Here is a 57,671-nt window from a genome sequence, read left to right on the forward strand (position 1 = left end):
AGCATTTGTAGCGCTGAGAACACCTCCGCTACCAGGTAAGCTACTAAATATAGCTTAGGCATGATGATAATTAGGAAGTATTTTGCTAAACTGTTTTATATCACTGAGCTTAACAGCAAAGTGGCACTATCATTAGATGCCCGGTATGGACAAGCCCAAGGTAAAAATGGTTTTGGTTATTATGATTGGCTATCTTTTAACAATGCCCAAATGTTCACCTATGTGCGTTATGAAGACTATCAAAGTCGTTATGTTAATTTAACTGGTGCTTTAAATACCCGACATGGCAAGCTTTATTTGGGCTATAACAAAACCTATGATGCTGATTGGGCGGGTGGTTATTTCTATGATGATGAAGGTACCTTTAACTCAACTCTGGCATTGCACAAAAACTTTAATCATAAAAATGAAGGAGCCTGGGTACTGGGGTTTGACTATGACTTTGAGGGGGTAGCTTTACCTGGCTTAACCTTAAGTATGCACTATGCTCGTGGTTCTCGCCCTGATGAAATGTTATTGATTGAAAATGATGAGAAAAATGTTGCAACCGAGTTAGGAGGCTATCTGGCATATACTATCCAGACAGGGTTGTTCGAAGGGTTTGGTTTTGGCTGGTATTTTGCCAATCATAAGGGCTTTGAAAACAGTGAGCGGGTCAATCGATTTTTAGTCACCTATGATTTAGTTGCATTTTAATCATAGTGACTAATTTGATTCGCGAAACAGGGGAGGGATATACTACAGTTTACGATAAAGCTGCTATTTAGAGATGTAGGATAGCTTTTGATGAAACGACGCCTGAGTAGCTCCTTAGAAGCCGGTATAAATTTCTTTATTAACCATACTTTAATGGTTTTAATTATTGCTTTTACTCTAGCGACAATTATTATTTTGTGGCATCTAGAACGACTGGCAAATAAACAAATCCAGTCTACTGCTTTGGATAATGCCCAGTCTTATTCCCAAGCCCTTGCGGAGTTTCGTACTTTATATACTTCAGAAGTAGTGATAACAGCCAAGTCTCATGGCATTGAAGTCAGTCATGACTATAAAACAAAAAAGGGGGCTATCCCACTTCCTGCAACCTTAAGTATGCTATTAGGTAACCGCCTGGGTGGAAAGCAAAGTGGTGTAAAAAGTCGGCTTTATAGTAAATATCCTTTTCCCTGGCGTGAAATAACGGGAGGGTTAAATGACAATTTTGCCAATACGGCTTGGGCGCTTCTAGAGAAAAATCCCAATCAACCCTATTACCGTTTTGAAGATGTTGACGGTCGAGCATCTTTACGTTATGCCACAGCAGATGTAATGCGCTCAGGTTGTATTAGTTGCCATAATACCCATCCTGATAGCCCCAAACATAATTGGCAGGTAGGAGAAGTCAGAGGGGTTTTAGAAGTGACTATTCCAATAGAAACCCATATGTTACTTACCAATAGCATGCTCAGGCAGTCATTTATTCTTATCAGTAGTATTTTAATTCTTTGCCTTATTTGTATAACGTTAGCGCTGCGTAAATTAAGGCTACGGAATCTTGAGGCTAATAGCTATGCGGCTGCAATTGCAGAAACCAATAAAAAGCTTGAGGCAGAAATTATAACGCGTAAGCAAGCTGAAACAGAGTTACGACGCTTGTCATTGATCGATCCATTAACTGAGTTAAGTAATCGTCGTTATTTTGATGAAGTGTTTAAACAGGAGTGGAAGCGGGCTATTCGCCACCAACAGAATTTAGCGGTTATTATGATCGATATCGATTATTTTAAACGATACAACGACCATTATGGCCATCAGGCAGGAGACCAGTGTATTCGGTTGGTAGCTAAGGCCCTCAATGCATTAACTGTACGTGAAACAGATGCTATTGCACGCTATGGTGGTGAGGAGTTTGTCGTGATATTGCCAGGAACGGATAAAGCAGGCGCCTTAAAAGTGGCTGAAGCCATGAGGGAAGGCGTTGAAAATTTGCATATTCAACATGAGTTTGCTTCGACAGGTGATCGGGTAACCATTAGTGCAGGTGTTGCCAGTGCTTTACCTTTAGTGAGTATGAGTCATGTTGATCTATTAAGGGAAGCTGACCAAGCTTTATATCAAGCTAAACAGGCAGGGCGAAATTGTGTTAAAGCAAGAAATGGTTCTGTAGTAATGCTGGGAACAGGTAAGTCAAAGCCAACAAGATGAAGAGGTTAAAACTAATAAAATATTGGGTGTTGGTTGTATTTCTTGGGTTTATGGTAACGACTGAGGCCCTAGCTGAAGAAAAACTCTTACTGATTACACAGGACTTTCCCCCTTTGTAATTACGCTTACAAAATGGTCATTACAGTGGCTTTCCCTCAATATGTTTGAAAAGCTATTCACCGTTGAAGCCCTATCGAAAGAGTTGTGGCTGGTAGCCAGTAAAAAAACACCATTGGAGCTTCGCTTTTTGCTACGTCAGGCATTAGAGCAAATTAAGCAAGAGGGGATATAACATTAGATCACAATTTATTGATCAATCAAAAGTATATCAGCCCCTTAACACTACTTGCCCTAAACCATCACAGACGACCGCTGCGCTTAATATCTAGATAACGGTTCACTAACCGAGCCATCATTTCTTGTGGTGTGCAATCAAGAATTAACGCCCCTTCTGCTACTAATTTATCTACGGTAGAGCTGCGTTCAGTTAAATACTGAAATGCACCTAAATATCGTAAAGCAGCAGGGAAATCACTGATTGGCTGGTGGCTAACCTGTTGTATAGCGGTCTCTTGTAAGTTAACTAATAATACTAAATGTTTTCGCCGTAATAATTTAATGGCGGCTATTAAATCTTCTGTATCTTCATCACGCAGGTTGGTGACTAATACCACTAATGCACGTTTACGCTGCCTGGTCATTAAGTCTTCGGCAGCTGCAATATAGTCGGTTGGTTGTGCATCGGGATATAAATCATAAAAATTATTAAGCAGCATATGAATATTGCCAGTGCCTTTAATCCCTGGTACCCAGCGGTTATTCTGACCAAAACTCATCATGCCTACCATATCCCCTTGTTTAAGTGCGACTAAAGCAAGCAATAACAGGGAATTTAATGCATGATCAAAGTGGGTCAGCTGGCCATCCTGAATGCGCATTCGCTTACCACTGTCCAGCAAAATCAATATTTGTTGGTCGCGCTCATCCTGATACTCTTTTGAAATAAGCGACAGACGTCGTGCAGTAGCTTTCCAATCTACTTGGCGTAATGGATCTCCAGGTCGATATTCTCGCAACTGATGAAAGTCCATACCTTCGCCACGGCGCTGTTGTTTACGAATACCCAACTGAGAAGTATGGTGGCTGTTAGCCAGCAGGTTATAGCCTGTCACCGTGGCAAAGTTTGGATAAACCTTAACCTCTGTAGTAACAGGGTAAATAAACTGCATAGCCCATAGACCTAGCTGTGAGCGAACTCTAACTTCTACCTGAGTAAACAGGGCTGGCCCTCGTTGATGAGGGGTAATGTCATAATGGCCAATGGAAAATTTACCTGGCTGTAATTCAAGGGTTAGTGGTAACCCTTTAAAATTAAACTGATTAGGTACATGGTCATAGAGTTCGATTTGTTGGCGCAGAGGTAGCTGGTGATGTACCTGAATTGCCACTTGGACTGAGTTAGAAAGGGCTAAATTATGAGGTAGTTGTCGGGTAATTGTGAGGGGTGAAGCTTGTTTAGATAATATCAAATCAGCCAAAGCTAATAGGCTAATGATTAATAACCCAGCCAGTAATAGCTGGGAAAACCAAGGTAAAACATTAGGCCACAACTGTTGGATAAAGGCCTGGATCAGGCCTAGGCCAGTGAATAAGGCGAGTATATACAGTAATGGCTGGCTAGGCTTAAACTGTCTCATTGTCGCGGTGCATCCACTTGCACAAGTAATTCTTGTAGGGCTTGGTCTGCGGTCACCCCTTCTAACTCACGATCAGCACTTAGTAATACTCGGTGGCGAAGAATAGGCAGTGCCAGGGTTTTGATGTCATCTGGAGTAATAAAGTTTCTACCATTTAATAGTGCATTGGCTTTTGCTGCCTGAACAATAAATAAACTGGCTCTTGGCCCAGCTCCTCTTGCAATACCTGGCCAGTCACGGGTAGTACGAACGATACGTACTGCATAATCCAATACGCTAGTATCTGTGGTGACTTGGTTAGTCATTTGTTGCAGGTTAATCACTGCTTGTGCTGATAAGATAGGCTTGACTTGTGCGAGGTAGTCTTCTTTAGAAGGGGCCGATAACTGCGTCACCATTGCCAGCTCTTGGTCGGCAGCAGGATAATTAATAAATACCTTCATCATAAACCGGTCAAGCTCAGCTTCAGGTAGTGGATAAGTACCTTCTTGTTCAATAGGATTTTGAGTGGCCAGCACCATAAAAGGTGCTGATACAGCAAATGAGTCTCCTTCAATAGTTACTTGTTTTTCTTGCATCACCTCAAGTAAAGCGGCTTGAGTTTTTGCTGGGGCTCGGTTGATTTCGTCTGCTAATAATAAATTGGTAAATACGGGGCCTTTGCGAATTTCAAATTCTCTGGATTGCATATTAAACAGCGCATGGCCAGTAATATCGGTGGGCATTAAATCGGGAGTGAATTGAATTCGACTAAAATGACCATTAAAGGTTTTGGCTAATGAGCGCACTAATAATGTTTTTCCTAAACCTGGAACCCCTTCAATTAAAATATGGCCGCCTGCTAACAGCCCAATTAAGACTTGATTAATAACCTCAGGCTGGCCAATAACAACCTTATTCAGTTGCTGTTGAATTTGTTGGGTTAGCTCATAGGCTTTGGTTTGTTCCAGTGTAGCGTTAGGTGTTTGAGTCATAAACCGTTCCTAATTTGTTGTAACCCTTTTAACAGTTGGGTAAATTCAACTTCTTTACGAGTGACTGGAGAAAATAAGCTGTGCTCTATCAAGGCATAGGCTAAATGTGAGTCTTTTGCGATACGCTTAATTTGTTCTGATTGATTCAACTGCTTAAAGCCTGGGTGTTTTTCTGCCCATTGGAAGAGGATCGTTTTTCTTAAACTGTTCACTTGCTCTTCAATCTGTTGCTGTTGCCAGCACAGCCTACTGGCAGCTTCAATATGCTCAATAATTTGTCTTATTTCGTAGGGTTGATAGTGTTTGATAGGGCCAAATCGAACGCCTTTACTCCATAGCCAAGCCATCAACCATAAAATAAAGCCAATAATAAAATAGGGTGCCCACTGCCACAGTTTGGCAAATAACGAGTCACTCTCTTGATTTTTAAACAGCGTTAAATTGCCTTTCGGATCAATCAACTGAGTGAGTAAAAAGGCATTATCTTCACAGCTGATATAAGGGTTACGCCATAGCTTCAGGCTACCCATGAAGCTAATTAAGCCATCTCCATGTTGAAATTGCACCATCCTCACAAAATTATCAGTAGACTCATCAGCAACCCAGCCATAGGCATCATCCAGTGGGGCACTTAACCGCTGGTCGTTAGAAAAGTCGATTGTGAGTGGCTTGGTGCGACCTTTAATTTTTATTTCGCCTAATAAGCTGTAACCATGACAGTTTTTTCTGGGTTTTTCTGTGCCTTGATCTAACGTTGCAGTTAAAGACTGTAGTCGTTCTTCGAGATCTACATCCACAGCTTCATCTTCAATAACGGTGACATTGAATTGGTTGAAAATGATGTCTGTTTTATCGGTTAAGTTATGAATAAACGGGTTATGTGCTTCCATAATTAAATGGCCACCGGCTTCAACCCATTTTAATAAACGCTCAGCTCGTTGTGTATCTAATGACCCGTAAGCCTGAGAAAGAATAACAGTGCCATAACCTGATACCTGATCAACGCCTGCTAACCCTTGTTTAACGGTTGCTACTATATCCTGCTTTGCCAGGAACTGTTGCAGTGCTAAGTAGTGGTTCTGTTTGGCTGCTTTTGAATAGCCCAGGTCAATATTACGCTCTTGCCATTCAATATGGCTATATAACCAGCCAGCTACGGCAACCAGCAGGAATAAAATAATGGCCAGTATAATTTGTGTTGACCTAGCCATTAACGACTCCTGTATTTAGTTGCTGCCAACGTTGACATAATGCGTTAACTGTAGACTCAGTAGGAAGCTGATGGGCATACGCCAGTTGTAGCCATACGTTAGTGAGCTCTTGTAAGTATCCGCTGAGCGTTGTGTTTGCTAAAGGCCTGGTTTTATGAATGCAGTCGCCCTCGGTATCTCCTTTAGTAATCGGTATTTGATAGTCATTAATGAGTTGGCTAAGTAAAGCACGATATAGTAAACCAACTGCTTCTCGGTGTTGTTGGTTGTTCCATAATTTCATTACTGAGGTAGGAATATCTTGTGGAAGTGACTCAGCGCTTACATCTAAGCCAAACAGAGTAGTGGGCTGGCTATCGGGCTTAGTTTTTATTTTGTCAATTGGCTTTGCCAGTGCCAATAACCAATGGCGGTAGCGAAAAGTAACTAATAGGATAAGAGCAATAACAATACTCCATAAAATCACCTCAAGAAAAGGGGCAATACTTGCTGCTAAATCGGCTAAAAAGCCTGGTGCTTTATCTTCATCGAGCTCCACATCGTCAAATAACCAACTCCAGTCGATATTTAATTTAGGAAATTTGGTTTTTTCAAACTGATGAAAATCTTCTCCATTTAAAACCTCTTCAATAGCGGTTTTTGCAGCTTCCGGGGTTTGAGCCGTTTCTGCATAGACGGCTTGAGTTGGGTTTAAGCTGCTGAATATCAAACCTGAAATGAATATCAAGGAAGCAGCTTTATTCAGGGAGGTTGTTGGCCGCTTAAAGCCAGTGGCCATTTGACGAAAAATTAACTCAATGTCCCAACCTTCTAAAATGATGCGACGGTTGAGGTAAAGAAAAAAACCACTAGCCACATAAAAAGGCGCTACCAGCAGCATGCTGAAGTAATAAAGCATACTGCCAAGCCAAGTCATATCAAGTAAACCAATGATTTCATCAAGCTCACTGACGTTTGGAAGTAGATAGATCACTATCATAAAGGCACTTAAGGAAATAAGTGACTCTAGATGTACTCCAAGGATCGTTAGCCAGAAGGCTGGTGACGTATTACCGCGATGTAAAATAGACAAGCGAGACTGATACAGCTTCCCTTTTAATTCTTCCAGCTGAATAACGGGTAAGTTAAATGAGCGAGAAGGTGACAACCGTCGCCAGGTAAGCGCGGCAAATGCCTGGCGCCAAGCAATGGTTTTAAACCCTTTTAATACCTGGCGGGTTGTTGGTGTAGATTGAAAAACGGCCTGGCTAAGTACAACCAGAATAACCCTTTCCCAAATTGGTTTAAACCACCAGATAATCAAACTGTTAATACCGGTATTAGGCCAGATTGCTTCAAGTAGCAAGTAAATAGGCAGGGTGATCAATAAACAAAGTTTGACTAGTTGCCAGTACAGTTGTCGTGTAAATTGAAACCCTAAATCAGCTGCCTCCCAAGGTTGGCGTGGGCGAGCAGTAAAAGCAATACGTTCAAGTTGCATAACCTTTACCCCCTTGGGTTAGGTAGCCAGCAACGAGCAGCCAAAATAATCCACCGATAGTGTATTTAATGGTCGGTGTCAGTAAGGTTGAAGAGGACCAAAATGCTTCAACAAAGGCAGCAATAATCAGCAAAAAAGCGGCGCCTAAGAGTAGTTGTACAGCGACTTTCGTGCTTTGCTTTAATGCATCTAAGCGAGACAAATTACCTGGTGCTAACAGGCTATAGCCCATCTTTATCCCTGCTGCTCCGGCAATGGTAATCGCTGTTAATTCAAAAGCCCCATGACCTACGACAAAAGGAAAGAATGTACTTTGGTAGCCCACATTAACAATATGGCTGGCAAAGGCACCAAAGAACAGCCCATTAAAGAGTAGAAAAAACAGACTGCCGATGGTAAATAAAATCCCGCCTGCAAACGTTTTAAAGGCAATACCTACATTATTCCAGATATAAAAACCAAACATAAATATATCAGTATCTGACTGTCTTTCTCGGCCTAAATGGCGCAGGGCAGGGTCGTACATACTTTCGTATTCAGTTACCTGGTGTGGGTTCATGATGGTATAAACCAGATTAGGATCCCACTGGATTGCTAAAAAGATAACCAAGCCTGGCAGATAAAAGAGTGCGGTTGCTAACCAGAAAAAGCGCCAGTTTTCTCGTAACAATGCTGGAAACTTGAGCACAATAAATTGAAGACTGTTATAAAGAAATTGTGTTTTGCGATTATACAACTGTTGATGGCCACGCAATACCATACTTTCCAGTTGTGCTTGTAGCTGGGGACTGTAGGTTCGGGCTTTGGCTAATGCTAAATAATGGCAAATACGTCGATAGTGGGTGGCAAACTGGACTACAGAAGGTGACTGGCGTTTTTCCAGTTGTTCAAGCAGTGCTTCAAATGCTTGCCAATCATGCTGATAACGGTTTTCAAAAGTTTCTTGCTTCATTGACGCCCAAGGATTCCATTGGCAACTCTTAGTAGGGTATTTACAGCCGCTTGATCCCTATCCTGAGTGACAGGGGTCAGTAAGTTAGCTAGCTCTTGTTGGCGGGCTTCGGACAAAGTATTACAACGTTCAGAGAATTGAATAATTGCTTGTTGCTGCTGCCAGTTTAAAGGTACTGGAAAAGATTGACTACCTTCAATTCGACTTTCTGCAAACTGTACAGAGGGACTGTCGTATACCACCAGCGTGCCTGCGGCTAAATCACCTAAACGCTGAAACCGACGATTACTCATCATACAGAGTACGCCTAATATATAAAAAGAAGGTAAAAAGTCAGCGACGCGCAGTAGATTACGGACTACTGAACTGGAAAAACAGATAGGAGTACCATCATCATGAATGACTCGTAAATTAAAAGATTTTTTACCCGGCGTGACACCATGACGAAAGACGTCAAAAAAAACGGGATAAAACCATTCAAACAAAAACATTGCAATCAAGCCAATACCGCTACCAATATCACCAAAAAATTGTAAAACGAAAAACACTGCAAATACGATAGCATAGCGAATGATGGCATCGATTAAAAATGCCAAGATTCTTACTCCAGGGCCTGCCGGGGTAAGTGGTAGAGAAATCCCCTCTGGGGTTTCGATGACTATTTGTGAATCCAGTCGCTGCATGATCTACCTGAATCTTATAAAGATAAACTCGCTGATTGTAACACAACCGTCTTATTGGGGGTTAATATTCTGTGGTTGCAGCTGAAATAAAGCTATATCAGTACAACACGTGCAGTGCTACAGCATATTAACTTACTGTAGATGAGCTTTAAGGGTACCTCTAATAATTGTTTATGGTCTCTGCTCAAGCTGACGGGTGCTTGCACAAGACGACTTGAAGCGTGTAAGGCTGTACAAACTGCCTTAATAAGTTGCGACAGCGGCTGGCTTGGCTGAGAGTTACTCTTCACGAATATTTTGAGCAGGCTAGCTATACTGTGTAGATAGACTGCCAATTGGGCTGGTTTGTCATTAGCCAGCAGGGTGAGGAAACCTGAGAATAATTTTGAGGATGATAAATGACTAATACAAACCCTTACAAAAGCCCTGAAGCTGATGTGGTTGGTGATCACTCAGCCGACTTGCACTGGCATGAACCCACTAAACAAAGTGCAGGCTCAAGTGTTAGCTGGATTAGTGATGCTTTTAAGCTATTTGGTAATAAACCGGGCTTGTGGATTTTGGCAACTATTGTTTATTGGGTCATTATCTTTATATTGGCTCTTATCCCTATTGTTAACTTGGTGTCAGGGTTTGTGGCGCCTATTTTTACTGCAGGTTTTATTTATGCCAGTTATAAACTCGATACTGGGCAAGGGATGGAAGTGGCTGATATTTTTGAAGGGTTTCAGCGCAATCTTGGTAAGCTGGTATTAGTCGCCGTGTTAAGTCTGGTTTTTTCAGTGATTGTTTTTGCAGTTTTATTTCTAGTAGCCATGGTTTTTGGCTTTAGTATGACGCCAGGCGCTAGTGGGAGTTCTGATTTTAACATTGCCATTGGACTTATTTTTGTCCTGTTATTTTTGGGATTGTTATTACCTATTATTATGATGGTTTGGTTCGCTCCAGCACTTATTATTTTAAATAACTTTGACGCATGGCCTGCGATGTTGATGAGCTTTAAGGGGTGTTTACGCAATATTCTGCCGTTTATCATTTATGGCGTTTTAATGCTGGTAATGGCTATCATTGCTGTAATCCCGTTGGGATTAGGTTATTTAGTGCTGATGCCGGTGATGTACGCTTCTATTTATACATCATATAAGTCCATATATATTAAATAACCATTGGTAATGAAAACATAGCGCTTTATGTGGTTTGATGAAATATTAGGGCAAGCGCTTCTCTATAATAAAATTGCTACCAAACGCCTTATAGGCTCTGGTTTTTACACGGATTGACAGGTTAGTAACTGTTTGGACTGTTACTTCTTGATAATTGCACCTGCATACTGATAACGACTTAATTATACTGTAACTAACTCATTGCAATTTTAACTGATAAAACGTTGTGATTTTTTTCTGTCAACCTAGCATAACTAGGCTGTGTTTAGTGATAGGCTGGTTGTTGTTGCTAGGGTTAGGAAGTAGTTGGGCGGCTGCTAAAGAGTCTGTCAAAATTGGCTTATCGCTGGGCTTAACCGGGCGGTATGCGTTGATGGCTGATATGCAGCAGAAGGCTTATCGGCTTTGGCAAAAGCAAGTCAATGACCGAGGGGGCCTGTTAGGACGGCAAGTCGATATTATTATAAAAAATGATCAAAGCCAGAAAAGTTTAGCCCCTGCATTATACGAAGAGTTAATCACTAAAGATAACGTTGACTTTATTTTTGGTCCTTATTCAAGCGCCATTACCTTAGCTGTGTCAGAAGTTGCAGAGCGTCATGGCTATCCTATGCTAGCTGCTGGTGCAGCATCTGATAAAATCTGGCAACAAGGCTTTAGTAATGTGTTTGGTATGTGGACACCAGCCAGTCGTTATACCTTAGGCTTCTTAAAAATGTTGTTAATAATGGAAGAAGATAATTTAGCAATTGTAAGTCCTGATGATAGTTTCTCAAAAAGTGTTGGCTTAGGTGCCCGTGAATGGGCGACAAGGCTAGGCTTAACTATCAAGTATTACCAGGTATTTACAAAAGGTGCTGTCAATTACCAGCAATTAGCAACAGCGGCACGCCAGTCTGGAGCACAGATTCTCATGATGACAGGACATTTTAAGGAATCGGTAGCGATGCGTCAGGCATTAACGGCAATTAATTGGCAGCCGAGAGGCTATTTGGCAACAGTAGGTCCTACTCTGCCAAAATATTTAACTAAATTAGGGCCTGCTGAGGTTGAAAATACCTTTGCTGTTTCAATTTGGGAGAAAATAAAAGACCAAGGAAGTATTAAAGGTGGAGCACAAGAATTTGCTAAAAAATTCGAGACTACTTATACCATATCTCCATCTTATCATGCGGCTACTGCTTTTGCGGCGGGGCAAATTTTAGAAGCAGCAGTTAAGCGAGCTAACTCATTTGACCAAGATAAAGTAAGAGAAGCATTATTTACATTAGATACATACAGTTTAATTGGACGCTATGCTGTTGATAGAACAGGTGTTCAGGTAAAACGGTTTCCACTCACTATCCAATGGCAACAAGGAAAAAAAGAAATAGTGTGGCCTGAGGCATTACGAACAAAACCGCCGGTTTTTACACGTATTAAACAAGGTAATTAATGGAAGTAACCAGTGGTAATTAGTAAATTATGGAATAAGTATAGCCAATGCGAATGGTCGGTAGGTATGAATAATGCTAAAGAAACTGGTTAACTCTTTTGCATTTCGTGTTTTTACGCCTTTTTTGGTGTTTGTTAGCTTGGTAGTCATTGCATTATATTTATTTACTTCATATTCAATTTCTGATTCAGCTAATCATCAAATTAAAGAAAATCTCAATTGGCTATCCCGTAGTGTACTGTATATTTGCGATACCAGCGTAGATAAACTATTTCAAACAGGAAACGCGACTAATGAAAAATTAGTCAGGTTAGAAAAAGTATCTACCATGGTGGCTATTGAGGATTTTGTACGTGCTAATAATGTGGGAGTTGTCGTTTATGATAATAATGCAGAAGAAGTGCTCGTTAAAACAGAATTGCCTAAAGCAACATTAGCCGCTATTGAAACCTCATTATTAACAGACAATCCAAATATTGTCACTGGTAAATTAGCAGACTATATTGTTCACTCTCAATTATTTCAGCCGTGGCAGTGGCGTATTATTCTATTAAAACCTAAAGCTCAGGCATTACGAGCAATGGAACAGCCTGTATATCGCTATGCATTTAGTATAGCGTTGATTACCATTGTAATTATTACTGGACTAATGTTTTATTTTTTGAGCTACAAGGTAAGAATCCCTATAAATCGCATTATTGGTGCTATCAAAAAAGGCAATCAACCAAGTTATAGAGGCGTTTCAGAGTTTGAGTTTTTAAGTGATAGTATTGCAGGTATGATGCACTCGCTAACAGAAAAAACCCACTTATTAGAATCAACCAATAAAGAAATTGAAAAAGCCAAAGTGCAGTTAAGTGATGCTATTGAAAGTATGTCAGAAGGGTTTGTACTGTTTGATGAACAAGACCACCTTATTTTATGTAACCAACATTTTAGAAATTTCTATAGCCTAACCTTGTTACCTGACCAAGCCTCGTTTCAAGATATCTTACGGATTATGTACCGAGAAGGAGTTGTATCTGTTGATGTACCTTTGGAAACCTGGATTAAAAGTATTATGCTCACTAGGGATAAAGTTGGGCAAGCGCATTTAATTGAGCTAAATCAGGATCGTTTTATTGAGTTTAGAGAATATGCAACCAGTGATAGCGGGGTAGTCGGTATACATACTGATATTACCGATCGGAAAATGGCAGAGCAACGTTTACAGTATCTGGCCTCTTATGATCTTTTAACAAACTTACCGAACCGGGTGATGTTTCAGCATGAGTTAAAGAAAAACATTAATCGTGCAGAACGATTTGAAGGTATCGTCGCATTATTCTTCATAGATTTAGATAAGTTTAAAGATGTAAATGATACCTTGGGGCATATGGTGGGTGATGAATTACTGAAAAAAGTAGCAGATATTTTATTGAACTCTATTCGTGGGTTTGATATTGCTGCTAGATTAGGAGGGGATGAGTTTGCAGTCATTTCTAGTGGGTTGCGCTCTGAAGTTGAAGTGGAAAATATGGCTCAACGGATGAATGACTTACTTAATTGCACGGTGAACTGCCAAGGCCACACTATTCATATTGGTGCCAGTATTGGCGTCACTTTATTTCCTTATGATGGTAATGATTGTGATCAGTTATTAAAAAATGCTGATATGGCAATGTATGAGGCTAAAAACCTTGGACGTAATCAATACCGAATGTATAACGATGAGATGAATCGACGGGTACAAGAACGTAATGCACTAGAAAAAGACATGCGGCGTGCATTAATGGCCGATGAATTTATCGTTTATTACCAGCCTAAAATAGATTTAAATACATCTTGTGTGGTAGGAATGGAGGCGCTAGTTCGTTGGCAGCATTCCAACCGTGGCTTAATTACTCCGAACAAATTTATTCCTATTGCAGAGCAGAGTAACCTTATTACAGATATTGGTGAGTGGGTGTTAGAGGAAGCTTGTAGACAGTGTCAGGAATGGAGTGGGGCAAATCAGTTGGGGGCATTACAGGTAGCTGTTAATTTATCAGCATCTCAATTTAAGTATGGTGATATTACGGGTACTACTGATCGAATTTTACAAAAACTGACAATGGAGCCTGGCGGCTTGGAAGTGGAAATTACAGAAACCATGGTAATGAATGATGCGGATGCTGTTTCGCAAGCGCTTCACCATTTTGCCAGGCGTGGTGTCAGTATTTCGATTGATGACTTTGGAACAGGCTATTCCTCCTTAGCCTACTTGTGGCGCTTTCCTGTTAATAAAGTGAAAATAGACCGCTCCTTTATTAAAGATCTACTGCATAACAATGAGGCTCAGGCAATTGTTCGTTCCGTTATTAGCTTAGCTCACAGTTTAAATCTAGTTGTCATTGCCGAAGGCGTAGAAACAAAAAAACAACTGGAGTTTTTGCAAAAGTTAAAATGTGACCAGGCCCAAGGGTATTTCTTTACGCCTCCATTACCTGCAGAGGGTTTTGTTGAATGGGTGAAGGATTATCAAGAAAAGCAGGCTCACAAAGGTGCGTATCAAAAAGTGGGGCGTTAGCTTGACATTGTTATTATCTAGATAATTAAGCCTAATTGAAGTCATTAATGATTCTAGTTTTATGGATAAGATTAATAAAAAATATAAGTTATAGTTTATAATCGTAATTATTGTCAACGTCTCCACTATAAGTTGTGTAAAAGCTAATATATCCTTCACGATATGATTTCTAGGTTTTGTTACCTTCACTCCTCGCCCAATCACCTATAAAACATTCGTACTGGGTATAACTATAAACGTACTTTTTCTCTGTCAAGCATAAACCCTTTACCCATTTTTTATAATAAACAACCATCTCTAAAATACTCCCAATCCTGTACTACACATTTAGCATAGTGCACTGAGACAGCAGCTAATAGTTTGATAAAATCCTGTTTATTTTCCATTAATTCATTTTTAACATAATGAATAAATCGGTGGTTGGGTTCCTGCACCTGAATGGAGCCGCGGGCATGCTCTTTACCTAATATTTCACCCCATATCTCAGCCATTGTTAAATAATGCTTGGGTTTGAATAGCTTATGGGTGGGAAAATCTTTTTTAAACGGTGAACGTTCTCTTACAGAATACACTTCATCGTTATAACTCAACCAGCCTAACCAGGCATCTGGATGCTCAGCAATAGCTGAATAGGCATCAGCATGACGTTGCCCTTCGTTTGTGAATTGACCGTTATACCAGTGTTGTTCAATTTTCGGGAAGCAACGAATGGCAGCAGGCTGTTGCTGCTGTTTAATATCCAGGATTATATTTTCTTCTGGCGTGGAGCCTTGGATTAATGCGTAAAAGCGCTGATTGCCTAGTGAGCCTGTACCGGCTTTGATCCGTTTGGCCAGGTCTATAACTTCAAAGCGGCTGGTAAAATCTGGTGTAACTGAATGCTGGAAACGGTGGTAATCCAATAAAGCCCCAGTTAAGCTGTTTTTTACATGGTCGGATAACTCAGTTAGTTTAGGGTTTGCATAATTAAAGTGGTTTAAGTCAGGTGTGGTCCATTTTTGGAGCATGTTTAAACGGGTATTCTTTTGATGCACTTTGGTCAGAAACGTTTTAATCGGTTTGGCGGCGTTTTCAATGTAAATAGCCGAGTCATCGGTTTCACTGGCAACAACTCCTTGTAAATAAGCTTTGCCCAGTAGTTGTACTGCTTCTTCAGCAAGGTCTTGTTGATAATAATCACGCTGCTGTAAGTCTAAAACTAAGCTGGTAGCTAACCGCCATAAGTCAAATTGATAATCGGCAATGATGGCGTCATCAAAGTCATCCATACCATAGTAAATTTGGTCATGATGGTCATGTAGTGCACCAAAATTATAAACGTGGGCATCACCTTGCAACCACACTTGGGTTTCAGGGCGGCCACCATAAAGACTAATGCGCCAGTCGCGGGAAACATCGTGCCAGAAAATATGGTTAGTGCCTCTGAAAAAAACAAAGGCAGATGCTTGCATTTTTTCAAACTTTAGGCGTCGGTCAGCATCACTGGCTTGCTGATTAAATTGATTGATTTGTTCTACAACATGTGACTGACGCGTATGCAGTACTTTCATAATTAAGTTCACCAAAGAGTGGGTTTAAACACCATCAAATAAAAAATAGCCATTACACTGATAAAGGCTGGCCAACCCAGGCTGTACCAACAGGTCATGAGCTTTCGATAAGTAACAGGTAAAGGTTGATTTTCACTAACAGCAGCTTTAGCCAGTTTAGCTATCTTAATTTGAATATAAACCACTGGTATCCAACAGAGTCCAGTGATCACATACAAAACCAAGCTTGCCATTACCCAGGAGGTGGTCAGCGGTAACCCTACCAGCAATAACATCCAAATACCGGTAACGGGTTGGATAATGACGGCAGGTGTAGTAAACAACCAGTCGGCTAATACGACATTTTGGCTGGTAATGGCGATGGTATTCAGGTTTTGGCTACGATCAGCTCGCCACATATAAAAAGCGGTACCCAATCCTGTGCCAAACAGCAGGGTGGAAGAAATAATATGCACTAATTTTAATAATAAATAATACTCAGCCATTTGTTTTGACTATACTTCTGTACTTGTTTGTTTAAACACTAGTTTTCTTAAGAGTGCTTCTAAAAATAGTAATTTTTTCGTGAGAGCAAGGCAGCGCTGCACGGAAGGCCACAGTGTATAGGTAATACATGAGAACCTGAGTACAGTGCTAACGCTGCTATCGCGAAAAAAGTGCATTTTTAGGTGTGCCCTTAACGTGCTTCTTTAATTGCCCAGTAACACCACAACATCATTAATATCGCTACATTTTTAATCAGCCCACCCAAGGGGTCTAACCAAGTAAATGGCGCAAACAATCCTAACATGAAGGTGTAACCTAAAACTGACAATACCATTAAGCCCAGAATCAATTGAGGGCGCCACCCCATAATAAATAGCATACCTAAACTTAAGTCTAATACTGAAGTTAATACCACAAGTGTTGATTGATAAGCAGGAGGGATTGCCAGGGCATTTAGGGTGGGGGCGAATTGCTCGGGGGTTGCCATAAACCCAGCAACAGCAGAGAGTAACCAAATAAATATAATGGCAAACCAAAGTACTGGTCTAATCCAATAAAGTTTGGCATGCCAGCGGTCTTGTACAAAACTGGGTGTATTTAATAGTGTTAGTTTAACTGATTGTGGTGAGTAATTCAGCTCTTTAGAAAGAGCTTGGTATTCATTATCAGGTATAATATTGCCCTGTTCTAGCATGGTTAACAGAGTGTCATTAAATGGCACAATATTGAGTTTGCTATTCAACGTTGCCAGCTTTTTAAATAGGCTTAATGGGGTGGGTAGCCAGTAAGGTTCAGGCCATTTAAGCCATTGTCGCAAGTTGCCTAAAAATTCTTTAATTGACAATACCTCTGGTCCTGCAGGGTAAAAAACCCGTTTATCGCCTTGATATGTCAAAAGTCGGCTAACGATAGTAGCCAGGTCTTCCAATAAAATGGGCTGGAATTGCTGGCTACCATCACCAGCCAGTGGGATCACCGGTAAACTGGCGATGGCCCTCATCAACGAGGTACCTCCATAAGAGCCTCGGCAAGATAATACGACAGAAGGCCTGATAATGATGGCTGAGGGAAAATGCTCAAGTAAGTAATCATCAAACTGGTGCTTACTCTTGATAAAAGCACCATCTGTAGGATTTCCAAGAGCAGATAACTGAATAAAACATTTGATGCCTTGTTGTAAGCAAGCTTCAGCCAAGGCATGGGGCGCTTGGTAATGTAATTGCTCAAAATCACCGGGTTGGGTTTCCGTTAAAATGCCTGCACAATTAATCACCGTGTCAATGTGTGTTAAATAAGAGAGCCAGCTTTCAAGAGTCAGGCAGTCAGCTAGGTTTAAGCAAACAACTGATAAATTAGGGTGTTTGGGTAAGTTACGTGAGTTTCGTACACAGGCATGTACTTGATGCCCCTGGCTTAATAGCTCAGCCAAAATGGCACTACCAATAAAACCAGCCGCACCAGTAATTAATATATTCAAACAAGCAGCTCCTTAATTCATGGATTGTCTTCCTAAGGGGAAAGCCACTTTAGTGTGTAACAGTGACTGACTAAAACTTCAAAGACTTTTTAAGTTAACCCCATAAGTTTATGAAAAAAGTCAAAATATTTTGCATAACATAATGGCTGGCGTAAAAAATGCAGCCACCTGACAGAAAGCCAATTGTTTGTCATTGGTCGCTCAGGGAGTTTATTCATTATGTCTTCGCAGTTATCCATGAATCGTTTACTTGTTGAAATGCGTGCCATGCAGGCTGAAGCCATGGCCAAGCCTTTGCCTGGTAAGTTGCTGGTCACTGATCAAGCAGCAGAAGGGGGTGTCAAACAAGTGACGCCCTCCTTTGGAGATATGTTTAAACAGGCCATTAATCAGGTAAATACCCAGCAGCAAATCAGTGGTCAGCTAAGAGATCGCTATGATCGAGGTGATACCACCATTGATTTGCCTCAAGTCATGGTTGAAAGTCAAAAGGCAAAAGTGGCCTTTGATGCCATGTTAGAGGTGCGTAATAAGCTAGTTAGTGCTTATGAAGAGATTATGAAAATGCCCATTTAATGGTTGGATATTGCAATGGCAACAACCGAGGCCGAATCTAACAATACTCAACCTGCTGTGTTGGGTGGTCAGGCTGCAGCACCAAACCGTTTTGGTGGGGAGTTGTTAGAGTCACTCAGTGGCTTGTCTATCGCGAGGCAAATTGCCTTAATGGTTGGGTTAGCAGCCAGTGTAGCGATTGGTTTTGCCATTGTTATTTGGTCACAATCACCAGACTTTCGTCCTATCTATGGCTCCATGCAGGGCTTTAACAGTGCCCAGGTTGTTCAAACCTTACAAGATAGTGAAATCAACTATCGAGTAGAACCAAATAGCGGCATTATTTTGGTAGAAGCGGATCAGGTAGCAAAGGCTCGAATGGCGTTAGCCGCTGCTGATGTGACAGATGAAACCAATGTAGGCCTGGAAGTGCTGGATAAAGAACAAGGCTTAGGCACCAGCCAGTTTTTAGAGAATGCCCGCTATCGCCGAGGCCTGGAAGGAGAGTTGGCCCGCACTATTGCCAGTTTGTATAACGTCCGAAATGCCCGAGTGCACCTAGCTATTCCTAAGCGCTCTGTCTTTATTCGCGATGCTCGCCAGCCCTCTGCTTCTGTTTTTCTAGAGTTATATGGTACTCGTAGCCTGAAGCCAGAACAGGTGAAAGCTATTCGCAACTTAGTTGCTGCCAGTGTGCCAGATATGCCTGTTGAACGAGTGGCAGTAGTGGATCAACACGGCCAACTATTGTCAGTGGAATCTACCGGTGAAGAGAGCAGACTTAAGATTGCGAATCAGCAGCGAGAGTATATTAATCGAGTGGAAGAAGGACTGGTACAGCGAATCCATAATATTCTAGAGCCGATACTGGGGCGTAATAACTATAAAGCCGAAGTGGCTGCTGATATTGATTTTACAGCGATTGAGCAGACGTCAGAGTTGTTTAACCCTGATACTCCTGCTTTGCGTAGTGAGCAAACGTTGGATGAAAGCCGCCAAACTGGCCCTGGCCAAGGAGGAGTACCAGGCGCACTCTCAAATCAACCCCCAGGAGAGGTAACCGTACCTGAGCAAGTAGAGGGTGCGGAGGCAGGCCAGCAAGAACCTGCGAAACCAACCGATGTTAGAGTACAAGCCACTCGTAATTTTGAGTTAGATAAAACCATCAGCCATACTCGTTTTCAACAGGGTCGGTTGAAACGGTTGACCGTGGCGGTGGTCGTTAATGATTTGGTTACCGTCAGTCCAGACACCAGTGATGTCGTTCGTACGCCTTGGGATAATAATGAGCTGGCCAGGTTCACCCAGTTGGTCAAAGATGCAGTAGGGTTTGATGTATCAAGGGGGGATAGTGTCAATGTTATCAACTCTGCTTTCGTAGATGTGCCAACAGAAGCCATTGAAGAAATTCCGTTTTGGACGCAACCCTGGTTCTGGGAAATTATCAAACTAGTATTGGCTGGCATATTTTTGCTGATTTTATTATTTGGTTTTTTAAAGCCCATGGTTCGTCATTTATTTGCTAAGCCTGAGCCCGTGGCCGCTGCGGCAGGAGTAGGCGGCATGGAAGGGCTGGAAGATTTGGAGTCGTTGGGTGACGGTGGCACATTGGCGGATGATCAAGTCAGTATTTCAGGTGCAGGTGGTGGCAACATACTGTTACCTGGCCCTCATGAAGGGTATGAGCAGCAGCTGAATGCGGTGAGAGAGCTTATTGGAGAAGATGCTGGCCGAGTTGCATTGGTTATTAAGCATTGGGTAGCTGAAGATGACTGAGCCTGTAGCACCTGCAAAGGTTTCAGAAGAAACGGCTGAAGCTGCGAAAATGTCGGGCGTTGAGCGCTCGGCAATTTTTTTGCTAAGTCTTGGCGAAGCAGACGCTGCAGAAGTATTAAAGCATATGGGCCCTAAGGAAGTGCAAAAGGTTGGGGCAATGATGGCTCAGCTGGAAAATGTGAACCGCGCTAAAGTGGTTTCAGTGCTGAAATATTTCATTGAAATTGTGCGTCATGAAACGGGCCTGGGCATGGGAGCTGATGGCTATATTCGTAATATGTTGACTCAAGCATTGGGTGAAGATAAAGCCAGTGGTTTGATTGACCGCATCTTGCTAGGGGGGAATACCACAGGCCTTGATACCTTAAAGTGGATGGAGCCTCGGGCTGTGGCCGATATCATTCGTTATGAGCACCCTCAAATCCAAGCCATTGTAGTAGCTTATTTAGACGCAGACCAATCAGCAGAAATCCTGGGGTATTTTGATGCCAAAGTGCGTCTGGATATTATGCTGCGGGTCGCTAACCTCACAACGGTTCAACCAGCAGCATTACAAGAGCTGAATGATATTCTGGAGCGTCAGTTCTCTGGCAGTGGCTCAACCAAAACCACTACGATGGGTGGGGTGAAGCGGGTTGCTGATATAATGAACTATGTAGAAGGCTCTATTGAAGCCCCCTTGATGGAATCAATTAAACAAGTTGATGAAGATCTATGCACTGAAATTGAAGACTTAATGTTTGTGTTTGATAACCTGTCAGACGTTGATGACCGTGGAATTCAAGCACTGATGCGGGAAGTCTCTTCTGACGTGCTTATCCTGGCACTAAAAGGTGCAAATGAAGCAGTGAAGGAAAAAATCTTCAAAAATATGTCTAAGCGGGCGGCAGAACTGCTTCAAGATGACCTGGAAGCCAAAGGGCCTGTTCGCTTAAGTGAAGTGGAAACAGCACAAAAAGAAATCCTCAGCATTGCCCGACGGATGGCTGACTCTGGAGAGATTGCCTTAGGTAAAGGTGGAGAGGAGATGGTATAGGTGTTGTGGGTCCAAACTGAGTACTTAATTGAGCATTAGCAATAAAACATGGCTAAGAATAAGGAAGAACGGGTAATTCCTGCAAGCGAAGCGGTGGATGTAACGTCATTTGGACTGCCCGTCTTTGCTAATGCACGGCATATTGTTAAGCATCGCATGCGAGATGCTGAGCGACGTCCACCACCTAAGCCTGCCACTCAACAGCCTGCACCAGCAGCACCTGCTACCCACCAGCCAGCAGCCCAGCCACCAGCACCCACTCCTTCTCAGCCTCCACCCGCTATACAGCCAAGTGCCTCTCCAGCCGCTGCCATGGATACTGATCAGCTTCAGGAGCAAGGCTTCCAAGCAGGCTTTAACGAAGGCAAGCAACTCGGTTGGCAAACTGGGCTAGAAGAAGGTAAAACTGCTGGCTACCAAGAGGGACTAACCAAAGGGCAAGAGGCTGGCTATCAGCAAGGTTTGCAGCAAGGGCAGGAAGCCGCCATTGAAGAGTTACATAAGCAAATGGGGCGCTTACAGCAACTGATTAATGCGTTATATGACCCCATTGCTGATCAAGATGAAGCTTTGACCCAGCAGCTGGTGAATATCGCAATAGTAATTGCAAAACAAGCGGTTCAGCGAGAGTTGCAACTGGATTCTAGTCAAATTACGACGGTCGTCAGAGCTGCTATTCAAGCGATGCCCGTTACCGACCAACAAATCAAGGTGTTCTTAAACCCGCAGGATATTGATTTAATCAATGAGCATGTAAAGCAGCAGGGTGAAAGCTGGCAGTTATTGCCAGATGACAAGCTGTTGCCGGGTGGTTGTCGGGTAGAGACCGCCAATAGCCTGGTTGATGCCTCTGTTGAAGCGAGACTAAACCAGCTGACTGAAAGGCTGGCAGAGCAGCATTTACATGCTCATGCGCAAACGATTCAGCAGCAACCTGTTGCTGAAGAGGCAAGCCCCGAACCTGAAGCAACCCCAGCGATTACTGATAATCCTGAGACAGAAAGCCTACCCACAGACAACAGTCAACCAGCCGATAGCTCATCATGACCCAGTTGCGCATGCCGTTAATGGAAAGGCTTAAGCCTTATCAAGCGAGCTTAACTCAGCCAGTCCAACCGCTGGTGGAAGGTCGGTTGACTCGTATGGTGGGGCTGACTCTGGAGGCGGTAGGGTGTCGAATTGCTACGGGACAGCGCTGCATGGTGGTGGCAGATGACAATACTCAGGTAGAAGCTGAAGTCATGGGGTTTGCAGGGGATAAGCTATTTCTGATGCCACTGACATCGGCGGAAGGGATTCACCCTGGCGCAAAAGTGATTCCTATGGTCAGTGAGACCTTAGTACCTGTAGGGGCTGGGTTATTGGGCCGTATTTTAGGTGGCTTGGGTAAGCCACTTGATGGGTTAGGGCCGTTAGATGTGGAAGACTATGTGGAGCTTTACGGGCCAATGATTAACCCGCTTTCTCGACAACCTATTAAAGAGCCACTGGATGTGGGGATTCGTGCTATCAATGGGGTGCTAACCGTTGGTCGAGGCCAGCGATTAGGGCTATTTGCTGGCAGTGGCGTGGGGAAAAGTGTGCTACTAGGGATGATGACTCGCTTTACGGCAGCTGACATAACGGTTGTGGCGCTAGTGGGTGAGCGGGGCCGTGAGGTAAAGGAGTTTATTGATCATACTTTGGGGGAGGCTGGCTTGGCCCGCTCAGTGGTAGTGGCTTCACCTGCCGATGACTCTCCCTTGGTCAGGCTGCGTGCAGCAATGTTAGCCACTCGCATTGCGGAGCATTTTCGTGACCAAGGCAAAAGTGTGTTGTTATTGATGGACTCACTCACCCGCTATGCTCAGGCTCAGCGGGAAATTGCTTTAGCGATTGGTGAACCACCAGCTACTAAAGGCTATCCACCATCAGTATTTGCTAAGCTACCTCAGCTGGTGGAACGGGCAGGCAATGGTGCACAAGGCAGTGGCTCTATTACGGCGTTTTACACCGTACTGGCGGAGGGAGATGATCAACAAGACCCTATAGCAGATGCTTCGCGGGCTATTTTAGATGGTCATTTGGTATTGTCTCGTCATTTGGCTGATGCAGGTCATTATCCCGCTATCGATATTGAAGCTTCAATCAGCCGGGCAATGCCTGCGATAGTTGAAACCAGTCATTTGACCAGTGCTCAACGGTTAAAACAATTAGTCTCAGCTTTTGAAAAAAACCGTGACTTAATCAACATTGGGGCCTATACCCAAGGGAGTGATGCTGTAACCGATGAAGCCATTTCCCGCCGGGCACAGCTAGAGTACTATTTAACCCAAGGGCTGAATGAGCAAGCCACCTTAGTTGATAGCATCAGTCAACTGGAGCAATTGCTATCAGCCCCAGTTGGTTAAGAGGGGGTTGCAAAAGGGTGTTGAAAATAAGTCTAGTGTCCGATATGGAATAACAGGGTATTCTTCCGCTGCTCTTGACGTGCCATCCCTGGCCCATCAAGCGCTAAAAAGGCATCCATGCCTTAGTTCCAGAATACCCAGTCACCCCATATCCACTAGTTGGTGCGAGAGGTTTAGAAGTAGCTTTAATTAGCTAATTTAAGAGTAATGGTGAAGTAGTAGCTAGGAGCAATGACGATGAAACCTGCAGCACAGCTCAATGTTGTTTTGAAAGTGAACCAGGCTAAAGAAGCATCAGCAGGGCGATACTTGCAAGAGTGTCAACAACAGTGTCTGCATGCTGAGCAGCAGCTACAGCAGCTATTTAAATTTCAAATAGATTATCAGCAGCAGGCAACTGGCCCACATGTTAATATCCAGCAGCTACAAATGATGAGTAACTTTTTATCCCAGTTAGGTAAAGCCATTGAACAACAGCAGCAACAGCTGGTAGCAATGACTCGGCAATGGCAACAGGCCCGACAACAGTGGCAACAGGCTCATCAAGAAACCAGAAAGGTTGAACAGTTGCAGGCACGACTAGCAGCTTCAGAGCAAGTGAGGCTAACCCGTAGAGAGCAGCGGCTATTGGATGAATGGGTGATGGTCCGCCAATCTCGTCAGCACTGATAAGTTGTTTAATGCTATGCTAAATGAATAAGGGAATGATTAAAGGGGGATAAGATGACTATATCCACGATTAAGTCAGAGGATGGCAAAGCACTAACCATCAAAATTCAGGGTCGTTTTGACTTTGGTGAACATCAAGCTTTTCGTGATGCATATGAGCGAATTTCAAGACGCCCCGCCGAATATGTGATCGACCTTAATGAAACAACCTATTTAGACAGTTCTGCTTTAGGCATGTTGTTATTGTTGCGAGATCATGCCGGTGGTGATGAAGCGGATATTAAAATCGTTAATTGCAAACCCGATGTGAAAAAGATCCTATTAATTTCTAACTTTGAACAGTTATTTGCTATCCAGTAATACTTAAGTTGAATCGTCTAAGCATACTCCTTTACCGTTAGTGCTTTGTGAATGGGAAGCTGCGTTAATGGCAGGAGTGGTGTATAACAAGTGAAGTACAACAGTTGACGGTAATGTTTAAAATAGCAAGTAACTAGCAAAGACTATTAAACACTGTAAAAAAGTTAAGCACTGTCATTAAAGTGCATTGATCTATGTTATCAAATCGTCATCGCTTGTTCTGACCTGACAATCATTATTATAGCGTTTAAGCGTAAAACTATGGGCCTAACCATATTAATTGCAGATGACACTGAAACAGACCGGCTTATTTTAAGAACAATTGTTAATAAGCTGGGATATCGAGTCATTATTGCAACCGATGGTGCAGAAGCAATTGATTTATATCAGCAAGAGCGCCCTGAGCTGGTATTGCTTGATGTAATGATGCCTAATGTGGATGGGCTTGAAGCCGCACGACAAATTAAAACACTGGCGGGTGAGGAACTGGTTCCCATCATTTTTTTAACCTCGTTAAGTGATGCTGAGTCATTGGCTCGTTGTTTAGATGTGGGGGGAGATGACTTTTTATCTAAGCCTTATAATGCCACTATCCTGCGCGCTAAAATTAATGCATTTAATCGCATGCGGGTAATGCATAATACCCTTCAAGAGCAGCGGGATAAAATTGTCGAACACAATCAATATTTATTACATGAACAAACGGTTGCCAAAGAAATTTTTGATAAGGTTGCTCACTCCGGTTGTTTAAATGCACCTAATTTACGAGCGGTGCAATCGCCTTTTGCGATTTTTAACGGCGATATTGTTGTTGCGGCTCGCAAGCCATCAGGAGGAATGATGGTGTTGCTAGGCGATTTTGCTGGGCATGGGTTACCCGCTGCCATTGGTGCAATGCCATTAGCAGAAATATTTTATGGCATGATTAATAAAGGTTTTTCCATGCCTGAAGTGCTGGCTGAAATTAATAATAAATTGAAGAAAGTATTGCCTGTTTCCAGTTTTTGTTGCGCTGTTATGGTGGATTTAGATTTTACCAGTAAGCTGGTTAAATTATGGATTGGTGGTCTGCCCGATTGTTACTTATACCGCAACTGTACGGGAGAATTTGAAGCGTTGACTTCTCAGCACTTGCCTCTCGGTATTCTTGGTGCTCAAAAATTTAATGCAGAATACCAATTGATTGAAATGGCGGATGATGATCGCTTATTACTAATGAGTGATGGAGTGATTGAAGCACAAGATGAAGCCAAGCAATTTTTTGGAGTAGAGCGGCTGCAACAGGTGTTTAAACAAAATAGTCAAATTGACAGCCTGTTTGAAGAAATTCGCGAATCAGTATTTAGCTTTATTGGTGAACCCACTGATGATTTGACTATGGTCGAGGTGATGATGGTGCCACCGGAAACCTTTGCTGATGAAGATGAAGTATTTGAAGTATCTGCAGCAAGGGGGGCACAAAACTGGGCAGTCAATTTTGAGTTTCGGCCGGAAACCCTTCGCAACTATAACCCGATTCCGTTAGTGCTACATTGCTTGATGGAAATTCCGGGTTTGGGATTACACAACAGTAAGCTTTATACCATTTTATCTGAACTTTACTCCAACGCCTTGGAACATGGCGTATTACAAATGAGTTCGTCATTGAAGCATTCCAGCCAAGGGTTTACGGAGTATTATGCTGAGCGAGAGAGCCGACTAAGGCGATTGACCCAGGGTTGCATTCGGTTTGCATTGAATCATGTCCCTACTGAACAAGGAGGTATTGTTCAGATTAAACTGGAGGACAGTGGGCCTGGCTTTGACTATCAACAACTACAAAGTGCGAAGGATGGTCAATTGTTTCATGGTAGGGGTATTAGCCTGTTACGTTCATTTTGCCAACAAGTGACTTATCTTGGAAAGGGAAATTGTGTTGAAGTAGTATTTACATGGACAAATGATTAAAGGGACAACCACGGCCTTTTATTGCCCCCTGGAGAGTGTGCGGCAAAAGGCTATGAGTGAAGTGTTTTTATGGCAGCCTCTGAGGAGAGGGGGATGATTGAATCACATGTAGACCTGGATGCCATTTTGGAATTGAAAGCGGTGATGGAAGATGAGTTTGCTGTGTTAGTTGAAACCTTTATGCGTGACAGTAGTACGCGCATCGAAGGAATGGCCTGTGCGATTGCGGAAAGCGATGCATGTCGGTTAAAAGAGCTGGCCCATAGTATGAAAGGCAGCTGTTTTAACATGGGTATCATGCCGTTAGGTAACATGTGCTTAACCCTTGAGGAAAAGGGTAAAAAGGGTGATATCCGTGGTACTGAAACGGTTTTGGCTGACATAGAACAAGAATACAAGCTCGTGGAAGGCTTTTTAAAAAGTACAATAAATTGATATACCCTCTTTCATCTGCCTGGCATAACCATTGCTGTTGTTTAGATAACACCTATAAGCGGCAATAGCCGTTTGTAGAGGTGCTAGCAGTTAATCAGTAGTAACGGTAGTTAGTGAGTTAAGCAGTGAATACCTTCTTATTAGATATTAGGGCTCCTGAACTGAAGTCTGTCAAAAACCAGCAAGAAAAACTGCCGGCTGTTGAGCCGAATTCAGAGTCTGAGCCTGCTGATAAAAAGCCTTTTCAGCAAACACTGGATAAGCAACGGCAACCGGTTGCCGCTACTAAAAACGCTACCCAAACTCAAACTGCTGACAACAGCAAGCAAGCTACAACAAAAGCAGAAGTCGATGAGCCACAAGAACAAGAAGTAGAGCCAAAGCATCAGGTTGTTGCTGACCCAACCAATCGAGTTCCAACTGCTCCATCAATTCTAGATGAAACGCTGTTGCTGACAGCAGAGCAAATTAATCAACAGGAAAGTGATCAAGCTGAAATGGACATCAGTACGCTAATGGAAAGCACCCAGCCCAGCACTAAACCGCTTAAAACAGCAGTAGATGCTGAGCAGGATAGTGATCAACCCAATGATCCCAATTTGCTACTGACGGAGCTGAGCCCATTTGCCACTTTAATGAAGCAAGAAGGGGCAGGGGCGCTACAGTTTCATTGGCAGGATTTGGCGAAAGCTGAACGAGGCTCTTCTCATCAAACTATGCCTCACCAGTTGTTAGGAGAAACCTTGGTTGATGTTAAAACCCAGTTATTAGACGGGGGGGAAAACAGCACTGGCCTAACGTCTTTACTAAGCCCAAGCAAGCTTAATAATCAGCTAGGATTAATTAACTTGCAGGCAGGGATAGAGCAGCGCATAGACTTTCCACTTGTAAATTCTGCTACCCATGAAACACTTCAAAGTCATTTACCACAATTCCCCTCTTTGCAGCTGGCAAGCACAAGTGTCAATGCAAATTCGGCTCAGCTTGCTCAACCGTCAGTAGTTGCTTCGCAATTGCCTTTGCCAGTGCCACATCCTAATTGGGGGCAGCAATTTTCTGAGCGAGTGGTTTGGCTGGTTCAGCAAGGAGTTAAAACGGCTCATATTCAATTAGATCCTCCTGACTTGGGAATGGTTGAGGTACGCGTACAGGTGACCCAGGATCAGGCAAGTGTACAATTTGCGAGTCACCACGCGAGTGTTCGGGAGAGTATTGAAGCCCAACTGGTTCGGTTACGGGAAATGTTTTCCCAGCAGGGTATTGACTTGGTAAATGTGGATGTTTCCAGCCAGCAATTTGCTGAGTCTAATCGCCAATCAGGCTTACAAGCTAATGCAACTGATGATGTGGATGAAGAGCAAGATACAACGACCGCTGAGGTAAATATTGACGAGCAAGGGCTTGGACTGGTTGATTACTTTGTTTAACCTGCTGAGTAGCTTGTCTTCACCCTTCTAATTCCCACCAAAATGGCTATCCCGTACTACACTAGGTGTGTTTCTTTATAAAAATCAGTGTTTCACTGTATTTGTCTGTTGAAAAAAGAGCAAAAAATATAACCAGTGCTTGATATGGAAACACAGTCTATCAGGAAGGGATACCAATTATTGACATGAACAGTGAGCGTGAAACTAACACAGTTAATCGGGTCATTATTCAAATTCCAATTATTCATACCCAAGTTGACATGGGGAGCTTGGCTGCGTCAGTTAATCAAAAACAAATCCATCAACAGGGGCAAGAAGCCTGGGAGCAACAGCAAGCGTTAATTACTCAGGCTTGGAATGAAATAAAACAATTTGTGCATAGTTTACCACTGAACTTTGCCAAGGTGAAGCTATACCAAGATGGCTTGCCCATCTGTGGTAAAGAGCAGCAAATTGTCCGTGATCTAGCTGAGCAGGGTAGTATCAATCATCAACTGTTATTGGATTTAATAGCAAAAGGAGCGACTTTGATGGGGACTGAGTCGCCAGAATTATTACGAGAGGAATATCAGTTCACAAAAGTTGCGATTACTCGAAAACACCAGCAGCACACACTAGAAAAGGCGAAACAATTATTGCAGCAACGGGACCAGTTTATTGCAGAACGAATTAACTCAACGTTAGCCGAACAGGAAACGGCAATCATTTTTCTAGGTATGTTACATAGCCTCTCTGGCTTACTCGCCAGTGATATTCAGTTAATTAATCCGATAGCCGATGCGCAAAATAATAATAAATAAAGAGTGAGGAGACGTATTGTGGCAGCGGCTGAACCTGGCAACATATTAATTGTTGATGATGACCCTGATATGTGCCAGATGTTGTGTTATTTGATGCAAACCCATGAACATAAAGCAACGGCTGTCTATAACGGTTTCACTGCGCTGGAAAAAATTAATGCAGACTGGCCTGATGTAATGCTGGTAGACGTGCAAATGCCTGAAATGACAGGCATTGAACTATTAAAACGAGCATTACAACAACGACCAGAGCTACCGGTGATTATGATTACCGGGCATGCCGGTATAGCTGATGCAGTAGCAGTGATGCGGGCGGGGGCTGTAGACTATATTTCAAAACCATTTAGCCATGAGCATGTTATTCGGGTTATTCGCTGTGCTTTGGAACAAGGCAAGCAAACAGCAGTTAAAACAGGCTCTGCAATTGAAGTAGAGACGCAGCTTCATCAATTAATGGGACCCAGTCAGGCGATTGCACATTTAGCGGCTGATGTCAGACGAGTAGCGCAAACCAATTTTACTGTGGTATTACAAGGTGAAACAGGCACGGGAAAGAGTTTATTAGCAAGAACTATTCATGAGGCTAGCCCTCGAGCTAAAAATCCTTTTGTGGCGCTAGATTGCGGTGCTATTCCAGACAGCTTATTGGAAAGTGAATTATTTGGTTATGAAAAAGGAGCATTTACTGGCGCCACCCGTCGTAAAGCTGGGCAGTTTGAGCTGGCTCAAGGGGGTACTTTATTTTTAGATGAAGTGGCTAATATGTCATTATCATCACAAATGAAATTATTATGTGTCTTACAAGATAAAGTTATTTTTCCAGTGGGTGGTACTAGTGCTATCCCCGTGGATGTAAGGTTATTAGCGGCTTCTAACCAAGATCTACGAGCCATTATAGGGAATGGTGCATTTAGAGGAGATCTTTATTATCGGCTAAATGAGTTTGCTATTAATCTACCGGCCTTAAGAGAACGCTCAGAAGATATTTTATTCTTGGCGGAAAGCTTTCGTGAAGCATCTAATCAAGAGTTGAAAAAAACAGTTACAGGGTTTTCGAAAGGTGCCTGCTGTCAACTTCAAGCCTATGATTGGCCTGGCAATGTCCGGCAATTGCGTACTGTTGTACGGAGAGCAGTATTGTTGGCAGAAGAGATTATTACTGAGCAACATATCCAGTTGGACTCACATAAAGACAATGATATATCGCTGGCAATTGATAAGACATTGCCCTATCAGGGACTTTCCTTAAAAGAAATTGTAAAAAAGCATACGGCACGTGTTGAAAGGCAAGTATTAACTGAGGTATTAGCGTTTACCAATGGTAATAAAGCAGAAGCGGCGCGTTTACTTCAGGTGGACTACAAAACAATTCATACTAAGCTAAAAAGATATGGAATAGCATAATCTACCTTTTTCTTTGGTGGCTGTTGCAACAGCCATTTTTAGCTCTCTCCCTATTGGTGGGGCTGCGGTGAAGACGGTAGAAAATACATTAGGGATTGATTAGTTATGGCAAAGGATAATGAGCGTGGTGGCGCTGGTATGCATTTTGGCGGCATTCTGGAAGGCTTGAATGGGTTGATGGATAAACTGACCGACCTGGCGGAAGCCGGAGAAAAGTTGAAACGTACTGGTGAAATGGAATTTGAGATCAAGGAAGGCCAAGAGGCAAAAGGTGTTTTTGGCTTTTCAGTAAAAATGGGACTCGGAGAACAAGGTGATTCGGAAGTACAGGTTGAGCCTTTTGGTAATGTGTATCGTAATAAAAAAACAGGTAAAACCGAAATAAAAGACGTGCGTGAACCTTTAGTTGATATTTTTGAAGAAGAGGATCATGTCTTGTTGGTAGGGGAAATGCCCGGTATCAACCAGAATGATTTAAAGCTGGAACTAAAAGACGATATTTTAATCCTGGCTGCTGAGCGAGGCGATAAAAAATACCGCAAAGAAATGTTATTACCTGAAAAGTTTAGTGAAGACAGTATGACCATCAGAGTGAAAAACGGGGTGGTGGAAATTAAGCTAGAGCGTGTCAAGACTACGACTTAAATATAGGGATAACAATAAAGGACAGTATTGAGCACATGGAAGAGCATTCAGATAAGGAAAAAACCGCCAATAAAGCCCTGACGTTAAAAGTGGCAGAAGCGTTAAGCAAAGATGTTGGGCGCTCGTTTGCGCGGATGGGGCCTGAAGATATTAAACTGTTAGGTATGGATGTCGGCGATATTGTTGAAATAGTCGGCAAGCGTCGTACAGTAGCCAAGCTCATGCCTGCTTATAAAGAGATGCGGGGTAAAGGTCAGGTTCAATTAGATGGAATTACCCGACAAAATGCGGGTGTTAAATTAGATGAGCAACTGACCATTCAACCGGTTAGAGCACGCCATGCAGAGCGCTTGGTGATTGCGCCAATCACTTTTACTCCTAAACAACGAGACTTGGATTATATTTGCAATTTAGTGGATGGGTTGCCCGTTATGGAAGGCGACCGGATTCATGTTCCCTTATTTGGTCGTGGCTCTGCTGACTTTCGGGTACAAAGTACCGTGCCACGAGGTGCTGTGCTAATAAACCCAACCACGGAATTAAGTGTTGGTAAGTCTCAGGAAAATGAACCCACAATTACAGCTTCTTATGAAGATGTAGGTGGTTTAAAAAACCAATTACATCGTATTCGTGAGATGATTGAGCTACCTCTGCGTTACCCAGAAGTATTTGAACGATTGGGTATTGATGCCCCTAAAGGAGTGCTACTCCATGGGCCTCCAGGTTGTGGTAAAACCTTAATAGCACGGATTATTGCTCAGGAAACAGAAGCCAATTTCTTTTCTGTCAGTGGCCCGGAAATTGTCCATAAGTTTTATGGCGAAAGTGAAGCAGCTTTACGCAAAGTATTTGAGCAAGCCAGTAAAAAAGGGCCCAGCATCGTCTTTCTCGATGAAATTGATGCGATTGCTCCTCGCCGTGATCAGGTGACAGGTGAAGTAGAAAAGCGGGTGGTTGCTCAATTATTAGCGCTGATGGATGGTCTTAATAAGCGCAATAATGTCATTGTGATTGCAGCGACTAATTTGCCGAATGCATTGGACCCGGCTTTAAGACGGCCAGGACGCTTTGATCGGGAAATTGCGATTCCCATTCCTGATCGCCACGGTCGGCTGGCTATTTTAGAAATTCATAGCCGCGGTATGCCATTAGCAGAAGATGTTGAGCTTACGCAGCTGGCAGATAGCAGTCATGGTTTTGTCGGTGCTGATTTAGAAGCCTTGTGTCGTGAAGCTGCAATGGTTGCCTTACGTCGTATTTTACCCGATATTAATTTTACTTTAGAGGAAATACCCTCTGAGCAACTGTTAAATCTTCAAGTACAGATGGACGACTTTTTAGCGGCCATGTGTGAAGTTGAGCCTTCAGCTATTCGTGAGGTGTTTGTCGAAGTACCCGATGTACATTGGGATGATGTAGGGGGGATGGAAAAGGTTAAAAAACACCTTAAAGAAGCAGTTGAGTGGCCGCTGAAATACCCAGAGTTATTTCAGCAAGCAGGCGTCAATCCACCTAAAGGGTTGTTATTAGGTGGGCCGCCTGGTGTAGGAAAAACGCTGGTGGCTCAAGCGGTTGCAAATGAAAGCGGGGTGAATTTTATCAGTGTGAAAGGCCCTGCATTAATGTCCAAGTATGTGGGTGAATCAGAACGAGCAGTGCGGGAAGTTTTCCATAAAGCCAGACAAGCGGCACCTTGTATTATATTTTTTGATGAAATTGACAGTTTGGTACCTGCACGAAGTGCTGCTGGGACAGACTCCCATGTATCAGAGCGGGTATTAAGTCAGTTTTTAGCAGAAATGGATGGCATTGACGAGCTAAAAGGGGTGTTTGTGTTAGGCGCCACCAATCGTACAGACTTAATTGATCCTGCCATGTTAAGGCCTGGGCGATTTGATCAAGTGGTAGAAATAGGATTACCCACTTCTTGGGATCGAGAACAAATTTTTGCTATTCACTTACGAACTAAACCTGTGGTATCTAGCGTATCAGCAGCCAGCTTAGCTGATCAGGCGGTAGATTTCAGCGGGGCAGATATTGCGGGGGTGTGTAACCAGGCCGCTATCGCTGCTATCCGGCGAGCCATTGCATCGATGGATGAGGCGGGTGAGGTTCAGATTTCGATTAGTGAAGCTGATTTTGCTGCAGCGTTAGAAGAAGCCTGGAAACATGAGCATGGCTGATGAGGCTGCGGATTTAACATTATTAACTGATGAGGCCATTTATCTATATGGTTTTATTCAGCCGCAGGCATTACCTGAGCCAATTAGGCTAGCAGGGACTGCCGGTGCCCCAGTAATTATTTATTATCAGCAACAGCTAGCTGCGGTCATTAGCAAGGTGCCAGTTGATGTATTTATTGGAACAGAAGCTGAGCAGCGGTTGCAAGATCCTGACTGGCTGACCCAACAGGCTTGTCAGCATGAACAAGTGGTGGAACAAGTGTGGCAGCATGTGCCTATTTACCCAGTGCGCTTTGCTACCTTGTTTTCGTCTACCCGTCAGCTAGCTGAGCAAATGGTTTGCCAGCAACACGGCATTAAACAATGTTTGATGAAATTTGCTGTATGTAATGAGTGGGCAGTAAAAGGGTTTCTTGATAGGCAGCAAGCACAGTCAGCATTGTGGGAAATAACTTGTCAGCAACAGCAGTCAAAACTGTCTCTCTCGACAGGCATACGGCACTTGCAGGAGCAACGTTTACGTCGGGAGCTTGGCAAACAAGTTAATCAATGGCTAAACGGCACTTGTCAGATATTTGCTAATGAATTATCCGCGTTGGCTAGAGAATGGTGCCAACGAAAGGTAGTGACAAAACAGGCAGAATTACCTGATGGTAGTCAGGTAGAAACTATATTAAATCTAGCATTTTTAGTTAATACTTCTCAGCAGGATATCTTTTTACAAAAAATAGCAGAGCATAATAATCGCTGGCAAGCATATGGCTTGCAATTCAGCTGTACTCGCTGGCCACCCTATAGCTTTTGTCGAACTACTTTTACCCCTGATGCACTCAACGCGGCCTCATGAAATGCTTGCTCTATTGTTTATTTCAAAAACCACAACTAGCTGACGTCGTTGTAGACTTACCTGTTGGAGTTCAAGGGGAAAAAGTACTGGTTGCGAATTATCTTGATCTTTTTGCTGCTTATAGTTTTTACACTAATGTTCAGCATCAACAAGTCAAGTTAGCTAACAGTGAAAGTAGTCAGAAAACACCAGTTATTCGTGAAGCATTAGTTTTTAGTCAGATAATTGAAATGCTTCATCAGCAGTATACATTAATTCCCATTCGTTTTGGTTGTTACCTAGATAATGAACAACAGTTGATTAAGCATCTTAATAACAACTATCAGCAATATACGACGCAGTTAGCTTCACTGAATAATCTTACAGAGTTTAGTATTAAAGCGATTTTGCCCACACAAACCAGTAAAATAAAATCAGAGCGGCTTGATCAAGGGGCGTTGAAAGACGAACTATCAAATGATAACAAACAAGTAGCTGGAAAAGCATATCTACAAACCAGACAGTCTTATTATAATGAAACAACTAATAATATCGAACTAAACTTATTAATTGAACGTATTAATGGTACGTTTCAGGGGCTCTATTATCAATGCCAATCGGAAGTTAACACACAAGCAGGGCAGCGAATATTATCAATTTATTACCTGGTTGCTAAAAAAACAATAAAATCATTTAATATGGCATTTCAGCAGCTAGTGTCAACATCAAGTAATTGTCAAAAATTGTTACTGAGTGGGCCTTGGCCTCCTTATAACTTTGTTACGAAGCCCGTTATAAAACCCACTATATTAGTAAATTAAAAAATAAAAATAGGGTATCAGGTAGCATGTTAACAGATATTCAGTGTTTGACTTTACCAGATAAGATGCAGCTTTACAGTATTTTATTGGATGCAATTCCTTCGTCTATTTTAGTCTTGGATGGCAGTTTACGAATAGTGTCTGTTAACAGAAATTTCTTAGAAAAAAGTCAACGGTTGATGAAGGATACTATTAGTCGACGATTAGAGGAAGTATTTCCAGCAGTTATTTTAGAACATACCAGTATAAAGAAACAAGTGTATGATTGTTTTGAAAAAAAACGGGTGGTGCGAGGGCATCGAATGACCTATCGTGCCCCAGGTATACCCATTCGTACTTATTATTACAGTATTTTACCGATTGGGGCGGATGAAAGTGTTCGGCTGGTTGTCCTGCTAATGGAAGATGTGACAGAGCAAGTACGTTTAAGTGAAGAAGTACGACGAATGGAGCGCCATTTAGCCAGCGTCGTTGAAAGTGCTCAAGATATTGTATTATCCACTGATCTATCTGGCAGGATTCTTACTTGGAATTCAGCTGCAGAAAAATTATCAGGATTTAAGTTCAATGAGGTCAAAGGTCATTGCTGGTCAGAATTTTGTAGCCAAGTAGCAAACATTACGGGGTTTCTGGAGCAAATTTGTTTTGGTAGTGATGTCCATACCGCTGAATGGGAACTTATCACCAAAGAGAATCAGATGATTCCCGTATCATGGGTGGTATCACCGATGATGGATGACTATCGAAAAGTAGTTGGTTTTGTTGCAGTGGGACGGGATTTAACTGAACAACGTAAATTAGAGTATCAACTAAGACAATCACAAAAAATTGCTGCTTTAGGGGTAATGGCTGGAGGGATCGCTCATGAAATTCGTAATCCATTGGCGATCTGTTCATCTGCTGCTCAGTTTCTTCAGGAGGAGTCTTTACCGACTCATTTTGCCAGAGAGTGTGCAGATAAAATACAAGTCAGTATTGAAAAAATTTCTTCTATTATAGAAAACTTATTGCGATTTTCTCGACCGACAACAGCATCAGAGATGGTATCGGTTGATTTGGTTAAAGTTGTTCAAGAAGCACTAACGTTAATTGCCAGTCATGCAAAAGTACAAAATATTTGTGTTAATAGCCAGTTTCCGAAACAGTTGGTGTTAGTGAGTGGCGTGGCTAGTTTATTACAGCAGGTTTTTTTAAATTTATGCTTAAATGCTGTGAATGCGATGCCTAATGGTGGAACCTTAACCGTTAGCTTTTTTCTTTATTCTGATTGTGTTGAAGTACAAGTGGAAGATACCGGTGTTGGGATAAATCCAAAGGATTTTGATAAAATATTTGATCCATTTCATACTACATCACCGATAGGAAAAGGCACGGGATTAGGTCTTACCATTTGTTATTCAATTATTAAGCAACACTTTGGTCACATTTTAGTGGAAAGCTATTTAAATCAAGGCAGTAAGTTTACGGTTAAACTACCTTTGCAACAAAAGGACAGTTAATTTTGCTAAAAAAAGCAGATTATCTTGTTGTGGATGATGAGCCTGATATTTGTTGGGTAATGAAACGAATTCTAGGTTCGGCAGGTGGTAGTGTAGTCACTTTACAAACAGGAGAGGAGGTCTTGGCGCTTATTAAAAGCCATGCTTTTGGTAGAGTATTTATGGATGCCAAACTACCTGATATTGAAGGCTTGGAGCTGGCTCGACAAGTTCATGAATTGGTCCCTTCACTACAAATTGTACTGGTTTCTGGTTATTACTATAAAGATGATCCCACTATCCAGCAAGCATTGTCAGATGGCTTAATTTATGATTTTATTGCAAAGCCTTTTACCCATAATGATATTTTAAAAATGCTTTAATGAAGTTGAGAAATGATCAGTTTTCCCAAAAAATCAAGTTATCTAACCTGATTTTTTAATAAAAACATAGAAAAATGCATACTCTATGCAGTCCATTGAAATCAGCGGCTTTAGTATTTTTATGGGTGTTACAATTTGTACCCAAGTCTGTTTGTCAAATTTCTGAAATTGCTGGTGTTACATTGCTCTATATCCTTTTAACTATCAAGGCTTGTGAATAACTGAAGTAAACTGTTTAGCTAGAGTCTTTGATAGCTAATAAGCTAGTGTCCTAAATTTTTGCTCTTTATTTCCAGTAGCTATGGAGTAGAGTCCCTATTATGGTTTTTGTGCCATAGCAAATATTGGATAAATTGACTAATGTCTATTAATAAGTTGGTTAGGTGTGTGATTAAAGTTGTTGAAATCTCAGTGAGCTAAAATATTTATAATGAAAATGAAGTATGGCATTGCCTATGCTAAAGTATTTTCATAGAAGTGGCGTTGGCCATTTCTGCTGACGAAAAATAAACTTTTTAACGTTAAAATAGGGAGATTTACATGGCTACTATTCAAAAATCAACTGATTCTTCTGGACTAGCTGAAGTAGTCGATCGTATTTTGGATAAAGGTATTGTAGTTGACGCGTGGGTTAAAGTTTCATTAGTGGGTATTGAATTATTATCTGTTGAAGCACGTGTTGTTGTTTCTTCAGTTGAAACTTATCTGAAATATGCCGAAGCTATTGGTTTAACTGCCAGTGCTGCTGCACCAGCCTGAGTATAGTGCTCTCTGGGGGCTGAATAGCTCCCAGTATATCCTCAATACTCTTCGAGAATAATTTTTATATCCTAGTGATCCTACACTAAGAAAAAGCAATACAGCCAGGGAATAAATGGAGAAGAAGTTGTTATTTTCGTTAAGCACGCAAGATAACCTTCATTTGTAAAAAGTATTGCTGGAAATTGTCGACAGACAGTTATGTTTCAATAACTTTTCGCAATGAATATCATTTTATCTTTATACCTGAATATGAATTGTGATGAGTATATTTTATTAATAATAAATTATTAATGGCTGCTGTTACTTAGGTTTAATTATTTTATAAAGCAATATAAATTTGTAGTTAAAATATAGTATTGTGTATTAAATTAATTTTTGGGAGTGGATAGAGAATGACTAATAATCAAGCGGGTGTTAGTGGGGTTGCAGTGGCTAAATTACCAGCTAATGAAGATAAAATTATTCCAACAGCCAGCGATAAGTTTGTTCTTACCCCTTATGTTGAGGAAATTGTTCAACGGGCACAGGGTTATTTAAAAGCGGGTTATCCAGTACATTTTGCAGGACCAGCAGGTACTGGAAAAACAACCTTGGCATTCCATGTAGCAGCTTCGCTCAGAAGACCAGTGACACTGGTGCATGGTAACGATGAGTTTGGCAGCTCTGATTTAATAGGTAAAGATGCCGGCTACAGTAAAAAACAAGTAATTGACAATTTTATTCATTCTGTGGTCAAACGAGAAGAGGAAATGATGCAGCTATGGGTAGACAACCGCCTAACATCTGCCTGTCGTAATGGTGATACCTTAATTTATGATGAGTTTAATCGATCTCGACCTGAAGCAAATAATGTATTACTCAGTGTCTTGTCTGAAGGTGTATTAAACTTACCTGGACTTCGTCATAGAGGAGAAGGCTATCTTGATGTTCATCCTGATTTTCACGCAATTTTTACTTCTAACCCGGAAGAGTATGCAGGAACCCATAAAGCACAAGATGCATTGCTGGATAGAATGATCACTATTAGACTTGAGCACCCTGACTTAGAAACAGAAATAGAAATTGTTTCGAAGCGTTCAGGTATTGAGTGGAGTGAAGCTCAGCGTATAGTAAGAGTGATGCGCACGTTACGAAAAGTGAAAAAAAATCAATTTAAAACCACGATTCGTTCTGGTATTGCTGTTGGCAAAGTGCTAGCCCAGTCTGGTGGACAAGCTCGGTGGGATAATAGTAATTTTCGCCGTACTTGTTATGACCTTTTTAATGTTGTAACAACAAATACATCGGCTAATAATATAAAACACAGAGAACAACTCATCAGTGAAGTAATAAGAAAGATATGCTCGGTGAAACTTATTAAGCTGGATAAAAACTAATCAGGAGAGTTGTTATGGGAAGCCCGACCAAAGCAAGGCCTGGCATGGCTGACATCAAAACAATGAGTGGGAAAGCTGATCAGCGACATCTGTCTTATCGCTCTTACTTTAAACTAGGGGCACTGGAAATACAGCGGATGAGAAAACTCAAGGAACGTGAGGCAGCCATGTCTCGAATTGATAATATTGATAGATGCCTCAACCGAATTGACCATGAGTTAACTGAATTACGCAACCAGTTGAATAGCTGTACAGATACATTACAGAAAAAAGACTTACAAAATACTAGTCAGCCAGAATCACTGGTCAATAATGGCTTGCGTATTGACTATTAACGTATTGATTCTTTAAAAGAGTGGTAATTTCTCGGTCAATGCCTATACTTCGAAAAGCAATTACTATAGGCGCCCTTATAATAGTAAATCCATTATTTGTATTGACTCACTAGGAAAATAAAAAAATACACCTTAAGCAAGCCAGCAAGGAGCAGCTGATCATGAAAATTAATTGTACTTCCTGTGGTCATAGTATTGATTTAGGTATTAATTATGATGACTATCAAGGCCCGGTAAAGTGTTGGGTGTGTTCTGCCATGCTTGAAGTAAAAGCTGAGTCTGGACAAGTTAGGTCAGTGATTCCTTGGTCGAGGGTGTCAGAACCCAAACAATATGAAGAAGCAATATCGCCATCTTCTACTAAGCGTATAATACAATAGGAAGGTAGCTATGAAAAAGCGTAATCTGCGTAGTGCTAAATATATTTACGCTTTAAAAGCGGCTACTGATAAGAAGCAACTGTCGTTAACAGGAATCAACAAAGCATCTGTATATATAGTCAACGGTGGTAAAGTTGCTGCAGTAGTCAGTGATATATTGTCACCCAAAGTGAGGCCTGAAAGGCGAAATTTAGCGGCTCATCGAGAAGTACTTAAATATTTTACTGAAAAGGAAACAGTACTGCCAATGCGCTTTGGGGTTATCACTAGCAGTACGCAGTTAATTCAACAGTTGTTGGGAAGTAATGAAGATTTGATTATAACAGCTCTCAGTGAATTAGGTGGAAAAGTAGAAATGGGGCTGCGGGTTAAGTGGAAAGTCGGTAATATTTATGAATACTTTGTTAATCATTACCCGCAGTTAAGAGAAGCAAGAGATAAATTGTTGTCTAAACAACAAAGCAACAATGCAAAGCTTAAAAATAGAGATGAGAAAATAGCAGTAGGAAGCTTGTATGAAAAACTGCTTAATCAGGAACGAGATGCTCACCAGAAAGTCATAGAGACGATGTTGCAGCCGTGTTGTCGTAAAATTAAAAAATTACAGCCCAGTAATGAGTTTGAAATTGTCAATTTAGCCTGTTTAGTTGATCGGGCAAATCTTGAGGAGTTAGAGCAGAATATTAATGATACAGCAACGCAACTCAGTAATGATTGCCATATCGATTTTTCTGGACCTTGGGCACCGCATAATTTCGTTGACCTGGATTTAAAGGTATTGGCAAGTTAACTTAGAGTTAATCTTGGTTCGTAAGGCGTATATATTCCAAATGCCTTGAACCTTTTATACAAAGTGAAATAGTCGAGGAGGAAATAACAATGTTTTTAATTGATGACCTTCTCTTAGCACCATATAAAGGTGTTAAATGGATTTTTAAAGAAGTTTACCGACTGACCCAAGAAGAGCTGGAAAGTGAATCAGAACAAATAACTCAGGCATTAACAGAGTTGTATAGGAAATTAGAGTCAGGTGACATAACTGAAAAGCAGTTTGATGAAGAAGAACAAGTATTACTTGATCGACTGGATGAAATTGAAGCGCTGTTGAATCAGTCAGATGATGAGGACGAAAGTGAATTTGATGGAGAGCTTGATAGTGATACAGCAATAACCGATGAGCAAGTTTTAGTTAAGAATGAAGAATAATTTATGAGTATGTAATTGTAATCATTTTTTAAGCAAAAAAATCAAGCAATGACTATTGATAACTTACTAGAGCAGGAAGCAGATCAAACATCGTTACTAATAGAAGACGTTGAGCGTCTTACACTATGTGAGACTCTTGATCGGGTGCTTAATAAAGGAGCAGTAGTCGTTGGAGAAGTCACTCTTTCAGTTGCAAATATTGATCTTATTCATATTAGTCTGCAAATGGTGCTTAGCTCAATTGAAACAGCAATGAAATATCAAATTGGTAGGGATAACTCAAACGTATGAAGCAGCAGGTTAAAGTATCGTCTGATTATTTAGTGGACTTTGCTGAAATAATGACTACTGATTTAACTGACAAAAAAGATTGTTTCAGTCAGCCACCAGCTACAGTTGCACAACGCGTTAATGTCGATACCGATCAAGTTAAGAATGGCTTGGGGCAATTAGTATTAACCCTGGTTAAGCTACTTCATGAATTACTCGAAAGACAAGCTATTCGTCGTATGGAGTCTGGCTCTTTAACAGATGAAGAAATGGAGCAATTAGGTATTGCGTTGATGCAACAAGCAGCAGAAATTGACAGGTTATGTGAGGTATTTGGTTTAACAGAAGAAGATTTAAACCTGGATTTAGGGCCTCTTGGTCAATTGCTGTAAGTAAGAAACTATTTGAAGGAGTCAATACATGGCATTGCAAAATCAGCAAGGCCTTCGCCATGCAACGGAAACCACTTCTGTTGCTGATTTATTGGAACGAATCCTTGATAAAGGTATTGTTATTTCTGGAGATATTAAAATAAAACTGGTTGATATCGAGTTACTGAGTTTAGAAATTCGTTTAGTGGTTTGTTCTGTTGATAAAGCCGTGGAGCTGGGTTTAGACTGGTGGAAAGGTAATTCTGCTTATCAGGCTACAGCTGTCGATGGGGGGGCTGCTGAAGTCACTAATCAGTCAGTGGGTTTGCAGCAGCAATTAAAGCAGATTGATGATCGGCTTGCACGGCTTGAAAATAAAACGACTGGCTGAGGTTAACTGTACTCTGCGATGTGAATATATGTTGCTTTATTTTTAGTCATATTAGTTTTTGGGTAACCACTTGGCAACTTTCTCTTTATTGGCGCTTAGCCAACGTTCGGCACTTTTTTCTGGGGTCATGCCACTATTTATCCACACCATGACTTGAGCAATATCTGCTGGTGTCCATTCAAAAGCATTTAAAATGGCAGCCGCTTGTGGTTTGTCTGTTTGTAGGCCTTTTCGGGCAATGGTATGAATGAATTCTTGTTTGCCATAAATACCTTTGGGGTCAGCTAAGTACTTCAGGTCAAATTTTGCAAATTTCCAGTGAGGTGTCCAGCCAGTGACAACAATCGGTTTGCTGTTATTAATTGCTTCAGTTAGGGCTTGTGTCATTGTCGTACCACTGCCTTCCATTAATTCAAAGTTCAGTTGATATTCTTTTAGTGCTAGGCGAGTTTTTTTCATTAATCCTGCCCCAGGATCAATCCCAATAATTTTACCTTCTAACTCAGTGACCATAGAGTTAAGCTCAGTGATGGAGTTAATAGGTAAGCTGGAAGGAACGACCAATCCAATTCGGGTACCCGTTAGGTTCGGACCAAAGTCGTTAATACCTGCACGGTTTTGTTCAAGGTAATGGGCATGAGTACTAGGTAGCCAAGCAGCCACCATAGCATCTGCAGTACCACTCCCCACACTTTTCCACATTTCATCAGCAGTGACTGGTTTGATCGATACGTTGTAACCAACAGACGTTAATAAAGCCTTCATTACATGGGTACTAGCAATTTCACTAGCCCATTCAACATAGACCAGGCTAATAGGACCTTTCGGTTCTGAGGAAACAGTTTTTTCTTCAGGTTCTTTCTCACATGCGGTAAGCAATAACAATAAACTGACAGTGAAAAGTAGGCGTAATCGAGAAATGAAAAAAAGCCACATGGTTTTAGCCCGATGTTTTAGCCCGATATCGGGCTTGAATAAACTATAGCACCTGATTGTGCAGTTGACTTTTTAAAATGTAATTAACATGACAGGCTGGTTTCATGTATTATGTTAGTCTTAAATTGAATAGAGTAGTTGGGCCTTTAAAAAAACAATTAACAGTAATTAACAAGCCATTGACAAAAAGCGACTCGAATAGCTCAGCAAAAAGATTTTTTCGCGGGATGAATAGGAACTAACTGTATGCCAAAGCTTGGAATGGGGCCGATACGGCGCAAACAATTAATTGAGGCAGTATTAAATTGCATCGATGAGTGGGGGCTTTCAGAAACTACTACCCAACGGATCAGTAAACAGGCTCAGGTATCTGCAGGCATTATCAATCATTACTTTTCTGGTAAAGATGGCTTATTGGAAGCAGCCATGCGGCAAATTCTGAAAGATTTGCAATTGGGTGTAAAAGCCAGGCTATCAACCATTCCACAAGAAGACTTTAAAGCACGAGTGCACGCAATAATTGATGGGAATTTTGATCACACCCAAATGACATCAGCTGCTCGCAAAGCCTGGTTGGCTTTTTGGGCAGAAGCTATGCATAAGCCTGAGCTACGCCGCTTACAAAATGTAAATGCTAAACGTTTAGTCAGTAACCTAACCTTTGAATTAAACAAAGCATTTCCCCGCTCACAAGCACAACATATGGCTGAAGTAATTGCTGCCGCTATTGATGGTGTTTGGCTGCGTGAAGCATTAAATATTACGCCTTCTGACGTGGCCACTTCGCGAAAAAAAGTCGAAGATGTATTTCACCTGTTTCTCACCCGATACGAGCATTAAGCTTATCTGATTACCTTATCTGGTTAAACGGTTGGTCAAGACCAGCCGTTGTTAAGGGCACCTCTAATAATTCTATGTTGGATTTTCCTGTTTAATTGCCAATTGACTGGTATAGCCTGCCTTTTTATCTCTATAATTTTTTAAGCAGATCCAATGAACGTTGTCAAAGTAAGGGAGTTAGCTTTTTTAATATATTTGGATAAAGAACCTTAATCGATTCAGTGGCATGTTTTTTGTATGGATGACAGTGACATGTGACGATCAACCGCGAGAAATGTTGAATTATTGACGGGTAAAGGAATGGCTGACAATAAAGAGCAGGAACAGGCTCAGGAAGAAGAAAAAGAAGCGGGTGGTAACAAAAAGCTAATAGTGTTTATTGTTATTGCTTTATTATTGATAGGGATTTCAATAGGTGTAACCATCTTTTTGATGATGGGAGGGGATGAGGAAAGTACTGAAACAGAGCAACCGACAGAGCCTGTTAAACAGCCTGCGGTTTATCAGTCTTTGGATCCACCATTTGTGATTGATTTTAATGTGTCAGGAAGACAGCGATTTTTGCAGGTGAATTTAACCGTAATGGGACGTGATGCTGAAGCCCTGGAAGGCTTGAAAAAGCATATGCCGTTAATTCGCAATAATTTGGTGTTATTAATCGGTGGTTTTGAGTACCAATCTTTGCAAACAGAAGAGGGCAAAGAAAAACTACGAGAGTCAATAACCAAGTCAATCCAGGAAGTGTTGGAAAAGGAAATTGGTAAGCCTGGAATTGAACAAGTGCTATTTACCAATTTTGTAATGCAATAGAGTGCTTAAATAGCAGTGGCGACTTAAATCAGTGATTATGCGGTGAGTGGTGTACTATGCAAGACTTACTGTCACAAGACGAGATTGATGCCCTCTTAGGTGGTGTTGATGACGGCGCTGTTGAAACCGAGGGTGATGAGAGTCCGGATGGGGTGGCATCCTATGACCTGACCAGTCAGGATAGGATTGTACGTGGCAGAATGCCCACCCTGGAAATGATTAATGAACGGTTTGCCCGTTATACCCGTATTAGCATGTTTAATATGCTAAGGCGTACGGCAGATGTTGCTGTGGGTGGGGTGCAAGTCATGAAGTTTGGTGAATACGTTCATACCCTATATGTGCCTACCAGCTTAAATTTAGTCAAAATAAAACCGTTGCGTGGTACGGCATTGTTTATTCTGGATGCCAAGTTGGTTTATAAATTGGTGGATAACTTTTTTGGCGGTGAGGGATTACATGCCAAAATTGAGGGTCGTGAATTTACGCCAACTGAAAACCGGGTGGTTCAAATGGTGCTTAACCAGGTCTTTGTGGATTTAAAAGAGGCCTGGAACCCCGTTATGAAAGTGTTGTTTGAATATATCAATTCGGAAGTTAACCCTGCTTTAGCGAATATTGTCAGCCCCAGTGAGGTAGTGGTGGTCAGTACCTTCCATATTGAGTTGGAAGGTGGAGGGGGAGATATGCATATTACCATTCCCTATTCGATGATTGAGCCTATTCGAGAAGTCCTTGATGCCGGGGTGCAAAGTGATGTAGATGATCGAGATGAACGTTGGGTGCGCTCACTTAGGCGGGAAGTGTTGGATATTAATGTTGAGATGAGTGCCACCATCATGAAACAAGAACTCAATCTGAGGGATATTTTAAATTTGGAGGAAGGAGATATAATCCCAGCTGAATTGCCTCCTTATATTGTGCTAACAGCGAACCAAATTCCTATTTTTAAAACACGATTGGGGATATTCAAAGAAAACTTAGCGTTTCAGATTATTTCATCAATTTCCAGACCTAAATAACGACGGGTAGGTAAGGAGGCACAGCAGAATACTATGGCAGATTCCGAAGAGCCGAATGAAACCACTGAAGGTGAAGCTAGTCCAGAGGATTTGGCTGATGAGCTAAGCACTAACCAGGATGATGCAGATCTGGCCGCAGAGTGGGCAGCAGCCCTCGAAGAGTCGGGAGATGGAGACCAGGCTGATATTGATGAGTTAATGAGCCAGGCTGATGGTGGTGATGATTCGCAGCCAATGGTAATGGATGAATTTGCTGGGGTTGAAAGCTTTGGCGAAGGTGACGAAGGACCCAGTTTAGATGTTATCTTAGATATTCCGGTTATTATCACAATGGAAGTGGGCGGCACAGAAATTACTATACGTAATCTGTTGCAGTTAAACCAGGGATCAGTAATTGAATTGGATCGCCTGGCGGGGGAACCGTTAGATGTAAAAGTCAATGGTACCCTGATTGCGCATGGCGAAGTGGTTGTGGTCAATGAAAAATTTGGTATTCGGTTAACTGATGTTATTAGTCCAACAGAGCGTATTAAAAAACTTCGGTAAATTTGCAGTTATTTCTTTGGGTAGTTTTTTTTGCCAATGGGGGTGGGCTGCAGAAAATACCAAACCTGATGATGGCTTAGGTATTTCAGCACTTGTTCAGGTAGCATTATCGTTACTTTTAGTCATTGCGGCTATTGCAGGCTTGGCTTGGTTAGTGAAAAAAATGCAGCATTTTCAGCCTATGTCCCAGTCATCAATGCGAGTGGTGGCAAGCTTGGCATTAGGGCCGCGGGATCGAGTGTTGTTAGTTCAGGTGGGTGAGCAGCAAGTATTACTCGGTGCTTCACCTGGGCGAATCAATATGCTGCATGTGTTTTCTGAGCCTGTTATTGATGCTAGCTCCATTCCGGCAGCAGGAGCAGACTTTTCCAGTACATTAGCAAAACTATTAAAGCAAAAATCATCATGAAGCAGTGGTTACCTGATAAGTGCAATCCTTGGCTATGGCTTGTAGGCGCTGGTTTATTTATTTGCCAACCTGCAACAGCGGTGGATTTGGGGATTCCTGCGCTGAAGGTAACCACGTTGCCGGATGGTCAACAGGAATATACGGTGACTATCCAAATTTTAGCCATCATGACCGCATTAACGCTGTTACCAGCTATTGTGATGATGATGACTTCCTTTACTCGCATTATTGTCGTGCTAGCCATTTTACGCCAGGCACTGGGGTTACAGCAAACGCCTTCAAACCAGATAATGGTTGGGTTAGCACTGTTTTTGACGTTTTTTATTATGACGCCGGTTTTGCAGGAAGCGAATAAAGTAGGTTTACAGCCGTACTTGAATGAACAATTGACGTCTGCAGATGCATTGCATAAAGCCAGTGAGCCTTTTCATGCTTTTATGTTGGCACAAACCCGTGAGTCAGATTTAGATTTATTTATTCGCATTGCTGATGAGAAGCACTTTAATACCCCTCAGGATGTGCCTTTTTCCATCTTAGTACCGGCGTTTGTGACCAGTGAATTAAAAACAGCTTTTCAAATTGGCTTTTTGTTGTTTATCCCTTTTTTAATGATCGACTTAGTGGTGGCCAGTGTATTAATGGCGATGGGAATGATGATGCTGTCGCCATTGATTGTTTCACTACCCTTTAAAATTATGTTGTTTGTGATGGTAGATGGTTGGGCAATGATAATGGGTACATTAGCAGCCAGTTTTGGTGCGAGTATTTAACTATCGTAGGGTACGAAAAATGAGTCACTATTATGGAACCGGCCTCTGTAAATGATATTTTTCGCGAAGCACTTTTTATCATTGTTCAAATGGTAGCAGTGATTATTACTCCCAGTTTAATCGTGGGGTTGGTGGTGAGCGTATTTCAAGCAGCTACTCAAATTAACGAACAAACTTTAAGCTTCTTGCCTCGGTTATTAGTGACTTTACTGGCGGTTTTGTTCACAGGGCCTTGGTTATTAAGAAAACTACAGGAGTTTTTCGAAAATCTTTTGTTTGAAATTCCCAATCTAATTGGCTGATTATTATAGCCAAAGCGAATGGCTTTTAGGGGAGGCCGTCAAGCGATGAAGCCCTTTTTATAAATGATTGGGGTGAAGAGAGTTTAATGCGCCTGCATAAACTGCATTCCCACCATCCTTGGTGGTCAGCGACGACAACAAACCCCTTGTGCCCTAGGGGTATAAAAGTCATTCGAGAAGGGTATAGGTTTAGTTTGATTCATTATCAACTAGAAGACATCCAGTTATTGCTGGCACAAATATTGTGGCCATTATTTCGAGTAGCAGGTATTTTAATGGTGATGCCGATTTTCGGTACCCAGCTGGTTCCTATGCGGGTTCGCGCATTCTTTGCTATTTTGGTGACATTATTAATTGCGCCGATTATTCCTACTGGCCCGAAAGTTGACCTAATTTCAATACTAAGCATGGTTATTATTGCTCAGCAGGTATTAATTGGCTTATTGATGGGATTTGCATTACAGGTGTTTTTTCACTTATTTGCGGTTGCCGGGCAGATGATTTCGATGCAAATGGGGCTTGGATTTGCTTCCCTTAATGACCCTGCCAATGGTGTGAATGTAGCGGCTGTAGGCCAGTTTTTTTTAATCCTTTGTTCATTATTATTTTTAGCGATGAATGGACATCATGTGGTGTTTGAAGTACTAGTAGAAAGTTTTCGTACAATTCCTATTGGCCAGTTTGTTCCATTCCATCATTTTATTGAGTTAGTGATGTGGTTTAGCTGGATTTTTGCTAGTGCTTTGCTTATTGCGTTACCCGTAGTGATTGCCATGTTGATTGTAAATATTGCCTTTGGAGTGATGACCAAAGCGGCTCCCCAATTGAATGTGTTTGCATTAGGTTTTCCTATCTCAATGATTTTTGGTTTATTTGTAACCTGGGTAGGGGTGAGTAGCGGTTTGTTGGCACAATACAGCCGTTTTACTGAAGCGGCATTGTTTATGCTTAGAAGTCTAATACAGCCATAATTTTGGCTAACAATTTTTTGAGAACCAGCTTTTAACGTATTTTTTTCAAGCTGTAGTATTTGCAGTCGCAGTAATCTTGCGACGGCCTCGAAAGGTGTGAGGGTATGGCTGAGGACAAAGACAACAGTCAGGAAAAAACGGAACAGCCGACCCAGAAGCGCTTGCAAGATGCTCGGAAAGAAGGGCAAGTTGCTCGCTCTAAAGAGCTATCAACTATGGCACTGTTGATGCTGGGCGTATCCAGTCTGTTTCTTTCAGGCCATTTTTTGGCAACTAAACTGGCTGGTATTATGCGGTTAAACTTTGCCTTTGAAAGAGAGATCGCTTTTGACACCACACGGATGTTTCAGTATTTAGCTGAATCCATTTCAGCTGTGACCTTTGCCTTATTACCCTTATTTATCACTTTATTATTAGCTGGGTTAGCGTCTCCGATTTTGGTGGGCGGGTGGATATGTAGTGGTAAATCGTTACTACCTAAATTAAACAGAATTGATCCGTTGAGTGGGCTTAAACGGATGTTTTCTTTGAAGTCACTGGTAGAACTAATTAAGGCGATTGCCAAAGTGTTGGTAGTGACAGCGTTTGTATTATTGGTATTGTTTGTTAGGCAAGATGACTTATTAGCGTTAGGTAAAGAAAACATCATGCAGGCCATTGTGCATGGTAGTTGGATTTTAGGTTGGGCCAGTTTAGCGATTTGCTCTAGCTTGATTTTGATTGCCCTGATTGATGTGCCATTTCAGGTTTGGGAGCATCAGCGAAAATTGAAAATGACTAAACAGGAGGTAAAAGACGAGTTTAAAGATACTGAGGGTAAGCCAGAAGTTAAAAGCCGTATTCGACAGTTGCAACGTGATTTAGCGCAACAACGAATGATGGCAGAAGTACCAAAAGCAGATGTGGTTATTACTAACCCGACTCATTTTTCTGTTGCTCTTAAATATGATCCAGAGCAAGCTGATGCACCTTACCTCATTGCCAAAGGTGTTGATGAAGTGGCTCTCAAAATCAGAGAAATTGCTAAAGAACATGAAGTGGTTATGTTAGAAGCACCACCTTTATCTCGTGCTATTTATTACAACACCAAAATTAATCAGCAAATACCTACAGCACTGTATATGGCTGTTGCACAGGTATTGGCTTATGTCTATCAGTTAAAACAATACCGTAATGGCCAAGGGCAAAAACCAGGACCTGTTCCTAAAGTAACGGTGCCTGACGAGCTTCAAAAATAAAAAGCCCTTACTATGACTCTAAGTTTAGAAAAATTATCGACAAAAAATGTGTAATAAGTGTGAAATAAAGAAGATGCTTGTCAAATAAATTTACATTTTATTGTTTTGTTTAATTAGGCTTGCAATTAGTGTCCAGTGTTTTATGTGTTTTTGAGATAATGGTATGCCTTTTGCTTTAGAGGAGAATGCATTTAAGATCGTCATATTGATGAAATAAAATAGAAAAGGAATCGTCAAGTCATGGTTACAGCCATCTTCAACAGGATTAGATCTGTCTTTAACCTGCTGCACTATTATTCATCCACGTTATCTATCAAAAAATTATTACTGCGCGATAGAAATTAACCTTTTACTCGTTTTGTTAACTCTCCCCCAGTTTGCTGGTTTTTTCCAGCTTTTAGGATGAGAGAAAATAGTCTTTTTTGAAGTGGGTACTTTTTCAAACTCAAAGAGTGAGTTTAGATACACGTATAGCAAAAAATAGACTATGAATTAGTTATTAAAGAATTATTTATAAATGCTGACATGTGGTGAATGGCTTTCAAAAGCCATTGCCTTTAATAGCGATAACTATTAATAGCAAAAACTATCAAAGGCAAAAGCACTAAATAGTTAAGATATAGCCAGTAATTAACACGATGTGGAGAGTAGTTAGATAATGACAAGATGGATAAGTTTCCTGTGCTGTCTCCTGTTTTTGGGGCAGGAAGCTGCTAATGCTGCCCGACTAACACAAGAAGAAAAACGGCTATCTGAGGCTAACCGAGCTCATCAAACGTTATTTAATGGGGAAAAACGTTTTGTCTCAGCAAAAGAGTGTGGTGCTTGTCACCCCAAACAATACCGTGAGTGGTCTGTATCTCCCCATGCCTATGCACAATTAAGTCCCATTTTTAATGCGATGCATGCCACAACGGTTAAGTTAACTAATGGTACTACAGGTGATTTTTGTATTCGTTGTCATACACCGGTAGGAATGGCAATGGAAGAGCCAATTTTTATTGAAAATAAATACCGACACCCTATTTCTCGGGAAGGTGTTACCTGTGTTGCTTGTCACAGAGTCAATCAGGCTTATGGTAAATTCAGTGGCAGAATTAATCTGGCTGAAGGTGATTTAACTAAACCGATTAGTGGGCCAAGAGTTTCAGAAAATAAAGGCTTTGAAAAACTATTAAAAGATCCAGAGGTTGGATTAACCACTGAATTTCAGGCACCAGGTATTGAAGTTCATGGCAAAATTGAGCCTTTCTTTGATTTAGTAAAACCTCAATTTTGTGGTACTTGTCACGATGTTAACTCAATGACCCAACTGCGTCTGGAAGAAGCTTATTCTGAATATCGTGCTTCTCCTGCTGCGAAAAAAGGCATTAGCTGTCAGGATTGTCATATGGGTAAAGAGCCAGGAGTAGTTTCTGGCTATGAACAAGGCCCAGCGGCTACTTTTGAGAAAGCCCATGGCTCTACTTACCATTCTCCCACTCGGCGCTTAACTGACCACAGTTTTATCGGTCCAGATTATTCTGTTATTCATCCTGGTATTTTCCCTCATAACCCGACGGCTGATCGTTTTATCCGTAAACGCTTTCGTAAATATTTAAAAGGCTGTCATGACGGCACTGAAAAGCAGCGGAAAAAAAGCCAAAAGCGTAAAAAGACTTGCTTAACTGGCATTGATATCTGGAGCAAGTTTAATCTGGCTGATGGCTGGGGCACACCAGCATTTGAAAAGGCAATACCTGCTGGTTACCGTTTTCCCAAAGTCTGGTCGAAGAGTAAAGATCGGATTACTGCCTGGCAGGAGGTGATTCAACCTAATTTACAGTTGTTGTCCGAAGCTCACGAAAAGCGGCTGACTGTATTACAAAATGGCTATCAGTTAGGTGCTGCTGAAGTCAGTCGTGGCTGGCTGGGTGATCCGATTGTGAAAGTTGAGCTAGTGAATGGCACAGATGGCCATATGGTGCCGACTGGCTTTATCGGTGAACGGCTGGTTTACCTCAACGTGAAAGTCCAGGATGCTGCTGGTCAGGTCGTGTTTGAGTCAGGTGATCTAGACCCTAATGGCGATGTACGAGATCAGCACTCCTTGTATGTGCACGATGGCAAGCTCCCGCTTGATGATCAACTGCATAACTTGCAAGCTCGATTCTTAACCAGAAACTTACGGGGTAGTGAGCGAGAAGCCATTATACCGATTAATCACTCGCAAACGGCCTTGCCATTTTTACGCCCGGCCACTTCACCTACTACGTTGCAAGGTCGCCCCCAAGGTGCGCGTATTCATAAGCGCAGCTTGCCTCCTAACGGTCGACGTTGGGTGGAATATCAGATACCTAAAAACAAAATCAAACCAGGCCAGCGTTATACCGTGGAGGTTAATTTATACGCTCAAATGGTGCCGGTTAACTTAGTACATACGATTGCTGACGTAGGCTTTGACTATCAAATGACAACTGAGCAAGTGGTCAAACAATTGGTAGCTGGCAAATTATTACTTTGGCAGCAGCAGATTGATCTTAGCCGTAAAGGTAAGCAACAGAATGTAGCGAAGCGTATGGCATTGCCTGAAAACCATCTTTATACCCCAGCTTATTACCAGCAAGGCAGGAGTAACGTGCAAGGGGGGCAGCAAAATGACTAAAGTAGCTGTACTAACTGTGGGGCTGGTTTTGAGTGGGGCAGCTGAGCTGGCTTTGGCTGCTGATACAACCAATGAAGAAAATGATTCAGCGCGCACAGCGGGTGGGTTGGCCATTTTGCCTGAGCGACCAGCCCCTTTATTAGAGTTAAATGAGCCATTTTTAGCCCCAGCAACATTATCAAAAGGCTGGGAACTGCCTACGGGTGCTGTGTGGCGACCCAGTTTATGGGTATTTGGTCGCTATCAATCGGCGTTGCAGTATTTTGATAATGGCGAAACTGACCAGGCGGAGTGGGCTAATCGATTGGATCTGTTTTTTAACCTACGATTGACTGGCACGGAGCGAATATTAGTTGGCTTTAGGCCGCTCGATCGTGATGGCAGACAGTATGCTGGCTATACCTTTAAGCCAAACGAAAATGAAGGCTGGGATGGTGACTTTGATACCGATGTCAGTGTTGCTTTTTTTGAAGGAGATATTGGCGAAATATTTCCTGTGCTGTCAGAAAAAGGTTACCAGGCTGCTGATATTGGCTTTGCCATTGGCCGCCAGCCATTGAATATTCAAAATGGTATTTTAATCAATGATACTTTGGATGGGGTTGGAGTTACCAAAAACACTTTATTTTTAGGTAATTTAGTAACGAATTTTCGCCTAACCGGGTTCTATGGCTGGGGCAGTATTAATGACTTCAATCAAGAGCCCATTGGTGGTACGAAAATATATGGCTTATTTTCTGCCTGGGATACCTATTCCACTACGATGGAAGTTGACCTTGCTTACCGCGAGTCAGATGACAGCCATGATGGCTATTGGCTTGGTCTGGGCAGCACCCAACGATTTGGCCACCTGAATACAACTTTTCGCTTTAATTTTTCAGATGCATCTGACTTACCTGAGTCAGGAAGCCAAATAGAAACTACCCGACGAGATGGTTATTTGTTATCTGCTGAGCTTTCTCTGACCCCTGCAGCAACCCATGATCTGGCATATGTAAACTTATTTCACAGTGAAAAAAATTATGTGTCATTGGCTCGTGATCGAGGCAATGGTGGGCCTTTGGCTTCAATGGGGATTTTATTTGCTGGCGCAGGAATTGGTAACTATGGTGCCGCACTTGATCCCACTGCGAATAAAGCCTCAGGGTTTGCTATGGGCTATCAATGGCAACTCGCTAAGCAACGTCAACTGACTCTAGAACTGGGTGGTCGTTATAGCCATTTAACTCAAGAACAAAGCGCAATGGCGGTAGGGATGCGATACCAGCAGCCAATTGGCAATCGAACCCTCGTGCAGGTGGATATGTTTCATTCTGCACAAAAGCGTCGAGATGATGCCAATGGGATACGGGTAGGGTTGCAAGTCAATTTTTAAAAATAACGCATAAAGGAAGTAGTTAATCGTTCAAATGAAGTGGTTAATTGTATTAATACTCACGTTGTTGGTATGTAGTTATATTGCCTGGTTAGTCTATAGCGAGTGGTTGCAATTCCAAGCTCAATACGCGCAACGGGGGCTGGCAGCCAATAACTGGCAACAGCGCTGTCAGCAAGTGTCCAGCCAATTAGTCAAGCAGAGTCATTGGCAGGGGTTTCGAGATTTTGTTGTCACTAAACGGGTGGTCGAAAACCCAGTAAGCGATATTATCTCATTTTATTTGCGGCCCCGTGATGGGTTGCCATTGTCACCTTTTGCAGCTGGCCAGCATGTGACGGTCAGGTTACCCATTGGGTCAAGGGTATATACCCGCTGTTACTCATTGTCTGAATCGTATAATCCGGACTACTACCGGATTAGTGTGAAACGAGCAGATGCGCCTGCTAAGACGAATCACCCGGCAGGCAAGGTTTCTGGCTATCTTCATGAAGAAGTCTATGAAGGGGCTGTTGTTGAAATTCGAGAGCCTCAAGGCAGCTTTGTATTACCAGAAAGTACTATAGAGCCATTGGTATTTTTAGTGGCAGGAGTTGGCTATACCCCTGTACTCAGTATGCTCAAGGTACTAGTTAACCAACCATTTCCACCACCTGTCGTCGTTTTTTACTGTGTAAGAAATGGCTCCCACCATGCCGCTAAAGACGAGTTCGAAGCGTTGCAAACGCAATATCAGGGGCTGCACCTCTATGTTAGCTATAGCCATCCTCGTTCTGCTTTGGACTGGCCTGAAATTGATTACCAGCTTAGTGGCCGGCTAAATGGCCAAACATGTCTGGATATGTTAGCAGAGCTTTCTATTCAGCCCTGGCAATGCCAGTACTATTTCTGTGGGCCTGAAGCGTTTATGACTAAGCTCCAGCAAGAGTTGGCGGCTAATGATATTGATAGCAGCCAGTTTCATGATGAATGCTTTAGTGCCACAGTTACCCACCAAACACCCCTTTTAGATGCACCAGAGCTTGCTGAGGTGGTGTTTTCATCTTCTGGTCGGCGTTCGGAGTGGCTTCAAGGTGAAGATCGTTGGTTGCTCACCTTGTCAGAAGAGGAGGGAGTCAGTATCAACAGCAGCTGTCGCAAAGGCTCCTGTGGTTCTTGTATGACTGAGATTCTTGAAGGAGAAGTCGGTTATCTCAAAGACCCAGAGTTTCTCAATCAAAAGCAGGCCAATCATTTTGATACATCTCGTTACTGTTTACCTTGTGTCTGTTATCCAAAAAGTAACCGTTTAGTACTAAATGTCTGACAATCGCGCAATCATTACAGAATTAACTAGGATTATATAAAAAGTGCTTGGTAGTAGGAGTTTGGAAGTGAAAGCATGGGTCTGGTGTTTTATTTTTGGGGTTGCTGCTGCAACCAGTCAAGCAGCCGACTTATTGTCTGATTGGCAGCCTTCATCAGTGGTAGGGCCCGCTAAATGTCAAAAATGTCATAAGCCACAATACAGAGTGTGGGAAGATTCACCTCATAATATAGGGTTTCTTGATGAGGAATTTGATAGTGAGGAAATTGCGGAGAAAATGGGGGTGTCTGACCCAGAAAGTAGTTCAGCACTTTGTTCGCAATGTCACTTCACGAGAGGCGCTAAACTTCATGGTGAGCTAGCAACAGTCTCCTGTGAATCCTGTCATAACCCCGCCAAAAACTGGCTTGAAACCCACGGCACTTATCGAGATGCAACGGGTAAAAAAGTAAACAAAAAAGAGCAAGAAGCACCTGCTCAACGCCAGAAGCGCTTAGCTGCTGCAGATCGAGCTGGAATGGTTCGGCCTGGTCATGCTTATCGACTGGCAAAAAATTGTTTGAGCTGTCATTTGGTCCCTAATCAAAAACTGATTAACCAAGGTGGCCATCCCTCTAAGTTAACATTTGAGCTACTCAGTTGGTCGCAAGGTGAGCAAATTCGCCATAACTTTAGTTTGGGTAGCCATAACCCGCCTGTGTCTAAATCCCGGCAACGACTGCTCTATGTTATGGGGCAAATGGTTCAGTATGAACTGCTGCTAAAAATGACTCAGGGTGCAACAGGCAAATATGCTCAGGTGCAAAAAGAAAAATTACAACAAACCCGTAATCGACTTAAACAGATTCAAACAAAGTTGGGTGATCCAATGGTAGCGAAGGTGTTATCAGCAACCAATGCTGGACAAGCTGCCCAGGCAGCCAAAGCCTTTGCGAATAAGTATGCGCAGGGAATCAGCTCTTCAGCAGTTGATTCATTATTACCTGCAGCGAATACCTACAAAAACTAATGTCATTATGGTCTACAGGTGCTTGAGGCAAGCACCTGTAGACCATAGATTAATGATTGATCCAGCAATGGCTGAAGACCTGACTATTTCTCAATCCCACAGCACCTGGCAACTTGATGCAACTTTATTGGTATTTGAGCCATTCCGTACCATGGTGTCTCACCACCTGCAGCAGCGATTGCGTAAGCTGCAGGGGCGTTATCAAAGAAATCTGATTAAGTTAGGTCGGCTTCCCAGGGTACAGCTGCCGTTACAACTTCAGGCAGTCACAGAGCTGATTCATAGCTTGAATAGCTTGTGGCAGGATATCCAGCTTGTAAGCCACTGGGTAAAAAATGACTCTGCAAATGAATGGCTAGCAGCTTTTTTAGGAAAAGATACGACAGAAGCAGCACATCAGCTTGCTCAAAAAGAACTCCAACCTTTGTTATCCATCTTGCTACATCATGCCACCATCCGAACAATGGAAAAAACGGCAGTCGTGGTACGACAGAGTGAGCATGCAGGCAATGCTTATCTGTTATTAGCGGGGCAAGCCTGTGCCCTACAAGTCAAAGAAAAAGCACTATTTCGGCAGCGCCCTGAGCAGCACCCCTGGTATCAGCGGCTCAAGCAAAATTTATTACCTAGTCAGTGGGTCGAGCGCCGTGATACCCGTCGCTATGATGCTGCTCAGCAGGTGACTGTCGCCCAAGGGCGCGATAGTTATTTACGGATCCCTGACTTAACTGAAGCACATCAGCCAGGTACCCCAGAACCTAAGTTATTAGAGACAGGTGAGTTATTTGGTGCGGTTGCTGCCTTACAGCACAGCCCTCATTATCGAACTATTGTGGTCACCAGTGAGCAAGCGATTCTGCTGGAAATCCGTTGGCAAGGAGTCAGGCAACTAGCCCGATTTGATCGAGGGTTTCGCCAGTTTTTAGATGAGCAGTATCGACGCCATCGGCTACCCGCATTATTGCAACAGCAACCGATTTTATTGGGGTTAAATAAGTCCCAGCTGGAGCACTTGGCGACGGTTGCTGAGTTGGATAGCTATGGTGCGATGGATTGGAAATCGGTTTCTGATCAAAACTCTGATCAACGTAAAAGCCGAATAGAGCAGTCGGAACCGTTAATTATTAAAGAAGGCGATTATGCCAATGCCGTCATTTTTATCCGGGCAGGCTATGCTCGAAAAAGTAAGGCTTATGGGCATAGTGAAAGGGCATTGGATTACCTTCGGCAAGGCGATAGTTACGGGTTTCAAGAGGTATTGGGAGGTATACAGCTGCGTAGCCAGCAGGTGAGTGAACTGTCAGAAGCGCATTTACCTCGTTATAGCTGTACTATTCGGGCTGTCGGTTATACCGATATTATTAGAATTCCTGCCAGAGAACTGGAAAAAGTATTAGCAGCCAATAAAGCATCTACTCCTCCTGAAG

57 protein-coding genes (1 of these 57 running past the window's edge) are annotated in these 57,671 nt (G+C 42.2%); 47 read left to right on the plus strand and 10 right to left on the minus strand.

Annotated elements, in window-relative coordinates; all coding sequences use genetic code 11:
- Nucleotides 1–60 precede the first annotated feature (60 nt).
- The 3 genes from ORQ98_RS05595 (at nt 61) to ORQ98_RS05605 (ending at nt 2,476) form a co-directional block, all read left to right on the plus strand.
- Nucleotides 61–696, plus strand: coding sequence for an OprD family outer membrane porin (locus ORQ98_RS05595; RefSeq protein ID WP_274687802.1), 636 nt, complete (start codon nt 61–63; stop codon nt 694–696).
- 90 nt (nt 697–786) lie between these two features.
- Nucleotides 787–2,184: a diguanylate cyclase gene (locus ORQ98_RS05600; protein ID WP_274687803.1), complete on the plus strand. Its 1,398-nt coding sequence runs from the start codon at nt 787–789 to the stop codon at nt 2,182–2,184.
- Nucleotides 2,185–2,344: 160 nt separating this feature from the next.
- Nucleotides 2,345–2,476, plus strand: coding sequence for a hypothetical protein (locus ORQ98_RS05605; RefSeq protein WP_274687804.1), 132 nt, complete (start codon nt 2,345–2,347; stop codon nt 2,474–2,476).
- 67 nt (nt 2,477–2,543) lie between these two features.
- Here the strand turns inward: ORQ98_RS05605 and ORQ98_RS05610 are convergent, their stop codons facing one another.
- From ORQ98_RS05610 to ORQ98_RS05635, 6 genes are read right to left on the minus strand one after another with little or no spacing between them, the layout of a single operon-like run.
- A complete protein-coding gene (locus ORQ98_RS05610; protein WP_274687805.1) occupies nt 2,544–3,881 on the minus strand; it encodes a DUF58 domain-containing protein in 1,338 nt (445 codons plus the stop codon).
- Complete coding sequence (locus ORQ98_RS05615; RefSeq protein WP_274687806.1) at nt 3,878–4,855, minus strand: AAA family ATPase; 978 nt, start codon at nt 4,853–4,855, stop codon at nt 3,878–3,880. The genes ORQ98_RS05610 and ORQ98_RS05615 overlap by 4 nt, the downstream gene beginning before the upstream one ends.
- Entirely contained in the window at nt 4,852–6,066 is a 1,215-nt protein-coding gene (locus tag ORQ98_RS05620; RefSeq protein WP_274687807.1) for a DUF4350 domain-containing protein, read from the minus strand. Before ORQ98_RS05620 ends, ORQ98_RS05615 begins: the two co-directional genes overlap by 4 nt.
- Nucleotides 6,059–7,546: a DUF4129 domain-containing protein gene (locus ORQ98_RS05625; RefSeq protein WP_274687808.1), complete on the minus strand. Its 1,488-nt coding sequence runs from the start codon at nt 7,544–7,546 to the stop codon at nt 6,059–6,061. The genes ORQ98_RS05620 and ORQ98_RS05625 overlap by 8 nt, the downstream gene beginning before the upstream one ends.
- Complete coding sequence (locus tag ORQ98_RS05630) at nt 7,536–8,498, minus strand: stage II sporulation protein M (protein ID WP_274687809.1); 963 nt, start codon at nt 8,496–8,498, stop codon at nt 7,536–7,538. The genes ORQ98_RS05625 and ORQ98_RS05630 overlap by 11 nt, the downstream gene beginning before the upstream one ends.
- A complete protein-coding gene (locus ORQ98_RS05635) occupies nt 8,495–9,181 on the minus strand; it encodes an RDD family protein (protein WP_274687810.1) in 687 nt (228 codons plus the stop codon). The genes ORQ98_RS05630 and ORQ98_RS05635 overlap by 4 nt, the downstream gene beginning before the upstream one ends.
- 398 nt (nt 9,182–9,579) lie before the next feature.
- On the opposite strand from ORQ98_RS05635, the gene ORQ98_RS05640 reads away from it, so the two are divergent.
- The 3 genes from ORQ98_RS05640 to ORQ98_RS05650 all read left to right on the plus strand — a co-directional run bounded on the left by ORQ98_RS05640 (nt 9,580) and on the right by ORQ98_RS05650 (nt 14,327).
- Entirely contained in the window at nt 9,580–10,344 is a 765-nt protein-coding gene (locus tag ORQ98_RS05640; protein ID WP_274687811.1) for a BPSS1780 family membrane protein, read from the plus strand.
- Between the two features lie 268 nt (nt 10,345–10,612).
- Nucleotides 10,613–11,779: an amino acid ABC transporter substrate-binding protein gene (locus tag ORQ98_RS05645; protein ID WP_274687812.1), complete on the plus strand. Its 1,167-nt coding sequence runs from the start codon at nt 10,613–10,615 to the stop codon at nt 11,777–11,779.
- A 73-nt stretch (nt 11,780–11,852) separates the two neighbouring features.
- Nucleotides 11,853–14,327 carry a putative bifunctional diguanylate cyclase/phosphodiesterase gene (locus tag ORQ98_RS05650; protein ID WP_274687813.1) on the plus strand — a complete coding sequence of 825 codons (2,475 nt, stop codon included), beginning with the start codon at nt 11,853–11,855 and terminating at the stop codon, nt 14,325–14,327.
- Nucleotides 14,328–14,605: 278 nt separating this feature from the next.
- Here ORQ98_RS05650 and ORQ98_RS05655 read toward each other — a convergent pair whose 3' ends face one another.
- The 3 genes from ORQ98_RS05655 to ORQ98_RS05665 form a co-directional block, all read right to left on the minus strand.
- On the minus strand, nt 14,606–15,877 hold the full coding sequence (locus tag ORQ98_RS05655; protein WP_274687814.1) for a DUF2252 family protein: 1,272 nt from the start codon (nt 15,875–15,877) through the stop codon (nt 14,606–14,608).
- An 8-nt stretch (nt 15,878–15,885) separates the two neighbouring features.
- On the minus strand, nt 15,886–16,362 hold the full coding sequence (locus ORQ98_RS05660) for a DUF2269 family protein (protein WP_274687815.1): 477 nt from the start codon (nt 16,360–16,362) through the stop codon (nt 15,886–15,888).
- A gap of 191 nt (nt 16,363–16,553) precedes the next feature.
- Nucleotides 16,554–17,840 carry an NAD(P)H-binding protein gene (locus ORQ98_RS05665; RefSeq protein ID WP_274687816.1) on the minus strand — a complete coding sequence of 429 codons (1,287 nt, stop codon included), beginning with the start codon at nt 17,838–17,840 and terminating at the stop codon, nt 16,554–16,556.
- A 219-nt stretch (nt 17,841–18,059) separates the two neighbouring features.
- On the opposite strand from ORQ98_RS05665, the gene fliE reads away from it, so the two are divergent.
- The 27 genes from fliE (at nt 18,060) to ORQ98_RS05800 (ending at nt 42,066) form a co-directional block, all read left to right on the plus strand.
- Nucleotides 18,060–18,416 (plus strand): flagellar hook-basal body complex protein FliE, encoded by a 357-nt coding sequence (gene fliE, locus ORQ98_RS05670; RefSeq protein ID WP_274687817.1) that lies wholly within the window; start codon nt 18,060–18,062, stop codon nt 18,414–18,416.
- A 15-nt stretch (nt 18,417–18,431) separates the two neighbouring features.
- Nucleotides 18,432–20,171 (plus strand): flagellar basal-body MS-ring/collar protein FliF, encoded by a 1,740-nt coding sequence (gene fliF / locus ORQ98_RS05675; protein WP_274687818.1) that lies wholly within the window; start codon nt 18,432–18,434, stop codon nt 20,169–20,171.
- A 49-nt stretch (nt 20,172–20,220) separates the two neighbouring features.
- Nucleotides 20,221–21,207, plus strand: coding sequence for a flagellar motor switch protein FliG (gene fliG, locus ORQ98_RS05680; RefSeq protein WP_425347671.1), 987 nt, complete (start codon nt 20,221–20,223; stop codon nt 21,205–21,207).
- 48 nt (nt 21,208–21,255) lie between these two features.
- Nucleotides 21,256–22,254 (plus strand): flagellar assembly protein FliH, encoded by a 999-nt coding sequence (locus tag ORQ98_RS05685; RefSeq protein ID WP_274687820.1) that lies wholly within the window; start codon nt 21,256–21,258, stop codon nt 22,252–22,254.
- On the plus strand, nt 22,251–23,597 hold the full coding sequence (gene fliI, locus ORQ98_RS05690) for a flagellar protein export ATPase FliI (protein ID WP_425347666.1): 1,347 nt from the start codon (nt 22,251–22,253) through the stop codon (nt 23,595–23,597). The genes ORQ98_RS05685 and fliI overlap by 4 nt, the downstream gene beginning before the upstream one ends.
- 237 nt (nt 23,598–23,834) lie before the next feature.
- Nucleotides 23,835–24,266 (plus strand): flagellar export protein FliJ, encoded by a 432-nt coding sequence (fliJ, locus tag ORQ98_RS05695; protein ID WP_274687821.1) that lies wholly within the window; start codon nt 23,835–23,837, stop codon nt 24,264–24,266.
- Nucleotides 24,267–24,320: 54 nt separating this feature from the next.
- The gene (locus ORQ98_RS05700) at nt 24,321–24,626 is read left to right on the plus strand and encodes an STAS domain-containing protein (protein WP_274687822.1); all 306 of its coding nucleotides are present in this window, start codon (nt 24,321–24,323) and stop codon (nt 24,624–24,626) included.
- A 261-nt stretch (nt 24,627–24,887) separates the two neighbouring features.
- The gene (locus tag ORQ98_RS05705; RefSeq protein WP_274687823.1) at nt 24,888–26,573 is read left to right on the plus strand and encodes an ATP-binding SpoIIE family protein phosphatase; all 1,686 of its coding nucleotides are present in this window, start codon (nt 24,888–24,890) and stop codon (nt 26,571–26,573) included.
- Nucleotides 26,574–26,666: 93 nt separating this feature from the next.
- Nucleotides 26,667–27,008, plus strand: a complete 342-nt coding sequence (locus ORQ98_RS05710; RefSeq protein ID WP_274687824.1) for an Hpt domain-containing protein — start codon at nt 26,667–26,669, stop codon at nt 27,006–27,008.
- 125 nt (nt 27,009–27,133) lie between these two features.
- Nucleotides 27,134–28,435, plus strand: coding sequence for a flagellar hook-length control protein FliK (locus ORQ98_RS05715; RefSeq protein WP_274687825.1), 1,302 nt, complete (start codon nt 27,134–27,136; stop codon nt 28,433–28,435).
- Nucleotides 28,436–28,620: 185 nt separating this feature from the next.
- Nucleotides 28,621–29,235 carry a hypothetical protein gene (locus ORQ98_RS05720; protein ID WP_274687826.1) on the plus strand — a complete coding sequence of 205 codons (615 nt, stop codon included), beginning with the start codon at nt 28,621–28,623 and terminating at the stop codon, nt 29,233–29,235.
- A gap of 18 nt (nt 29,236–29,253) precedes the next feature.
- Entirely contained in the window at nt 29,254–30,639 is a 1,386-nt protein-coding gene (locus ORQ98_RS05725; RefSeq protein WP_274687827.1) for a sigma-54-dependent transcriptional regulator, read from the plus strand.
- A 105-nt stretch (nt 30,640–30,744) separates the two neighbouring features.
- Nucleotides 30,745–31,284, plus strand: coding sequence for an Hsp20/alpha crystallin family protein (locus tag ORQ98_RS05730; RefSeq protein ID WP_274687828.1), 540 nt, complete (start codon nt 30,745–30,747; stop codon nt 31,282–31,284).
- Nucleotides 31,285–31,319: 35 nt separating this feature from the next.
- A complete protein-coding gene (locus tag ORQ98_RS05735) occupies nt 31,320–33,467 on the plus strand; it encodes a CDC48 family AAA ATPase (protein WP_274687829.1) in 2,148 nt (715 codons plus the stop codon).
- Complete coding sequence (locus ORQ98_RS05740; protein ID WP_274687830.1) at nt 33,460–34,314, plus strand: GvpL/GvpF family gas vesicle protein; 855 nt, start codon at nt 33,460–33,462, stop codon at nt 34,312–34,314. Before ORQ98_RS05735 ends, ORQ98_RS05740 begins: the two co-directional genes overlap by 8 nt.
- Complete coding sequence (locus ORQ98_RS05745; RefSeq protein WP_274687831.1) at nt 34,311–35,114, plus strand: GvpL/GvpF family gas vesicle protein; 804 nt, start codon at nt 34,311–34,313, stop codon at nt 35,112–35,114. Before ORQ98_RS05740 ends, ORQ98_RS05745 begins: the two co-directional genes overlap by 4 nt.
- A 26-nt stretch (nt 35,115–35,140) precedes the next feature.
- Nucleotides 35,141–36,613 carry a PAS domain-containing sensor histidine kinase gene (locus tag ORQ98_RS05750; protein WP_274687832.1) on the plus strand — a complete coding sequence of 491 codons (1,473 nt, stop codon included), beginning with the start codon at nt 35,141–35,143 and terminating at the stop codon, nt 36,611–36,613.
- Between the two features lie 2 nt (nt 36,614–36,615).
- Nucleotides 36,616–36,975 (plus strand): response regulator, encoded by a 360-nt coding sequence (locus tag ORQ98_RS05755; protein ID WP_274687833.1) that lies wholly within the window; start codon nt 36,616–36,618, stop codon nt 36,973–36,975.
- A gap of 540 nt (nt 36,976–37,515) precedes the next feature.
- Nucleotides 37,516–37,734 carry a gas vesicle structural protein GvpA gene (gvpA, locus tag ORQ98_RS05760; RefSeq protein WP_163833110.1) on the plus strand — a complete coding sequence of 73 codons (219 nt, stop codon included), beginning with the start codon at nt 37,516–37,518 and terminating at the stop codon, nt 37,732–37,734.
- A 395-nt stretch (nt 37,735–38,129) separates the two neighbouring features.
- Nucleotides 38,130–39,113 (plus strand): gas vesicle protein GvpN, encoded by a 984-nt coding sequence (gene gvpN, locus ORQ98_RS05765; RefSeq protein WP_274687834.1) that lies wholly within the window; start codon nt 38,130–38,132, stop codon nt 39,111–39,113.
- A gap of 14 nt (nt 39,114–39,127) precedes the next feature.
- Nucleotides 39,128–39,448 carry a hypothetical protein gene (locus tag ORQ98_RS05770; RefSeq protein ID WP_274687835.1) on the plus strand — a complete coding sequence of 107 codons (321 nt, stop codon included), beginning with the start codon at nt 39,128–39,130 and terminating at the stop codon, nt 39,446–39,448.
- Between the two features lie 161 nt (nt 39,449–39,609).
- Nucleotides 39,610–39,828: a hypothetical protein gene (locus ORQ98_RS05775; protein ID WP_274687836.1), complete on the plus strand. Its 219-nt coding sequence runs from the start codon at nt 39,610–39,612 to the stop codon at nt 39,826–39,828.
- A gap of 10 nt (nt 39,829–39,838) precedes the next feature.
- Nucleotides 39,839–40,618: a GvpL/GvpF family gas vesicle protein gene (locus ORQ98_RS05780; RefSeq protein WP_274687837.1), complete on the plus strand. Its 780-nt coding sequence runs from the start codon at nt 39,839–39,841 to the stop codon at nt 40,616–40,618.
- Nucleotides 40,619–40,707: 89 nt separating this feature from the next.
- On the plus strand, nt 40,708–41,034 hold the full coding sequence (locus ORQ98_RS05785) for a gas vesicle protein GvpG (RefSeq protein ID WP_274687838.1): 327 nt from the start codon (nt 40,708–40,710) through the stop codon (nt 41,032–41,034).
- A 48-nt stretch (nt 41,035–41,082) separates the two neighbouring features.
- Nucleotides 41,083–41,325, plus strand: a complete 243-nt coding sequence (locus ORQ98_RS05790; protein ID WP_274687839.1) for a gas vesicle protein — start codon at nt 41,083–41,085, stop codon at nt 41,323–41,325.
- Nucleotides 41,322–41,696, plus strand: coding sequence for a gas vesicle protein K (locus ORQ98_RS05795; RefSeq protein ID WP_274687840.1), 375 nt, complete (start codon nt 41,322–41,324; stop codon nt 41,694–41,696). The genes ORQ98_RS05790 and ORQ98_RS05795 overlap by 4 nt, the downstream gene beginning before the upstream one ends.
- Before the next feature lie 28 nt (nt 41,697–41,724).
- Nucleotides 41,725–42,066, plus strand: coding sequence for a gas vesicle protein (locus tag ORQ98_RS05800; protein ID WP_274687841.1), 342 nt, complete (start codon nt 41,725–41,727; stop codon nt 42,064–42,066).
- Nucleotides 42,067–42,117: 51 nt separating this feature from the next.
- On the opposite strand, the gene ORQ98_RS05805 is transcribed toward ORQ98_RS05800, so the two are convergent.
- On the minus strand, nt 42,118–43,002 hold the full coding sequence (locus ORQ98_RS05805) for a glycine betaine ABC transporter substrate-binding protein (protein ID WP_274687842.1): 885 nt from the start codon (nt 43,000–43,002) through the stop codon (nt 42,118–42,120).
- A gap of 246 nt (nt 43,003–43,248) precedes the next feature.
- Here ORQ98_RS05805 and betI point away from each other — a divergent pair, with 246 nt between their 5' ends.
- The 14 genes from betI to ORQ98_RS05875 form a co-directional block, all read left to right on the plus strand.
- Nucleotides 43,249–43,842 carry a transcriptional regulator BetI gene (gene betI / locus ORQ98_RS05810; protein ID WP_274687843.1) on the plus strand — a complete coding sequence of 198 codons (594 nt, stop codon included), beginning with the start codon at nt 43,249–43,251 and terminating at the stop codon, nt 43,840–43,842.
- Nucleotides 43,843–44,142: 300 nt separating this feature from the next.
- Nucleotides 44,143–44,652: a flagellar basal body-associated FliL family protein gene (locus ORQ98_RS05815; protein WP_274687844.1), complete on the plus strand. Its 510-nt coding sequence runs from the start codon at nt 44,143–44,145 to the stop codon at nt 44,650–44,652.
- 56 nt (nt 44,653–44,708) lie between these two features.
- Nucleotides 44,709–45,674 (plus strand): flagellar motor switch protein FliM, encoded by a 966-nt coding sequence (gene fliM / locus ORQ98_RS05820; RefSeq protein WP_274687845.1) that lies wholly within the window; start codon nt 44,709–44,711, stop codon nt 45,672–45,674.
- Between the two features lie 33 nt (nt 45,675–45,707).
- Nucleotides 45,708–46,220 carry a flagellar motor switch protein FliN gene (fliN, locus tag ORQ98_RS05825; RefSeq protein WP_274687846.1) on the plus strand — a complete coding sequence of 171 codons (513 nt, stop codon included), beginning with the start codon at nt 45,708–45,710 and terminating at the stop codon, nt 46,218–46,220.
- A gap of 16 nt (nt 46,221–46,236) precedes the next feature.
- The gene (gene fliO / locus ORQ98_RS05830) at nt 46,237–46,629 is read left to right on the plus strand and encodes a flagellar biosynthetic protein FliO (protein ID WP_274687847.1); all 393 of its coding nucleotides are present in this window, start codon (nt 46,237–46,239) and stop codon (nt 46,627–46,629) included.
- Entirely contained in the window at nt 46,626–47,399 is a 774-nt protein-coding gene (gene fliP, locus ORQ98_RS05835; protein ID WP_274687848.1) for a flagellar type III secretion system pore protein FliP, read from the plus strand. Before fliO ends, fliP begins: the two co-directional genes overlap by 4 nt.
- A 32-nt stretch (nt 47,400–47,431) precedes the next feature.
- On the plus strand, nt 47,432–47,701 hold the full coding sequence (gene fliQ, locus ORQ98_RS05840) for a flagellar biosynthesis protein FliQ (protein ID WP_163833124.1): 270 nt from the start codon (nt 47,432–47,434) through the stop codon (nt 47,699–47,701).
- 86 nt (nt 47,702–47,787) lie between these two features.
- Nucleotides 47,788–48,672 carry a flagellar biosynthetic protein FliR gene (fliR, locus tag ORQ98_RS05845; RefSeq protein WP_274687849.1) on the plus strand — a complete coding sequence of 295 codons (885 nt, stop codon included), beginning with the start codon at nt 47,788–47,790 and terminating at the stop codon, nt 48,670–48,672.
- A 104-nt stretch (nt 48,673–48,776) separates the two neighbouring features.
- Entirely contained in the window at nt 48,777–49,910 is a 1,134-nt protein-coding gene (gene flhB, locus ORQ98_RS05850; RefSeq protein ID WP_274687850.1) for a flagellar biosynthesis protein FlhB, read from the plus strand.
- 658 nt (nt 49,911–50,568) lie between these two features.
- Nucleotides 50,569–52,554 (plus strand): multiheme c-type cytochrome, encoded by a 1,986-nt coding sequence (locus tag ORQ98_RS05855; protein WP_274687851.1) that lies wholly within the window; start codon nt 50,569–50,571, stop codon nt 52,552–52,554.
- Nucleotides 52,547–53,929 (plus strand): hypothetical protein, encoded by a 1,383-nt coding sequence (locus ORQ98_RS05860; protein ID WP_274687852.1) that lies wholly within the window; start codon nt 52,547–52,549, stop codon nt 53,927–53,929. Before ORQ98_RS05855 ends, ORQ98_RS05860 begins: the two co-directional genes overlap by 8 nt.
- Nucleotides 53,930–53,963: 34 nt before the next feature.
- Complete coding sequence (locus ORQ98_RS05865; protein ID WP_274687853.1) at nt 53,964–55,235, plus strand: 2Fe-2S iron-sulfur cluster-binding protein; 1,272 nt, start codon at nt 53,964–53,966, stop codon at nt 55,233–55,235.
- 67 nt (nt 55,236–55,302) lie between these two features.
- Nucleotides 55,303–56,244, plus strand: a complete 942-nt coding sequence (locus ORQ98_RS05870) for a multiheme c-type cytochrome (RefSeq protein WP_274687854.1) — start codon at nt 55,303–55,305, stop codon at nt 56,242–56,244.
- 52 nt (nt 56,245–56,296) lie between these two features.
- Nucleotides 56,297–57,671, plus strand: partial view of a 4Fe-4S dicluster domain-containing protein gene (locus ORQ98_RS05875; RefSeq protein WP_274687855.1) — the 5' portion only. It continues 593 nt past the right edge of the window; the window shows 1,375 of its 1,968 coding nt (coding positions 1–1,375); the start codon lies at nt 56,297–56,299; its stop codon lies beyond the right edge, outside the window.

Source organism: Spartinivicinus poritis (assembly GCF_028858535.1).
Taxonomy (GTDB): Bacteria; Pseudomonadota; Gammaproteobacteria; order Pseudomonadales; family Zooshikellaceae; genus Spartinivicinus; species Spartinivicinus poritis.

Bases quoted from the DNA above. Each gene is read 5' to 3' on its own strand.
- ORQ98_RS05595 (WP_274687802.1), top strand. From the start codon at position 61: ATGATGATAATTAGGAAGTATTTTGCTAAACTGTTTTATATCACTGAG.
- ORQ98_RS05600 (WP_274687803.1), top strand. From the start codon at position 787: ATGAAACGACGCCTGAGTAGCTCCTTAGAAGCCGGTATAAATTTCTTT.
- ORQ98_RS05605 (WP_274687804.1), top strand. From the start codon at position 2,345: ATGTTTGAAAAGCTATTCACCGTTGAAGCCCTATCGAAAGAGTTGTGG.
- ORQ98_RS05610 (WP_274687805.1), bottom strand. From the start codon at position 3,881: ATGAGACAGTTTAAGCCTAGCCAGCCATTACTGTATATACTCGCCTTA.
- ORQ98_RS05615 (WP_274687806.1), bottom strand. From the start codon at position 4,855: ATGACTCAAACACCTAACGCTACACTGGAACAAACCAAAGCCTATGAG.
- ORQ98_RS05620 (WP_274687807.1), bottom strand. From the start codon at position 6,066: ATGGCTAGGTCAACACAAATTATACTGGCCATTATTTTATTCCTGCTG.
- ORQ98_RS05625 (WP_274687808.1), bottom strand. From the start codon at position 7,546: ATGCAACTTGAACGTATTGCTTTTACTGCTCGCCCACGCCAACCTTGG.
- ORQ98_RS05630 (WP_274687809.1), bottom strand. From the start codon at position 8,498: ATGAAGCAAGAAACTTTTGAAAACCGTTATCAGCATGATTGGCAAGCA.
- ORQ98_RS05635 (WP_274687810.1), bottom strand. From the start codon at position 9,181: ATGCAGCGACTGGATTCACAAATAGTCATCGAAACCCCAGAGGGGATT.
- ORQ98_RS05640 (WP_274687811.1), top strand. From the start codon at position 9,580: ATGACTAATACAAACCCTTACAAAAGCCCTGAAGCTGATGTGGTTGGT.
- ORQ98_RS05650 (WP_274687813.1), top strand. From the start codon at position 11,853: ATGCTAAAGAAACTGGTTAACTCTTTTGCATTTCGTGTTTTTACGCCT.
- ORQ98_RS05655 (WP_274687814.1), bottom strand. From the start codon at position 15,877: ATGAAAGTACTGCATACGCGTCAGTCACATGTTGTAGAACAAATCAAT.
- ORQ98_RS05660 (WP_274687815.1), bottom strand. From the start codon at position 16,362: ATGGCTGAGTATTATTTATTATTAAAATTAGTGCATATTATTTCTTCC.
- fliE (WP_274687817.1), top strand. From the start codon at position 18,060: ATGTCTTCGCAGTTATCCATGAATCGTTTACTTGTTGAAATGCGTGCC.
- fliF (WP_274687818.1), top strand. From the start codon at position 18,432: ATGGCAACAACCGAGGCCGAATCTAACAATACTCAACCTGCTGTGTTG.
- fliG (WP_425347671.1), top strand. From the start codon at position 20,221: ATGTCGGGCGTTGAGCGCTCGGCAATTTTTTTGCTAAGTCTTGGCGAA.
- ORQ98_RS05685 (WP_274687820.1), top strand. From the start codon at position 21,256: ATGGCTAAGAATAAGGAAGAACGGGTAATTCCTGCAAGCGAAGCGGTG.
- fliI (WP_425347666.1), top strand. From the start codon at position 22,251: ATGACCCAGTTGCGCATGCCGTTAATGGAAAGGCTTAAGCCTTATCAA.
- fliJ (WP_274687821.1), top strand. From the start codon at position 23,835: ATGAAACCTGCAGCACAGCTCAATGTTGTTTTGAAAGTGAACCAGGCT.
- ORQ98_RS05700 (WP_274687822.1), top strand. From the start codon at position 24,321: ATGACTATATCCACGATTAAGTCAGAGGATGGCAAAGCACTAACCATC.
- ORQ98_RS05705 (WP_274687823.1), top strand. From the start codon at position 24,888: ATGGGCCTAACCATATTAATTGCAGATGACACTGAAACAGACCGGCTT.
- ORQ98_RS05710 (WP_274687824.1), top strand. From the start codon at position 26,667: ATGATTGAATCACATGTAGACCTGGATGCCATTTTGGAATTGAAAGCG.
- ORQ98_RS05720 (WP_274687826.1), top strand. From the start codon at position 28,621: ATGAACAGTGAGCGTGAAACTAACACAGTTAATCGGGTCATTATTCAA.
- ORQ98_RS05730 (WP_274687828.1), top strand. From the start codon at position 30,745: ATGGCAAAGGATAATGAGCGTGGTGGCGCTGGTATGCATTTTGGCGGC.
- ORQ98_RS05735 (WP_274687829.1), top strand. From the start codon at position 31,320: ATGGAAGAGCATTCAGATAAGGAAAAAACCGCCAATAAAGCCCTGACG.
- ORQ98_RS05740 (WP_274687830.1), top strand. From the start codon at position 33,460: ATGGCTGATGAGGCTGCGGATTTAACATTATTAACTGATGAGGCCATT.
- ORQ98_RS05745 (WP_274687831.1), top strand. From the start codon at position 34,311: ATGAAATGCTTGCTCTATTGTTTATTTCAAAAACCACAACTAGCTGAC.
- ORQ98_RS05750 (WP_274687832.1), top strand. From the start codon at position 35,141: ATGTTAACAGATATTCAGTGTTTGACTTTACCAGATAAGATGCAGCTT.
- gvpA (WP_163833110.1), top strand. From the start codon at position 37,516: ATGGCTACTATTCAAAAATCAACTGATTCTTCTGGACTAGCTGAAGTA.
- gvpN (WP_274687834.1), top strand. From the start codon at position 38,130: ATGACTAATAATCAAGCGGGTGTTAGTGGGGTTGCAGTGGCTAAATTA.
- ORQ98_RS05770 (WP_274687835.1), top strand. From the start codon at position 39,128: ATGGGAAGCCCGACCAAAGCAAGGCCTGGCATGGCTGACATCAAAACA.
- ORQ98_RS05775 (WP_274687836.1), top strand. From the start codon at position 39,610: ATGAAAATTAATTGTACTTCCTGTGGTCATAGTATTGATTTAGGTATT.
- ORQ98_RS05780 (WP_274687837.1), top strand. From the start codon at position 39,839: ATGAAAAAGCGTAATCTGCGTAGTGCTAAATATATTTACGCTTTAAAA.
- ORQ98_RS05785 (WP_274687838.1), top strand. From the start codon at position 40,708: ATGTTTTTAATTGATGACCTTCTCTTAGCACCATATAAAGGTGTTAAA.
- ORQ98_RS05790 (WP_274687839.1), top strand. From the start codon at position 41,083: ATGACTATTGATAACTTACTAGAGCAGGAAGCAGATCAAACATCGTTA.
- ORQ98_RS05795 (WP_274687840.1), top strand. From the start codon at position 41,322: ATGAAGCAGCAGGTTAAAGTATCGTCTGATTATTTAGTGGACTTTGCT.
- ORQ98_RS05800 (WP_274687841.1), top strand. From the start codon at position 41,725: ATGGCATTGCAAAATCAGCAAGGCCTTCGCCATGCAACGGAAACCACT.
- ORQ98_RS05805 (WP_274687842.1), bottom strand. From the start codon at position 43,002: ATGTGGCTTTTTTTCATTTCTCGATTACGCCTACTTTTCACTGTCAGT.
- betI (WP_274687843.1), top strand. From the start codon at position 43,249: ATGCCAAAGCTTGGAATGGGGCCGATACGGCGCAAACAATTAATTGAG.
- ORQ98_RS05815 (WP_274687844.1), top strand. From the start codon at position 44,143: ATGGCTGACAATAAAGAGCAGGAACAGGCTCAGGAAGAAGAAAAAGAA.
- fliM (WP_274687845.1), top strand. From the start codon at position 44,709: ATGCAAGACTTACTGTCACAAGACGAGATTGATGCCCTCTTAGGTGGT.
- fliN (WP_274687846.1), top strand. From the start codon at position 45,708: ATGGCAGATTCCGAAGAGCCGAATGAAACCACTGAAGGTGAAGCTAGT.
- fliP (WP_274687848.1), top strand. From the start codon at position 46,626: ATGAAGCAGTGGTTACCTGATAAGTGCAATCCTTGGCTATGGCTTGTA.
- fliQ (WP_163833124.1), top strand. From the start codon at position 47,432: ATGGAACCGGCCTCTGTAAATGATATTTTTCGCGAAGCACTTTTTATC.
- fliR (WP_274687849.1), top strand. From the start codon at position 47,788: ATGCGCCTGCATAAACTGCATTCCCACCATCCTTGGTGGTCAGCGACG.
- flhB (WP_274687850.1), top strand. From the start codon at position 48,777: ATGGCTGAGGACAAAGACAACAGTCAGGAAAAAACGGAACAGCCGACC.
- ORQ98_RS05855 (WP_274687851.1), top strand. From the start codon at position 50,569: ATGACAAGATGGATAAGTTTCCTGTGCTGTCTCCTGTTTTTGGGGCAG.
- ORQ98_RS05860 (WP_274687852.1), top strand. From the start codon at position 52,547: ATGACTAAAGTAGCTGTACTAACTGTGGGGCTGGTTTTGAGTGGGGCA.
- ORQ98_RS05865 (WP_274687853.1), top strand. From the start codon at position 53,964: ATGAAGTGGTTAATTGTATTAATACTCACGTTGTTGGTATGTAGTTAT.